Origin of the sequence: Acholeplasma oculi (genome assembly GCF_900166985.1) — a bacterium.
GTDB lineage: Bacteria > Bacillota_I > Bacilli_A > Acholeplasmatales > Acholeplasmataceae > Acholeplasma > Acholeplasma oculi.
Genome location: NZ_FUZK01000001.1, coordinates 288,358 through 346,028, shown reverse-complemented (window position 1 = coordinate 346,028; position 57,671 = coordinate 288,358). Strand labels below are relative to the sequence as shown.

At 30.7% G+C, this 57,671-nt stretch carries 58 protein-coding genes, 1 other RNA gene and 2 pseudogenes (2 of these 61 only partly in view); 48 read left to right on the top strand and 13 right to left on the bottom strand.

Features of this window, described 5'->3' with window-relative positions; all coding sequences use genetic code 11:
• The 12 genes from B5X49_RS01620 to B5X49_RS01565 form a co-directional block, all read left to right on the top strand.
• Window positions 1-1,121, top strand: partial view of an aspartate kinase gene (locus B5X49_RS01620; RefSeq protein ID WP_079560608.1) — the 3' portion only. 82 nt of this gene lie to the left of the window's left edge; only the last 1,121 of its 1,203 coding nucleotides appear in the window; the start codon falls outside the window, past its left edge; its stop codon occupies window positions 1,119-1,121.
• A gap of 12 nt (window positions 1,122-1,133) precedes the next feature.
• A complete protein-coding gene (gene dapF / locus B5X49_RS01615; protein ID WP_045749440.1) occupies window positions 1,134-1,916 on the top strand; it encodes a diaminopimelate epimerase in 783 nt (260 codons plus the stop codon).
• Window positions 1,913-2,905, top strand: coding sequence for an aspartate-semialdehyde dehydrogenase (locus tag B5X49_RS01610; RefSeq protein WP_045749439.1), 993 nt, complete (start codon window positions 1,913-1,915; stop codon window positions 2,903-2,905). Before dapF ends, B5X49_RS01610 begins: the two co-directional genes overlap by 4 nt.
• Entirely contained in the window at window positions 2,898-3,767 is an 870-nt protein-coding gene (gene dapA, locus B5X49_RS01605; RefSeq protein ID WP_045749438.1) for a 4-hydroxy-tetrahydrodipicolinate synthase, read from the top strand. The genes B5X49_RS01610 and dapA overlap by 8 nt, the downstream gene beginning before the upstream one ends.
• Window positions 3,760-4,485: a 4-hydroxy-tetrahydrodipicolinate reductase gene (gene dapB, locus B5X49_RS01600; RefSeq protein ID WP_045749437.1), complete on the top strand. Its 726-nt coding sequence runs from the start codon at window positions 3,760-3,762 to the stop codon at window positions 4,483-4,485. Before dapA ends, dapB begins: the two co-directional genes overlap by 8 nt.
• A complete protein-coding gene (gene dapD / locus B5X49_RS01595; RefSeq protein ID WP_045749436.1) occupies window positions 4,482-5,192 on the top strand; it encodes a 2,3,4,5-tetrahydropyridine-2,6-dicarboxylate N-acetyltransferase in 711 nt (236 codons plus the stop codon). The genes dapB and dapD overlap by 4 nt, the downstream gene beginning before the upstream one ends.
• Window positions 5,193-5,197: 5 nt before the next feature.
• Window positions 5,198-6,325 (top strand): M20 metallopeptidase family protein, encoded by a 1,128-nt coding sequence (locus B5X49_RS01590; protein WP_045749435.1) that lies wholly within the window; start codon window positions 5,198-5,200, stop codon window positions 6,323-6,325.
• A gap of 124 nt (window positions 6,326-6,449) precedes the next feature.
• A complete protein-coding gene (locus tag B5X49_RS01585) occupies window positions 6,450-7,223 on the top strand; it encodes an ECF transporter S component (RefSeq protein ID WP_045749434.1) in 774 nt (257 codons plus the stop codon).
• Window positions 7,224-7,246: 23 nt separating this feature from the next.
• Window positions 7,247-7,598, top strand: a transfer-messenger RNA (tmRNA) gene (gene ssrA / locus B5X49_RS01580).
• Between the two features lie 172 nt (window positions 7,599-7,770).
• Complete coding sequence (locus B5X49_RS01575; protein ID WP_045749433.1) at window positions 7,771-8,424, top strand: hypothetical protein; 654 nt, start codon at window positions 7,771-7,773, stop codon at window positions 8,422-8,424.
• Window positions 8,408-8,938 (top strand): helix-turn-helix domain-containing protein, encoded by a 531-nt coding sequence (locus B5X49_RS01570; protein ID WP_045749432.1) that lies wholly within the window; start codon window positions 8,408-8,410, stop codon window positions 8,936-8,938. The genes B5X49_RS01575 and B5X49_RS01570 overlap by 17 nt, the downstream gene beginning before the upstream one ends.
• Window positions 8,939-9,066: 128 nt before the next feature.
• Window positions 9,067-10,575, top strand: coding sequence for a helix-turn-helix domain-containing protein (locus B5X49_RS01565; protein ID WP_052670056.1), 1,509 nt, complete (start codon window positions 9,067-9,069; stop codon window positions 10,573-10,575).
• 286 nt (window positions 10,576-10,861) lie between these two features.
• On the opposite strand, the gene B5X49_RS01560 is transcribed toward B5X49_RS01565, so the two are convergent.
• Both B5X49_RS01560 and B5X49_RS01555 read right to left on the bottom strand, forming a co-directional pair.
• Window positions 10,862-12,367, bottom strand: coding sequence for a recombinase family protein (locus B5X49_RS01560; RefSeq protein WP_052670054.1), 1,506 nt, complete (start codon window positions 12,365-12,367; stop codon window positions 10,862-10,864).
• Window positions 12,360-13,973, bottom strand: coding sequence for a recombinase family protein (locus B5X49_RS01555; RefSeq protein WP_052670051.1), 1,614 nt, complete (start codon window positions 13,971-13,973; stop codon window positions 12,360-12,362). The genes B5X49_RS01560 and B5X49_RS01555 overlap by 8 nt, the downstream gene beginning before the upstream one ends.
• A gap of 456 nt (window positions 13,974-14,429) precedes the next feature.
• On the opposite strand from B5X49_RS01555, the gene B5X49_RS01550 reads away from it, so the two are divergent.
• Entirely contained in the window at window positions 14,430-15,935 is a 1,506-nt protein-coding gene (locus B5X49_RS01550; RefSeq protein WP_045749431.1) for a type I restriction-modification system subunit M, read from the top strand.
• On the opposite strand, the gene B5X49_RS01545 is transcribed toward B5X49_RS01550, so the two are convergent.
• Window positions 15,835-16,410, bottom strand: a complete 576-nt coding sequence (locus tag B5X49_RS01545) for a restriction endonuclease subunit S (protein WP_079560604.1) — start codon at window positions 16,408-16,410, stop codon at window positions 15,835-15,837. The two genes, B5X49_RS01550 and B5X49_RS01545, sit on opposite strands and share 101 nt — an antisense overlap.
• A gap of 31 nt (window positions 16,411-16,441) precedes the next feature.
• On the opposite strand from B5X49_RS01545, the gene B5X49_RS01540 reads away from it, so the two are divergent.
• Window positions 16,442-17,545 (top strand): restriction endonuclease subunit S, encoded by a 1,104-nt coding sequence (locus B5X49_RS01540; protein WP_159444474.1) that lies wholly within the window; start codon window positions 16,442-16,444, stop codon window positions 17,543-17,545.
• 2 nt (window positions 17,546-17,547) lie between these two features.
• Here the strand turns inward: B5X49_RS01540 and B5X49_RS01535 are convergent, their stop codons facing one another.
• Together B5X49_RS01535 and B5X49_RS01530 are read right to left on the bottom strand one after the other, a co-directional pair.
• Window positions 17,548-18,354, bottom strand: coding sequence for a tyrosine-type recombinase/integrase (locus B5X49_RS01535; RefSeq protein ID WP_045749429.1), 807 nt, complete (start codon window positions 18,352-18,354; stop codon window positions 17,548-17,550).
• 48 nt (window positions 18,355-18,402) lie between these two features.
• A complete protein-coding gene (locus B5X49_RS01530; protein ID WP_045749428.1) occupies window positions 18,403-19,110 on the bottom strand; it encodes a restriction endonuclease subunit S in 708 nt (235 codons plus the stop codon).
• Window positions 19,111-19,140: 30 nt separating this feature from the next.
• Between B5X49_RS01530 and B5X49_RS01525 the strand changes: the two genes are divergently transcribed.
• The 9 genes from B5X49_RS01525 (at window position 19,141) to B5X49_RS01485 (ending at window position 29,383) form a co-directional block, all read left to right on the top strand.
• Complete coding sequence (locus B5X49_RS01525; protein ID WP_115734969.1) at window positions 19,141-19,347, top strand: hypothetical protein; 207 nt, start codon at window positions 19,141-19,143, stop codon at window positions 19,345-19,347.
• Window positions 19,344-22,469 carry a type I restriction endonuclease subunit R gene (locus B5X49_RS01520; protein ID WP_045749427.1) on the top strand — a complete coding sequence of 1,042 codons (3,126 nt, stop codon included), beginning with the start codon at window positions 19,344-19,346 and terminating at the stop codon, window positions 22,467-22,469. Before B5X49_RS01525 ends, B5X49_RS01520 begins: the two co-directional genes overlap by 4 nt.
• Window positions 22,470-22,563: 94 nt before the next feature.
• Window positions 22,564-24,057, top strand: coding sequence for an RNA-directed DNA polymerase (locus B5X49_RS01515; protein WP_045749426.1), 1,494 nt, complete (start codon window positions 22,564-22,566; stop codon window positions 24,055-24,057).
• A gap of 113 nt (window positions 24,058-24,170) precedes the next feature.
• A complete protein-coding gene (locus B5X49_RS01510; protein WP_045749425.1) occupies window positions 24,171-24,926 on the top strand; it encodes a class I SAM-dependent methyltransferase in 756 nt (251 codons plus the stop codon).
• Between the two features lie 100 nt (window positions 24,927-25,026).
• The gene (locus B5X49_RS01505; protein WP_045749424.1) at window positions 25,027-25,359 is read left to right on the top strand and encodes a hypothetical protein; all 333 of its coding nucleotides are present in this window, start codon (window positions 25,027-25,029) and stop codon (window positions 25,357-25,359) included.
• Between the two features lie 157 nt (window positions 25,360-25,516).
• Complete coding sequence (locus tag B5X49_RS01500; RefSeq protein WP_045749423.1) at window positions 25,517-25,918, top strand: hypothetical protein; 402 nt, start codon at window positions 25,517-25,519, stop codon at window positions 25,916-25,918.
• A 238-nt stretch (window positions 25,919-26,156) separates the two neighbouring features.
• On the top strand, window positions 26,157-26,645 hold the full coding sequence (locus B5X49_RS01495; protein ID WP_045749422.1) for a hypothetical protein: 489 nt from the start codon (window positions 26,157-26,159) through the stop codon (window positions 26,643-26,645).
• A 462-nt stretch (window positions 26,646-27,107) separates the two neighbouring features.
• Entirely contained in the window at window positions 27,108-27,410 is a 303-nt protein-coding gene (locus tag B5X49_RS01490) for an ArsR/SmtB family transcription factor (RefSeq protein ID WP_045749421.1), read from the top strand.
• A gap of 2 nt (window positions 27,411-27,412) precedes the next feature.
• Window positions 27,413-29,383 carry a heavy metal translocating P-type ATPase gene (locus tag B5X49_RS01485; RefSeq protein ID WP_045749420.1) on the top strand — a complete coding sequence of 657 codons (1,971 nt, stop codon included), beginning with the start codon at window positions 27,413-27,415 and terminating at the stop codon, window positions 29,381-29,383.
• Between the two features lie 137 nt (window positions 29,384-29,520).
• On the opposite strand, the gene B5X49_RS01480 is transcribed toward B5X49_RS01485, so the two are convergent.
• On the bottom strand, window positions 29,521-29,766 hold the full coding sequence (locus B5X49_RS01480) for a hypothetical protein (RefSeq protein ID WP_045749419.1): 246 nt from the start codon (window positions 29,764-29,766) through the stop codon (window positions 29,521-29,523).
• Between the two features lie 249 nt (window positions 29,767-30,015).
• On the opposite strand from B5X49_RS01480, the gene B5X49_RS01475 reads away from it, so the two are divergent.
• The 8 genes from B5X49_RS01475 (at window position 30,016) to B5X49_RS01445 (ending at window position 36,922) form a co-directional block, all read left to right on the top strand.
• The gene (locus B5X49_RS01475; protein ID WP_045749418.1) at window positions 30,016-30,522 is read left to right on the top strand and encodes a hypothetical protein; all 507 of its coding nucleotides are present in this window, start codon (window positions 30,016-30,018) and stop codon (window positions 30,520-30,522) included.
• A complete protein-coding gene (locus tag B5X49_RS01470; protein ID WP_045749417.1) occupies window positions 30,494-31,819 on the top strand; it encodes a DNA modification methylase in 1,326 nt (441 codons plus the stop codon). Before B5X49_RS01475 ends, B5X49_RS01470 begins: the two co-directional genes overlap by 29 nt.
• The gene (gene metK / locus B5X49_RS01465) at window positions 31,816-32,931 is read left to right on the top strand and encodes a methionine adenosyltransferase (RefSeq protein WP_045749416.1); all 1,116 of its coding nucleotides are present in this window, start codon (window positions 31,816-31,818) and stop codon (window positions 32,929-32,931) included. Before B5X49_RS01470 ends, metK begins: the two co-directional genes overlap by 4 nt.
• A complete protein-coding gene (locus B5X49_RS01460; protein WP_045749415.1) occupies window positions 32,909-33,181 on the top strand; it encodes an HNH endonuclease in 273 nt (90 codons plus the stop codon). Before metK ends, B5X49_RS01460 begins: the two co-directional genes overlap by 23 nt.
• A 40-nt stretch (window positions 33,182-33,221) precedes the next feature.
• Window positions 33,222-34,439 (top strand): hypothetical protein, encoded by a 1,218-nt coding sequence (locus B5X49_RS01455; protein WP_143228534.1) that lies wholly within the window; start codon window positions 33,222-33,224, stop codon window positions 34,437-34,439.
• A 600-nt stretch (window positions 34,440-35,039) separates the two neighbouring features.
• A complete protein-coding gene (locus B5X49_RS07650) occupies window positions 35,040-35,186 on the top strand; it encodes a hypothetical protein (protein WP_159444473.1) in 147 nt (48 codons plus the stop codon).
• Window positions 35,187-35,519: 333 nt separating this feature from the next.
• On the top strand, window positions 35,520-36,557 hold the full coding sequence (locus B5X49_RS01450) for a ribonuclease III domain-containing protein (protein WP_052670047.1): 1,038 nt from the start codon (window positions 35,520-35,522) through the stop codon (window positions 36,555-36,557).
• A complete protein-coding gene (locus B5X49_RS01445) occupies window positions 36,554-36,922 on the top strand; it encodes a hypothetical protein (protein WP_045749413.1) in 369 nt (122 codons plus the stop codon). Before B5X49_RS01450 ends, B5X49_RS01445 begins: the two co-directional genes overlap by 4 nt.
• Window positions 36,923-37,407: 485 nt before the next feature.
• On the opposite strand, the gene B5X49_RS01440 is transcribed toward B5X49_RS01445, so the two are convergent.
• The 4 genes from B5X49_RS01440 to B5X49_RS01425 form a co-directional block, all read right to left on the bottom strand.
• A complete protein-coding gene (locus B5X49_RS01440; protein ID WP_045749412.1) occupies window positions 37,408-37,770 on the bottom strand; it encodes a VOC family protein in 363 nt (120 codons plus the stop codon).
• Window positions 37,771-38,268: 498 nt separating this feature from the next.
• Complete coding sequence (locus tag B5X49_RS07830; RefSeq protein ID WP_373422619.1) at window positions 38,269-38,478, bottom strand: IS3 family transposase; 210 nt, start codon at window positions 38,476-38,478, stop codon at window positions 38,269-38,271.
• Window positions 38,479-38,655: 177 nt separating this feature from the next.
• Window positions 38,656-38,973, bottom strand: coding sequence for an IS3 family transposase (locus B5X49_RS07825; protein ID WP_373422622.1), 318 nt, complete (start codon window positions 38,971-38,973; stop codon window positions 38,656-38,658).
• A 125-nt stretch (window positions 38,974-39,098) separates the two neighbouring features.
• Window positions 39,099-39,473, bottom strand: coding sequence for a transposase (locus tag B5X49_RS01425; RefSeq protein ID WP_045749410.1), 375 nt, complete (start codon window positions 39,471-39,473; stop codon window positions 39,099-39,101).
• A 694-nt stretch (window positions 39,474-40,167) separates the two neighbouring features.
• Here B5X49_RS01425 and B5X49_RS01420 point away from each other — a divergent pair.
• From B5X49_RS01420 to B5X49_RS01365, 12 genes and pseudogenes are all read left to right on the top strand, one after another.
• Window positions 40,168-40,773, top strand: coding sequence for a CadD family cadmium resistance transporter (locus B5X49_RS01420; RefSeq protein ID WP_045749409.1), 606 nt, complete (start codon window positions 40,168-40,170; stop codon window positions 40,771-40,773).
• A gap of 75 nt (window positions 40,774-40,848) precedes the next feature.
• A pseudogene (locus B5X49_RS01415) lies at window positions 40,849-41,670 on the top strand (recombinase zinc beta ribbon domain-containing protein); the annotation flags it as partial.
• Window positions 41,671-41,822: 152 nt separating this feature from the next.
• Window positions 41,823-41,930, top strand: a pseudogene (locus tag B5X49_RS01410) (DUF1413 domain-containing protein); the annotation flags it as partial.
• Window positions 41,931-42,102: 172 nt separating this feature from the next.
• Complete coding sequence (locus B5X49_RS01405; protein ID WP_045749407.1) at window positions 42,103-42,471, top strand: ArsR/SmtB family transcription factor; 369 nt, start codon at window positions 42,103-42,105, stop codon at window positions 42,469-42,471.
• 14 nt (window positions 42,472-42,485) lie between these two features.
• On the top strand, window positions 42,486-44,828 hold the full coding sequence (locus B5X49_RS01400) for a heavy metal translocating P-type ATPase (RefSeq protein WP_045749406.1): 2,343 nt from the start codon (window positions 42,486-42,488) through the stop codon (window positions 44,826-44,828).
• Between the two features lie 744 nt (window positions 44,829-45,572).
• A complete protein-coding gene (locus tag B5X49_RS01395) occupies window positions 45,573-46,244 on the top strand; it encodes a hypothetical protein (RefSeq protein WP_045749405.1) in 672 nt (223 codons plus the stop codon).
• Window positions 46,231-46,911, top strand: a complete 681-nt coding sequence (locus B5X49_RS01390) for a hypothetical protein (RefSeq protein ID WP_079560593.1) — start codon at window positions 46,231-46,233, stop codon at window positions 46,909-46,911. Before B5X49_RS01395 ends, B5X49_RS01390 begins: the two co-directional genes overlap by 14 nt.
• A 51-nt stretch (window positions 46,912-46,962) precedes the next feature.
• Window positions 46,963-47,433, top strand: a complete 471-nt coding sequence (locus B5X49_RS01385) for a hypothetical protein (RefSeq protein ID WP_045749403.1) — start codon at window positions 46,963-46,965, stop codon at window positions 47,431-47,433.
• A 629-nt stretch (window positions 47,434-48,062) separates the two neighbouring features.
• Window positions 48,063-48,545 carry a hypothetical protein gene (locus B5X49_RS01380; protein ID WP_143228533.1) on the top strand — a complete coding sequence of 161 codons (483 nt, stop codon included), beginning with the start codon at window positions 48,063-48,065 and terminating at the stop codon, window positions 48,543-48,545.
• Window positions 48,546-49,134: 589 nt separating this feature from the next.
• A complete protein-coding gene (locus B5X49_RS01375; RefSeq protein ID WP_052670045.1) occupies window positions 49,135-49,536 on the top strand; it encodes a DDE-type integrase/transposase/recombinase in 402 nt (133 codons plus the stop codon).
• A gap of 282 nt (window positions 49,537-49,818) precedes the next feature.
• Window positions 49,819-50,298 carry a hypothetical protein gene (locus B5X49_RS01370; protein WP_045749401.1) on the top strand — a complete coding sequence of 160 codons (480 nt, stop codon included), beginning with the start codon at window positions 49,819-49,821 and terminating at the stop codon, window positions 50,296-50,298.
• Between the two features lie 240 nt (window positions 50,299-50,538).
• The gene (locus tag B5X49_RS01365) at window positions 50,539-51,033 is read left to right on the top strand and encodes a hypothetical protein (RefSeq protein ID WP_045749400.1); all 495 of its coding nucleotides are present in this window, start codon (window positions 50,539-50,541) and stop codon (window positions 51,031-51,033) included.
• A gap of 206 nt (window positions 51,034-51,239) precedes the next feature.
• Here the strand turns inward: B5X49_RS01365 and B5X49_RS01360 are convergent, their stop codons facing one another.
• The 3 genes from B5X49_RS01360 to B5X49_RS01350 are packed head-to-tail and all read right to left on the bottom strand — an operon-like array spanning window position 51,240 to window position 52,473.
• Window positions 51,240-51,641 carry an IS3 family transposase gene (locus tag B5X49_RS01360; RefSeq protein ID WP_052670043.1) on the bottom strand — a complete coding sequence of 134 codons (402 nt, stop codon included), beginning with the start codon at window positions 51,639-51,641 and terminating at the stop codon, window positions 51,240-51,242.
• Window positions 51,638-52,051 carry a hypothetical protein gene (locus B5X49_RS01355; protein ID WP_052670041.1) on the bottom strand — a complete coding sequence of 138 codons (414 nt, stop codon included), beginning with the start codon at window positions 52,049-52,051 and terminating at the stop codon, window positions 51,638-51,640. The genes B5X49_RS01360 and B5X49_RS01355 overlap by 4 nt, the downstream gene beginning before the upstream one ends.
• A gap of 35 nt (window positions 52,052-52,086) precedes the next feature.
• The gene (locus B5X49_RS01350; RefSeq protein WP_052670038.1) at window positions 52,087-52,473 is read right to left on the bottom strand and encodes a helix-turn-helix domain-containing protein; all 387 of its coding nucleotides are present in this window, start codon (window positions 52,471-52,473) and stop codon (window positions 52,087-52,089) included.
• A 526-nt stretch (window positions 52,474-52,999) separates the two neighbouring features.
• On the opposite strand from B5X49_RS01350, the gene B5X49_RS01345 reads away from it, so the two are divergent.
• The 5 genes from B5X49_RS01345 to merA form a co-directional block, all read left to right on the top strand.
• Window positions 53,000-53,260: a metal-sensing transcriptional repressor gene (locus B5X49_RS01345; protein ID WP_045749399.1), complete on the top strand. Its 261-nt coding sequence runs from the start codon at window positions 53,000-53,002 to the stop codon at window positions 53,258-53,260.
• 120 nt (window positions 53,261-53,380) lie between these two features.
• Window positions 53,381-55,759, top strand: coding sequence for a copper-translocating P-type ATPase (locus tag B5X49_RS01340; RefSeq protein ID WP_211026739.1), 2,379 nt, complete (start codon window positions 53,381-53,383; stop codon window positions 55,757-55,759).
• A 33-nt stretch (window positions 55,760-55,792) separates the two neighbouring features.
• Window positions 55,793-55,975 carry a hypothetical protein gene (locus tag B5X49_RS01335; RefSeq protein WP_052670036.1) on the top strand — a complete coding sequence of 61 codons (183 nt, stop codon included), beginning with the start codon at window positions 55,793-55,795 and terminating at the stop codon, window positions 55,973-55,975.
• Between the two features lie 48 nt (window positions 55,976-56,023).
• Window positions 56,024-56,233 (top strand): IS3 family transposase, encoded by a 210-nt coding sequence (locus B5X49_RS07820; protein ID WP_079560589.1) that lies wholly within the window; start codon window positions 56,024-56,026, stop codon window positions 56,231-56,233.
• A 226-nt stretch (window positions 56,234-56,459) separates the two neighbouring features.
• Window positions 56,460-57,671: the 5' portion of a mercury(II) reductase gene (gene merA / locus B5X49_RS01325; protein WP_045749398.1), read on the top strand. It continues 423 nt past the right edge of the window; 1,212 of the gene's 1,635 nt are visible here — the first part of the coding sequence; the start codon lies at window positions 56,460-56,462; its stop codon lies off the right edge, out of view.

Below are 57,671 nucleotides of genomic sequence, written 5' to 3'. Positions count from 1 at the left end.
GAAAAAAACTATATGATGAATTAATTATCGTAGTATCTGCAATGGGAAAAACAACAAACCAATTGATTTCAATGGCCAAAGAAATCTCATTGTATCCGAATAAAAGAGAAATGGATTTATTGATTTCAACAGGTGAAGTTGTTTCAATCTCATTATTATCTTTAATACTACAAGAAATGGGAGAAAACTCAATTGCACTTACCGGTACTCAAGCAGGTATTTTAACAAAAGGTACGCATACTAAAAATAAAATATCAGATATTCATACGGAAAAAATTGAAAGTGAACTCGCATTAGGAAAGATTGTTATTGTTGCAGGATTTCAAGGATTTAATGAACAAGGTGATATTACAACACTAGGTAGAGGTGGATCGGATACATCTGCTGTAGCACTGGCTGCTAAACTAAATTCAATTTGTGAAATATACACGGATGTAGATGGTATTTACGGAATAGATCCTAGACTTTATAAAGATGCTAAAAAGTTAAAACAAATCGATTATGAAGAAATGAAGGAAATGGCATTTCTTGGTGCTAAAGTAATGGAACCTAGAAGTATTGATATCGCACAAAATCATGGTGTGATCGTTTATGTCGCTAAGACATTAAGTGATGAGGAAGGAACATATATTATGAATTATAAAGATGGTTTAGAAGATAAAAAAATAACTGGAATCGCAGTTTCTGATAAAGTGATTATGGTTTCTATGAAACGTATTCCTTATTCTGCAAAACTAACTGCTGAACTATTCAGAGATTTAGCTAAAAATGAAGTTAATGTCGATGTTATTAACCAAAATCCTAGTATTGGTGGCAATATGAATATTGCTTTTACTGCTCATGCAGATGATTTAGATGCAGTCAATGAAGTTCTTGATCAGTTTAAAGTAAAGTATCCAGTAGTCAATATTTTAAGAATTGATGATGTGGTTAAAGTATCTTTAATTGGTAGTGCTATGCGCACACAAAGTGGGATAGCAGCTGAAGCGTTTGAAGTACTTGCAGATAATGATTTAGAGTTTAAATTAGTTACAACATCCGAGATTTCAATATCATATACTTTTGATCGTTCCAAAAAAGATAAAGTTATTGAAGTGTTGGCTAAACACTTTAATGTTTAGGATGGTATGAGGATGTATATAGAAAAATATCAAGCAACAGGTAATGATTTTATTTTATTTAAAGAAGAAGTATTAAATCCTAGTGAGGTTGCAATTAAAGTTTGCCACAGAAGATTTGGTGTAGGTGCCGATGGTATTTTATTTCCATCAAGTTCTGTTGTTGCAGATATCAAGATGAATTATTATAATTCAGATGGATCGATTGCAAAAATGTGTGGTAATGGCATTCGTGCATTTGCAAAATTTGTTTATAATCATCAACTTGTTTCAAAACCTGTATTTAAAATTGAGACATTATCTGGTGTAAAAGATATAGTCATAGACTCTGATATGATCAAAGTTAATATTGGTGAACCAAAACTTATATTTTCAGAAGATGAACTTACACAAAGTTATGATAGCCATCACGTGTATCATTTTAATATACTGGATGGTTATATACTATCTGTTGGAACTTTACATGCAATTATATATGATGTAACAGAAGATTTAAAAAAAGAAGCTAAAAGTATTCAAAATGATCCAATATTTGTGGATGGAGCGAATATTAATTTTGTAAAAGTGATTCATAGAAACCATTTGTTTGTTGAAACATTTGAAAGAGGTTCAGGTTGGACACTTTCTTGTGGAACTGGTGTTTCTGCATCTGTTTATCATGCTATGATGTTAGGATTAGTCGATCAAGGTGAAGTATTTGTTGATGTTAAAGGTGGTAAACTTGTTGTTGAAGTCAAAGATAATCAAATATACTTAACAGGTCCTGCAGAAAAAATACTAGAAGGGAATTTTATATGAGAGATATTCAAATAGGTATCGTTGGAGCAACAGGATTGGTTGGTCAAACAATGTTGAAGGTTTTAGAAAGTTATAAACTACCCATTTCCAATGTTCGTTTATATGCATCAAGTCGTTCAAAAGGTGAAATTGTATACTTTAATGAAAAACCTTTAGTTATTCAAGAATTAACTGAGCATTTTGTTAACGACAAACTGGATATCGTATTATTTGCTGTAGACAGTGATATTGCAAAAATCTATGCACCTATGGCAGCTAAAAAACATATTTATGTAATTGATAATTCAAGTGCATTCAGAATGCACGAAAACATAAAACTTATCGTACCTGAGGTTAATATTAATATACTTGAAAAAGATGATTACTTAATTGCAAATCCCAACTGTTCAACAATCCAAAGTGTAGTACCTTTAAAGGTGATTAAAGATTTATTCGGACTTGAAGAGGTAGATTATACAAGCTATCAAGCAGTAAGTGGTTCAGGTCATCCTGGACTTAAAGATTTAGATCGAACCAAAGAGGGATTAGAACCAATCTTTTATCCAAAATCCATTTACGAAAATGTCATTCCGCAAATTGATCATTTTACAGAAAATGGATTTACAAAAGAAGAATTAAAAATGGTGAATGAAACAAGAAAAATATTGAACCAAGATGTTTTTGTTTCAGCAACATGTGTACGTGTACCTGTGCGAGTTGGGCATAGTGTCTCAATGAAAGTTACCACTAAAAAACCTGTTGATTTAGAAGAGTTAATCCAAGCATTTCAAGAAAAATCATTTATTAAGGTTTATAAAGATCCAACATTTCCAACACCGAAGGATTTAATGGATAGTGATGATGTACATATTGGACGTATCAGAATGGATTTAAATTATCCAAATAAATTACTGTTATGGACAGTTGCAGATAATGTTAGAAAAGGTGCTGCATCTAATGCTGTTCAAATTGCAGAATATATTATTAAGGAGTTTTTAAGCAATGTTTAAAGGATTAGGTGTTGCCCTCGTTACGCCTTTTAAAGGCGCAAAAGTAGATTATGATGTATTAAAAGAACTACTATTTTTTCATGTTAAAAATGGTACGGATTTTCTTGTTATATTAGGTTCTACAGGTGAAGCTCAAACCTTATCTTTAAAGGAAAAGAAAGATATTATTAAGTTTTCTGTAGATACAGTAGGAAATCAAATACCAATCATGGTAGGAACAGGGACCAATGATACAAAGGAAAGTATTAAATTATCAAGATTAGCTGAAAGCTATGGAGCTAAGGGGTTATTAGTTGTAACACCATACTATAATAAGCCGCCTCAACGTGGTCTTATAAAACATTTTGAGACTATTGCAAAATCAACAAACCTACCAGTCATGCTTTACAATGTACCTTCAAGAACAGGGATTAATTTATTCGTTGAAAGTGTAAAAAAATTAAGTAAAAATCCAAAGATTATAGGTATTAAAGAAGCTAGTGGTGATTTAGAACAAGTTAAGAAAATTATTGACCAGACTCATAAAAATTTTATCGTTTTAACAGGTAATGATGATCAGCTTTATGAAACATTAAAATTAGGTGGTGATGGAGCAATTTCAGTTACTGGAAATTTAGTACCCAAAGAATTAAAACATCTAATTATGAATCATAAGCACTTAAATGAAACTGATTTTATCAAATATAATGATTTACACCAATCAATGTTTATAGAGACTAACCCTATTCCTGTTAAAGCTGCTTTAATACATATGGGTTTTGAAGTTGGGAGTCCTAGACTACCTTTAGTTAAAATAGATAAGAAACATGATAAACTATTAATAGAAGCACTAAAAAAGTATAAGTTGGTGAAACATGATTAAAGTTGTGATATCAGGAATTCTTGGAAAAATGGGACAAGTTCTCAAAGAAAACATTGAAAATGATACTTCTTTTACTTTGGTTGCTGGATTTGATAGAGTTGAAAGTCCAATGGTTAAAACCAAGTTAAATGACTTACCTGATGCAGATTGTTTAATTGATTTTTCAAGTCCTCAAGTTTTAAAGAGTTTATTAGAGTACGCAGTCGATAAGAAATTACCACTTGTACTTGCAACTACAGGATATTCTAGTGAGGATTTCTTACTGATTAAAAAAGCATCAGAAAATATTCCGATATTTTATACTGAAAATTATTCATTTGGTGTACATTTACTGCAAGAAGCTATTAAATTAGTATCAAAAGCAATCGATTCCAGTTATGATATCGAGATTATTGAGAAACATCACCGTTTTAAAAAAGATAGTCCAAGTGGTACTGCCATTAAACTTTATCAAGCAGTTCATGAGTCTAGAAAAGAATTACCATTAATTGAAGGTTATAGTGATTTAAAAGGTGTTCATGTTCACAGTTTACGTTTAGGTAGTTTACCTGGTGAACATAGTATCATTTTCTCAAGTTTAGAAGAAACTTTAGAATTTAAACACATTGCACATGATAAACATGTATTTGCTAAAGGCGCAATGAAAGCAGCAAAATTTATTGTAACAAAAAAAGCAGGTTTATATAATATGACTGATTTAATAGGAGGCACGAAATGAATGAATTTTTAAACGATCCATATGAAATAGCAAAATTTATTAAAAACGCTACGAAGAAAACACCAGTAAAAGCATATATAAAAGGAAATCTTTCAAAAATTGACTTTAATACATTCAAATTTTTTGGAGATCATAATCATGGTGTAGTCTTTGGAGAAGGTAATACATTATTACCATTTTTAGAAAATCATAAAGAAAATATCTTTGATTATGTTGTTGAACTTGATCGTAGAAATTCTGCAATACCTATGAAAGATATTTCTAAGGTGAATGCACGTATTGAACCAGGTACATGGATTAGAGAATATGTTACGATTGGTGACCAAGCCGTTATTATGATGGGCTCTATTATCAATATTGGAGCAGTTATTGGAGATCGAACCATGATTGACATGAATGCGGTATTAGGAGCTAGAGCTACAATTGGTAAGGATTGTCATATAGGTGCAGGTGCAGTTGTAGCAGGTGTATTAGAACCACCTAGTGCAACACCAACAACCATAGAAGATGGGGTCTTGGTTGGTGCAAATGCAGTTATACTTGAAGGTGTCAGAGTAGGTGAAGGTGCAGTTGTTGCAGCAGGGGCTGTTGTGACTGAAGATGTGCCTGAGAATGCTGTTGTTGCTGGTCAACCAGCAAGAATTGTTAAATATAAAGATGGAAGAACAATCGAAAAAACAAAAATTTTAGATGATTTAAGGAAGTGATTTATATGACGCTTGAAAGACTTACTAAGATAAGAAGGGACCTACATCAAATACCAGAAATTGGATTTGATTTAGAAAAGACCTATGCATATGTCAAAAATGAGCTTGAATCCATGGGATTTAAACCTTTAACATATGCAAAAACAGGATTGGTTGTGGTCATAGAGGGTCTTTCAAAAGAAGCAATAGCTTTTAGAGCAGATATGGATGGACTACCTGTTTTAGAAGGCACAAAAGTTGATTTTGAAAGTAAACATGTTGGTAATATGCATGCATGTGGTCATGATGGTCATACAACAATGTTATTAGGATTTGCAGAATATTTATCAAATATGCCAAAACCCAATCAAACGATTGTTCTTATCTTTCAACCGGCTGAAGAAGGACCGGGTGGAGCAGCTGTTATTATAAAAGAAGGTTTATTTAAAGACTACAATATCAAAGAGATTCATGGACTTCATTTGTTTCCAGGGTTGGATGAAGGTATTGTTGGATTAAAGCGTGGACCAATGCTTGCTAGAAATGCTGAATTTGATTTTATAATTCATGGTAAATCATCCCACGGTGCACAACCTCAAAGTGGAATTGATGCAGTCTTAGCTGCATCTCAGTTTGTAGTTTTATTGAATCAAATTGTTTCAAGATACATTGACCCTCTAGAACCAGCTGTTATTACTACTGGTAAAATTGAAGGTGGAGAAGCCAGAAATATTATTGCGAACAAAGTAAAAATTTCAGGTACTATTCGAGCATTTAATGATCAAATATTTGAATTACTTAAAAGAAAAATGATGGATGCTAAACTGTCAATCGAATCATTTTATGGTGTGAGTATTGATGATTTTATTGTAGATTATTATCCGGCTGTTGATAATGACTCAGCACTATATGAGGAAGTAAAAGCATCTCTTAAGGATCATGAAATTGTTGAATTAAAACCAATGATGTTTTCAGAAGACTTTGCATTTTATCAAAAGGAAGTTCCAGGTGTGTTTAGTTTTATTGGTACTAAAAATATCAATAAAGATTTTATACATCCGCTACATTCAAATTTCTTTAATTTTGATGAAAAAGTGTTGTTAAATGGATTAAAATATTTCATTGATATTGTTCAATATAAAAAAATGTTCTAATTAAAAACTCCTTTAACGGAGTTTTTTGATTTTTTCAATCATTTTTTTAACATTATAGATTTCTATATGATATAATTTTAATGCTTATGGGACCTATGAATAGGCCTAAAAAGGAGAAAAAAATATGAAAAGAAATGAAACTTTTGAGTTAGTGTTAACATCAATTTTTGTTGCACTAATTTTTTTAATGGGGATGATTCCTCAAATTGGATTTATTACAATTATGCCGGGTAATCCTATTACGATACTACATATACCTGTGTTGATTGCGGCTGTTCTGTTATCAACTAAGTATTTTTGGATTGCAGGTTTTGCTTTTGGATTAGTTAGTTTAATTCAAGCAGCAATGAATCCAGTAGGGCTCAATGTAGCATTCATCAATCCACTTGTAAGTATATTACCTAGAGTGTTATTCGCTTTTGTGGTACATTATTTAGTTAAATTATTTAATTGGTTTAAAAATGTTAGATTTGGTAGCGAATTGATTGTAGGTCTTGTTGGATTGATAACAATTCTTGCAATATACTATGGTAGTTTTATTGTATTATCAGGTTTAGAGCAAGTACTTATTCATGTCATAGCAATTTCAATTATTCTAGTTTTTGTAGGGTTATATGTGTATCTATATATGAAACATGACTTTAAGTCGTTGGTGATACCATCTATATTCATTTTAGGTACGCTTGTACACACCATACTTGTATTAACTGCTGTTGCATTATTTGCATATAATTCATTCCTAGAGACTTTCCCTAATTTAGCAGTTGTAGATGCAATTATTTTAGTAGTAGGATTCAATGGTTTAATGGAAGCTGTTGTTGCAGCGCTAATAGCAACACCTATTTACCTTAGTTTACGTAGATTACCAGTCGTTCAACAAAAACTTGCTAAAATATAAGAATAAATATATAATAATGGTATGGGGCCGTTCGTGGATTTGCCGGGGCTTCGAATCTATTATATGCATGTAGAGGTAGCGCTCTTAAAAACGCGAGGTTATAATAACCGGAAACCAAACACAAACTTACGCATTCGCTTAATATAAAGCACTAGCGTGGCACCTTTAAGTATACTTGTGACTTAAAGCTTGCCTCAGAAAACAAGTTAAGATCTTATATATGTCTAGGTATAAGATACGAAAACCAAAACTAGCCTCGTACTTGCTAATTTTGTCAATTTACTAAGCGGTATTAAATCATTAGATTGACTAAACATGTAGATTGTAATAGAAGAAGAGTCTCGTACATGGGTTCAACTCCCATCGGTTCCACCATACATTAAAAGTCGACATTTTGTATCCGATGCAAGATGTCTTTTTTATTTTTATCGCTCTATAAGGGCATTTTATGGAATTTTTAATCATACCGAAAAAAGTCGACAATGTCGAATAAAATATTCAAAATGTCGACATATTAAGGTATAATATAGACAAAGGCGGTGACATAATGAATTACACAAAAACATTAAGAGAGTTTTGTATACAAAATCAAGGACGATTATTTGATGTTCAATATGAACAAACCCATCGCTTTTCTTTGATACCATATAAAACTCTACTAAAGATCCTAAATAGATTAGAAGATGAAAAAATTGTTTCAAGTATTACTAAAGGCGTATATATTGTCAACTCTGATCAACATATTGACATTGATAATGCAATCAAAGAATATTATGCGGATCATTTTAGCGGTATGATGGTTGGAAGAGCCATGTATAACTATTATGATATCGGAGATCAAGATGATGATACTATTCAGATTTATACGAACAAAATAGTATCTAACAACAAATCCATTAATAAATACCACCTCATTAAATTTAATACATTTTTTTATGATGAAGTAGTAAGTCTAATTACTGCCTTGGAGTTAATAGAAAAAGTAGGTTCTATAAAAGATATCGATTATATTCGCTATCATGAAGAAAAAGAATCTGGAATAAAATCATATTCCGATGAGATTATCAAAGAGATTATAACGCACCATCCATATAAATACTCAACAATCACTACTCTTGATGAATTATTAAATAGATATTCAATTAAGAATAATCTCATAAACATCTACAAAGAGAATTATAAAAATGCACTTCAGAAATAATGAAACAGATTTTTGGAAATGGTGTAGACATTATTTAAGAAATGCGAAGTCTATCATCGACTCATATGATAGTATAGTAAGTACTGATTATCGCATAAATAACATTAAGAAATACAAAGAAGCAAAAGAAATTCTAGAACAATACGAAATATTAAAATGTTCACTTTCTGATGAACAAAATGAATTACTAGAAAAGTCATTAATCAATAATGAGGAACTTAAATACAATTTTAAAACATTTAATAACTTAGATGAAATCATGAACAATTGGAGTCGAATCTGTTTTCCAAAACATAAGTTAAAACTTAAATCCATTGATAAAGTAAAAATCGGAAAGTCCATAAAAGAACAAAGACTATATCATGATATGTCATTAAAGTTTGTGGCTGATTTATTAAACATTAGTGAAGCTACTCTGAAAGGTTATGAGATGGGAACTAGGTTAGTTAGACTTGATGTGGTATATGGTTTATCTCAGATTTATAATATGACGATTGATGAGTTAATTCTATAAAGAAATATTAGTTACATTAAGAGTGAAAAAATTATATTATTCTATAATAGCAAGTGATAATTGCGTTGGTGCAATTAATAATTGGTGGTATTCAGAGTTCAATATAATATAATAAGTATGGTGATAATATGAATTTAGGAAATAAAATTACAGAATTAAGAAAAGTAAATAAACTTTCACAGGAAGAACTTGCTAATAAGCTTGATGTTTCAAGGCAAAGCATTAGTTTATGGGAAACGAATCAGTCAAGTCCATCTACTGAAAAACTGATAGCATTAGCTAAGTTTTTTAATGTAAAAGTCGATGTTTTAATTAATAATGAAATGATTGATAAAGATAATAGTTTAATTATAAGAACAATCCATTCTGAAATTAGCTATAGGTATTTACTTTTAGAAACCGCCAATTATTTTATTAGACATCTATCTAAAATTATGCCTATTACACTGATTCTTATTTTAATTATAGTGATTGGTGATATATCATTAGAAGAACGCTTATTATTTGTGGCTATGTTTTTAATTATAGCAGTTCCTATTATATCAATAGTAATAAATTATTTTGAACACAAAAAAGCTCAAAAAAATTTGAATTTCTCAAAGAAAAATCTTCAAAGGTTTATTTTTAAAGATGAGGAATTGGTGATTTATTTTGAAGACGGGGTGTCAACGACTGAATCTAAAGTGAAATATCAAGCATTTAAAAAAGCGAAAATATCAAATCATTATTTATATCTAGAACATCCGTCAATGAAAAGAAAATTTTTTCAAATGGACTTAAATGATTTTATAAATGGTGATAAAGGTTCTTTACTTGATTTTTTAAGAAATAAAAATATTAATGTTGAAAAAGTAAAATCTAGAAAAATTGCTGAAACACAAAATGCAAACAAAAAGAATTTATTTTTACAAAAATCATTATTTTATAGTCTAATAGGATCAATTATATTAACAATTGCAATATTTATTTCAGTGTCATTAATTCTTGATAATGCATCTAATGAATTGAATAGTTATTATTCAACGCGTGACTCGATGAACGATATCCCAATATTTTCAGTTTTGATTATCCCTCTCGTGGTAGCATTCTTCTATGTGATGTATTTAAGTAAGAAAAACTACAAATCAAAACTAATTATAGTTTCTTACATTATTGTTCCAATAGCTACTCTAGGAATCTTAGCTATGACACTTGTGATTCCAGGAACGTTTAATGAAAGATATTCTAAAGACTATGAAATTGCTAAAAACATTTTCAATATTGCTAGCATTTATATTCCAGAGGATGGTTTATCAGTTTCTGAAAAAACTTTTAAATTCACTGAGGATAATAAGACAATAATACCATTTACAGAAAAGCATAAAGTTTTACTTACTAATAATATAAATACGTTTGAAGATTCATTAATAAATAATGTGCATTGGGTAACAAGCAAAACAATACTTATGAAAGCTAAACTTAACATGTTTATTGATCAAGAAGCCGATTATTACTTAATTTATAATGAAACAGCAAACAATTACAATGAGGGAGAGCTAGAAAACGGAATAAACAAACTATATGTTTTCTATTATTATTTTGGTACAAATGAAATAAAAATATATGAATTTTATTTAGATAATAATGGATATAATTAGACTGTTTAACAGCGCGATAATTTAGGGGTGCTAAAAAAATCATAGGGGTGCTAAAAATTTTGATAGGGTGCTAATTTGTATTAAAATAGGTAGCATCACACAAAATAATCTTTGATTAAGGCGAAAAACAGCCTTATTATGCGATAAAAAGCAAGATTTTGCACCTTAATTGGTGCTTTTTCTTTGTAAAAAATTATATTTAAACAAAAAGGGGTTGAACCCCCTGATTTTGAATTTTCTCGTGTTGGTGAGAGTACGAACACTTAATGTATGTGTTAGCGTACAGTTAGTACGAACCCCCTAGATAAACCTTGATAGGTAATGTTATTGGTTTGAATAATTTTATATAAGTAAATGTTGATTCATGGATCAAATTGTAGTCCTTGAGATTTGGTGTGTCTTCATTTGATAGTGATAATTTTAATGAGATTGAATCAGCATCAATCATGATTTTGTTAAATATTTTTCTGTAATCATTAATGTCTTTTTCATGAGTACTGGTCAATAGACTTTGAATTTCTTTTAATCTATCCAAATGATTAATCAGTTTCAATTTATGAGTTAAAGGAGAAAAACTATCATCATGATAACTAGATGTTGTTTCTAATACTGATATTGATGATGTTAATTCTTTGAATAGAGGATAAGTGATAGATAAGATTTTAGGTTTAAGCTCTTTAACAATTTGAGCCAGTAAATCTAAGATGACCTTAACTTGAAAACCTACTCGATTAGTCCCTGGTTTAAGTCCGTTACAATAAAGGGTAGGTATTTCAGTTTTGTTTCGACCACTCTTACCTTTAGGTCGTTCCATTACATACTTAAGGTGTTTTTCATTGACAGTAGAATATATAAAACTTGCATAGGGTGATTTACTTCCAGGACCACCTGTGTGTTTCTTTCTTCGTTTTTCTCTAATCGCTTGTGCTTGGGCAAATGTTTCTTTAGAGATGATGCCCTCATGATTATTCTGAACAAATACTTTTTCAGTCAGATCACCATGATTCACTTTCCTTAGACCATTAACAGAAAAATTTTTACCAAGCATCATATCCCCACAAAACTTCTCATTTTTTAACATCCCTTCAAGTGTCGTCTTTGACCAGTAAGGATTGCCAGTAGGAGAAGGGATATTGTGATTAAAAAGAAAGCCGATGATGTATTTGTAAGTTGCACCATTAATATATAAATCAAATATTTTTCTAATGACCTTAGCTTCATCTTCAATGATGTGATACTCATTACCTGTAATTTTATAACCATATAATCTGTGAGTTAAATTTTCACCATTTTGCTTCTGGCGTTTAACTGACCAAAGTTTATTTTGAGAAATGTTATGACTTTCTTCTTCAGCATGACTTGATAGAACAGAGAACAGAAAATCAAATGAATCATCAAGTGAGGAAATGTTTTCCTTTTGAAAGTATACTTCAACACCTATATTTCTTAACTCCCTAATAATAGAAATGGTTTCTGTTAGATTACGACCAAATCTAGAGATTGATTTTGTGATAATCAGATCAATCTCTTTTTTTCTAGCAAGTTTAATCATTAACTTGAATTCATTACGATATTTAGCTGAAGTACCGGTTGCTTTATCTTTGAAGATGCCCATAAACTGATAATTCGGATTGGATTTAATGTCATTTTCTAGTTCCTCAATTTGTAAAACATAAGATGTATCTTGTTCTTCAGATTCGGTTGAAACACGAGCATAACCAACAGTTATCTTAAGTTGCTTGACACCGTTTGTGTAATTTGGGATTGCTTTAATAATATCAACTTTATTCATACAAAATTACCTCGTAGAAAATACCATGGTTGCCATCTTTAGAAACATACATTTTACTTAACATGGATTCAGAGTCTAGCATATTAGGAATTTTATCAACAAGCTGAGTTATGGTCTTGGCTGGTGAGATGATGAATAGTATTTTTTGCTCATCTGCAAGAATGATTGAATAAATATCTTTGAAATTTATAGATTCATTTATTTCCTCTAACTCAGGTAATGACTTGATATATTCAAGTTTTAATTGGGTTGAAACATAGATGCTCATTTGAATTTCTATTTTTGATAACGTAGTTTCAAGCGTTGTGATTTCTTGCATGATTGATTCATCGTTTGGCTTTGGTTCTAGTGATTCATGTAAAGAACGCATAGAAGCCTTTATTTGCATTTTCTGGGCTCTTAAGGATTCTAGATGAGTATTGATGTCCAAATGATTTAATAAGGCATTAAAAGGAGTTTTATCCGAAACAAGTTCTTTAACCGATTCCAATGCTGCACCAATCACTAAATCATATTTAGGTGAACCACTTTTACAAATATGCATGTTGTTATAAGTGTGATTACAATTCAAAATGACATATTGATGGCTACCACTTTTAATGTGTTGTCTTTTTAGTGTTCTGCCACACTTAGAACAGTATATTAATCCAGTGAGGGGATATTTTGTTATCTTGTTTGAATGCGTTAAAGCAATACTAGGATGTTTGAGTATGGTTTGAACATCTTCAAACATTTCTCTAGAGATGATTGGCACATGATTATTAGAAACATAATACTTATCAACGATGTTATCGTTTTTAACGGTCTTTTTGGTTAAATAATCAATGCATACTGTTTTACGTAACAAAGCATCACCGCAATATCGTTCATTTTGTAAAATATGTCTGACGGTGCCATATTTCCAATTAGACCCTTTCATGGTTAAGATGTTTTTATTGTTTAGCATTTTAACAATGTCGTTGATGTTGTAGCCTTTTAAAGCAAGCGTAAATATTAACTTGATGACCACGGATTCATTTTCATTAATTGAATATTTACCATCTTCAACGTTATACCCATAAATACGTCTTGGATCAACAATACCGTTTTTAGCCTTTTTCTCGATTGCCCATTTAACATTCGATGAAATAGCACGACTTTCTTCTTGGGCAATAGAAGAAAGAATCGTTAACATGAAATCAATTTTAGGATCAAGTGACGAAATGTTTTCTTTCTCAAAAAAGATTTCAACACCGATTTCACGCAGTTCACGAATATAGGTAATGACATCGACGGTATTACGACCAAAGCGTGAAATAGACTTGGTTAGAATTAAATCAATGTTACCATCTTTGGCAGATTGAATCATTTTCATAAATTCCGGTCTTTTCTTAGCTTGAGTCCCAGAGATACCCTGATCTGCAAATAAACCTGAAAATATGTAGTTGGGGTTAGATGTAATAGTTTGGGTGTAACTATCACATTGAACTTTGTAGGAATTAAGTTGATCTTCGTAATCCGTTGAAACTCTTGCATAAGCAGCGACACGCTTTTTTAAACTTGCTGTGTTTAAAGTTTCTGAATTTAGTTGTTTATTCGGTTTAATGATTTGAATTGTTTTTTGCATAATGGATACATCCTTTTCTAAGATTGCTTAAGTCCTTTTTGTTTTACCATAGTGTTTCTTTTAATCAAGTCTTTCATCAATTACTAAGATTTTATCAAACACTTTAGTAATCTATGGGTTGGCTCACAGCATAATTTGACATCATAAAACTAAAGCTCGAAGTCATGCGTGGACAATGTCCACATAAAAGTACACGCAAATGTCCACATAGAGTTTAGAGATAAGAGATTAGAGTATAGATATAAGAATAAAGATATCAAATCAATCGATCAAAATGATAGAAATGATAAATATGATAGAAATGATAAAATCACTTTTTCAAGTGAATCTAAAATAATAAACGAATGATGAATTGGCTTCATTTTTTGGGAAAGACTTTATAAAAATGAGGTCGTATGCTATAATTCAAGTAATGAAATTTATTGGTTTTTATTAAAATATACTTCGGGGGAACTTATGGCTACAATAGAAGAAAAAGTTTTATGGGATGCTGCAAATAAAATGATTGGTGCAATTGCACCAGTTGATTACATGAATGTTACGATGGGCTTAATATTTCTTAAGTATGTTTCTGATAAATTTGAAGTTAGATATCAAGAATTACTTAAAGAAGGTAAAGATGTATCAGATAAAGATTATTATGAAATGTTGCATATATTCCTAGTGCCAGAAAAAGCAAGATGGAACTTTATTAAAAATTACACTAAAGCAGATTATACCGATGAACAAGGACGTATTTTTAACTTAGGACAGTTATTAGATAACGCATTTATTGAAATTGAAACAGAAAATCCAGAGTTCAAAGGAATTCTTCCCAAAGTATTCTCGAAATCTGATATTGATAAAAGACGTTTAGGCGAAGTAGTCGATTTGTTTACTAACCAATTAGTTTTTGGTCATAGTGAACAAGATTTTATTGGTAGAGTATATGAATATTTCATGGGTAAATTTTCAAGTCTACTTGGGAAAGGTGGAGAGTTTTTTACTCCTAGATCAATTGTTAAATTGTTAGTAGCAATTCTAGATCCAAAAGATGGGAAGGTTTACGATCCTGCTTGTGGCACTGGGGGCATGTTTGTATCTGTTGGCGAATTTGTTTCAGCACATCAGGGTAATGTTGATGCGGTATCCGTTTATGGGCAAGAATTAAATCCTCAGACCTGGCGTCTAGCAAAAATGAATTTAGCTGTAAGAGGTGTAGAGGCAAATCTCGGTGATTCATTCGGAGATACATTTCATGAGGATAAACATAAAAATTTACGAGCAAAATACGTGCTTGCAAATCCTCCATTTAATATAAAAGATTATGGTCAACCAGCATTAGTTGGGGATCCTAGATGGAAATTTGGTACACCACCTGAAGGGAATGCAAACTATGCTTGGATTCAACATATGTATAGTAAACTTGCACCTAATGGAAAAGCTGGCTTTGTTTTAGCGAATGGATCATTATCAACTAGCAACAAGCAAGAATATGAAATAAGAAAAAACATGTTAGAAGCAGGTGTTGTTGAATGTATTATTACGATGCCAACTAATTTATTCTTTAATGTCACAATTCCTGTTGCACTTTGGTTTTTAAAAGAAGGTAAAAAGAGCAAAGATGTCCTTTTCATAGATGCAAGAAATATGGGTCATATGATTGATCGAAAGATTAGAGAATTATCTCAAGAGGATATCGATAAATTATCAACTACCCATCATAATTGGATTAATAAAAATAATTATGAAGATGTCAAAGGATTTTGTAAGGTTGCTTCAATTGAAGAAATAAGAGAAGCAGACTATACACTAGTACCAGGAAGATATGTTGGTGTTGATGATTCAAACAAGATGAGTCAAGAAGAAATTCAAGAAGAAATCAAAAAAACTTCACTTGAATTGCTAAAATTATTTGAAGAATCAGAAGAATTAGAAAAGAAAGTAAAAGAAATGTTAATGAAAAACGTAAGTGGTGAATAGTGTCAACTATGTGTTGTTGCAATTTTAGATTCGGCAAGCGGATATCAATAGATTTTAATTTATCTATTGTTATTGCTTGTTGAGATGATCCTATCAATAAAGAGTTTAAATGTGATTGTCCCATATAGGAAGTTAAGTAGTAATAAAGATATTTTGGAACTATTTTTGACCGATCATATTGATTTAGCCATATTATATTTCCATCTTTAAAATAAAAATTGTGTCCATCTGAAATATAGATTGAACCTATAGTTCCAACGGCAGTAACAAAAATATCTTCAAATTGTGGAACGTTGTATTTTTCTAAAAAATTTTTATAGATAAATTCATCGATAAATAGTGATTCGTTAATTTTATTTTTATTTTGTAAAAGAGTAATTTCTTTACCTCTATAAAATGGAATACCAGTTTTAGTGTATTGACTAGCAAATATACGTTTGCTAGAGGACACATTAACAAAAAGTTCAAGTTTCATAAAATCTTTCCTTTCAGAAATGGAGTTTATAATGAAAAAATTAGGAGATGTAACATATATAACGAAATTAGCAGGTTTTGAATATACTAATTATCTTTCGGGGAATTTTAAGAGTGATGGAATACCTGTTATCCAAGGTGTAAATATCAAAAATAATCATTTAAATCTAGATGATGTTAAGTATATAGATCAAGAATTATCATTTAGACTTCCTAGAAGTATAGTAAATAAATATAGCCTTTTATTTTGTTATGTTGCGAATGTAGGGGATTGTTGGTTAAATAAACCGGGATTTCATTTGCATTTAGGAAGCAATATAGCCAAAATTGATATTAAAGTAAAAGATTTGTTACCTGAATATTTATATTATTGGTTTCAAAAAAATAAATCTTATATGATGTCAATTTCAAAAGGATCAGTGCAAAAAAATCTTAGTATGACAGAAATTAGAAATATACCATTTGATTTTCCAAATCCAATTTTGCAACAACACATAGTTGACACTATCGGAAGTGTCGATGATTTGATTGAAAAACATGATCAAATTATTCAAAAATTAATTGAATTTGGTGATGCTATAACTGATTCAATAAATCCGCAATTAGATATTACAAAACTATGCGATATATCTCTAGGAGGAACACCATCACGAAAAAAAGGTGAGTTTTGGGGTGGTAATAATAAGTGGTTAAATTCTGGCGCAGTTACAAATATACCTGTAATCATTAAAGAAAGTGAATATATAACAGATGAAGGAATAAAAAAAAGTGCTACTAAATCAGGTAGCACTGGCGATACTATTTTATCAATAATGGAACCAGATGAAACGAAAATATCACTATTATCAGATGAGTTTTATTTCAATCAATCTACTGCAGTTTTAAAAGCACACAAATCAATTTATCAAGGTTCAATATATTTTGGTATAAGAAAGTCAATGTCGGTAGTTAAATTACTTAAGAATGGCGCTGCACAGCAATCAATAAATAAGGAAATACTTTCCAATTCTAGTATTCCATTCTCTGAAAATTACAGCGAGCGGTTGAATCTGATTAAGAATAATATGATATCAGTTGCGTTAAAAATCGATGCCCTTAAGAAATTAAAGAAACAATTGTTAGATAAATTTTTCTAGAACTACCAATTTACAATTTTATCTACAATTTCTTGCTGTTCTTCGCTAGTACGTCTCAAGTATATCCTCGTTGTTTCAATTGAATCATGTCCCATAAGGTCAGCTAGCAAAGCAATATCTTTATACTTACTAATAAAGTTCTTGCCAAACAAATGTCTAAATGAGTGTGGGTATACAACTTTCTCATTCATGTTATATTTTCTTGCCAGTTCTTTGAGGTGGTGAGCAATGCCTCTTGTGGATATTTGCTCACCATTTTTATTTAGAAATAAATATCCAGATGATCTGGACATATTATTTAGCCATACTTTTGTTTCTTTAGTAAGTTTTTTAGGAATAAATATTCTTCTTATTTTTCCACCTTTGGTATATAAATCAATATAACCTTGTTCAACATGTTCTATTTTAATACTAACAAGTTCAGATACTCTAGCTCCAGTTGCTGCTAGGTACCTTACAACAAAATACCAAGATAAATTATCATCTTTTTTAAGTTTATTTTTAAAAAATTCATAGTCTGAATTTGATATGACATTTTCTAAGAATGATTTTTGTTGTATTTTTACAAATTTAAGTTTTAATGCAGATTCTTCTAAATATTCAAGATATTTGTTCACACCTTGAAGTCTTAAATTGACTGTTTTTGCTTTGTTTTTTTCAATTAAATACCCTTTGTATGAAAGCAATTTTTCCTTATCGATTTTTTTATAATTTGAATAGTATTCTTTTACCGCATAAACGTAAGCATTAATGGTGTTTTCTGAAAGATTTTGATTCAACAACCATTTTTTAAAATCATTAATTTTCATGTATTTCGTCTCCTTAAACTAAATAGTCTAAGAAGTATTTACTACTCATTAAAAGAATTTATCAAGTAGTTTTGCCTTTAATAATCTCAATTCTTTGATTTTTCGTGAATTTATGTGGATCTTTTGATAATATTCATCAACTAATTTACCAAAACTCTCTATTTTATCTGTATCTATATTAGGAACAAGTAAAGATTTAAAAACATCATTATTTATGCTTTGCATTGTAGCACCAACACTAACTCTATTTTTTTGTTCTTGGAATTTATCTGAGGAAATCAAGGTATAAATATAGTTGTTTACATATTTGTTTGTACATTTTAGACCTAAAAATCCAGTAGAAAAAATCATTTCGTTGAGTTCACTATGAGAATATTCATCAACCTTTATGTACTTAGGACTATCTTTTAATTTTGCAAACCAAGATGAATTAGTTAATGGTTGCATGTTTGCTCTTGATGGTCTTTTATAGTGACTAATGTGGTAATCGGTTGATACAATTTCGTGATCAGAAACAGATGCTGTATCAATGTATATTTTGTTATTATCGAATGTTTGTATTCCGGAAGTGATAATCTTTACAAAATCATAATCTGCAAATGTTTTTTCATCATAGTTAGTGATTAGATTATCAAATTCAAGATAGACTAATTTAAATATTTTCTTGTTTTGTAATATGGTTTTTTCAATCAAATCATCAATACTTCCGATAGTGTCAATTATAGAAGACTTCAAATGTATAAAATAACATGCCATTTATCATGCCATTAATGCTATAATAAATATATGGATAAAAAAATTAGATTGTTAGAAATTGAATTGCAGACTATCAAGAATCTTGAAAAAGAACCCTTTTTGACGTTGCCAGAGTTATCGGTCAAAATCAAGAAGAGTTTACGTCAAACATCTAGAATTATACATAATTTAAAAGAGAAAAACATAATTGAAAGAGTTGGAAGTAGAAAAACAGGGTATTGGGGGATTATTAAATGAGTAGCTATAAATTTAGTGAATCTGAGTTAGAAAATGCATTGATTGCTTTAATTGATAAACATGATTTGTATCAATACATGGATAATGAAACAGATTCATGGATATCTACAAGAAATCTAAATGATTTTATTAATGATAAGTTATTGATTGAACAACTTCGATTAATAAATCCTGATGTTAGATCAGAAATAATTCTAGAAGTAGTCAAAAGGATAAAATTTATTGATAATCCATCTTTGTTTGAAAGAAATAGAATATTTCATAACTATCTTGTCAATGGTATTACTGTTGATGATGATTTTTCTGATGTTAATCCAACAATTAAACTCATTGATTTCGTAAATGTTAACAATAATGTATTTCAAATTTCCCATCAAATTGTTTTTAATGAATCAAGAGAAAGAAGTAATAGAAAACCAGATGTCATTATATTCATTAACGGTATACCATTGATTCTTATGGAATTAAAATCGATTGATATAGATGATGATTCAACAACCCTTGAAAATGCATATATGCAACTTGGATCAAATACAGAAAATAGTGGATATCGTTATGATATTCCAACGCTATTTAATTATAATGCATTTTTAGTTATCAGTGATGGTGTTCATATAAAGGTAGGTACATTAACTTCAAAACTTGATCGATTTAATGAATGGAAAAGCATTGATGGTGAACCAGGCTATGATGATTCATGTATCAACAAACTACAAATCTTTGTTGACGGCTTATTAGAACCGAAAAGATTGTTGGATGTTATTCAACATCACATCTTTTTTATAGATAACAAAAATAGAAAATCAACTAAGATTATGGCGCAATACTTCCAGTATTTTGGTGTTCTAAGATCACTTGAAAGTATTAAAAATAGTAAGTTACCTCATGGCGATGGAAAAGCTGGTATTGTATGGCATACACAGGGAAGTGGAAAGAGCTTTTCAATGGTTATGCTTGCGCATCGACTTATGTTAGAAAAAGATTTAAATGTGCCAACTATCATTGTTTTGACAGATAGAATTGATTTAGATGATCAAATATATAAAACATTTGAAAGTGCAAAAGAGTTCTTAAATGTAACACCAACCTTTACGACTTCAAGAAAAGATTTGGTTCAAAAGATTGAAGAAGTGCAACAAGGCGGTATCATTTTATCTGTCATTGCGAAATTTGATAAAAATGATGTTAGACCAAATTTAAGAGACAATATTATTGTTATGGCCGATGAGGCGCATAGAGGACATTATGGTGTCTATGAAAAAATATCTTACAAATACGATAAAGAAAATCAAGAGTATGAATTAATTACTAAGTTTGGTACAGAAAAATACATTAGAGAAACGTTACCTAATGCAACCTTCATTGGCTTTACTGGGACACCAGTAACAACAAAAGAAAAATCGACAGCTGATGTTTATGGTAATGTAATTGATACGTATGACATGACACAATCGGTGATTGACGGATCAACGGTTAGAATCTTTTACGAAGGCAGACTTGCAAAAATATGGACAGATGAAAAAGTAATCAATCAAATAGATGATTACTATAAATCTTTAGAAACAACAGGTCAGGCAACTTCAGAGGCCATTGACAAATCAAAGAAAGAAATGTCAAAGTTAAAAGTCATTTTAGAAGATGATGATGTTTTAAGACGACTTGCCATTGATATCCTCGAACATTATGATGGTAGAAAAGACTTTCTCCACGGTAAAGCAATGATTGTTGTATCAACGAGAAAATCAGCAATAAAGCTTTATAATTTTATGATAGAGCAAAAACCAGAGTATACCGATATAGTCATTCCGGTGGTAACTGAATCAAATAAAGATACTGAAGAGATGCGTGATTTATTTAAAAACTCCGCATATCGTAAGGAACTAGCAGAGGAATTTAAAAAAGAAGATTCTAAGTATAAAATTGCAATTGTTGTTGACATGTGGCTAACAGGTTTTGATGTACCAGATTTAGATGTTATATACTTTTTTAAACGCTTAAAATCACATGCATTAATGCAAGCAATTGCTAGAGTTAATAGAGTATATCCAGGTAAGGAGCATGGATTGATTGTTGATTACATAGGTTTGAATAAATTGCTTGAAAATGCATTGGAAGAGTATACGGCTAGAGACCGAGATTTTAACATTCAAGATATTCAAAAAGAAGCTTATAATCTGTTGAAAGAAAAACTATCTATTTTAAATGAACTTTTTGTCAAAGTAGAAAAAGTGGGATTCTATACAGATAATGCTCTTAAACGATTTAAAGCAATTCAAGATGGTGTTGAATTTATCATTAAAGATAAAAAACAAGAAACAATTTTCATAGAAGATTTATCACTAGCCATTAAGCAGACTTTTGTAATCTGTTCTGGTGTTTGTACTCTTGAACAAAAAGAAGATATTTTCTACTATTTAGCTGTAAGAAGTTATCTGCTTAAACTAAGATTTGGAACTTCAAAAGTATCAATTTCAGAAATCAATAATCATGTAAAAGAACTATTAGCAGACGCATTACAATCTGATGAGGTCAAAGTCTTAACTAAAGCAAGAGATGATAGCAATGTTATTGACTTGCTTAGACCAGAAAAGATTGATGAATTGAGAAAAAATAATCCACCACACGTATTTATAGAAATTATCAAGAAATTACTTGAAAGAGCTATTCATGAATCAAGAAAGCATAACATGTTTAAATCTCAGGAGTATTCAGAACGACTTAGAAGAATTCTTAAAACATATCATGATCGTGATGGGCTTTTTGACACTGTAAAAACAATCACTGAAATTATTGATTTTGCCCATGATGTTGTTGATGATGAAGATAAAGCAACATCTAATGGTCTATATGGTAGAGAGCGTGCTTTTTATGATGCACTTATTAGAAATAAGTCAGCAAAAGAGTTGATGAAGGATGAAACATTAAAATTGATTGCTCAAGAATTAAGAGCCACAGTTGAGGAATATGCTACATCTGATTGGACAAAGAAAAAAGCAACTCAAGCTACAATGAGAGTCAAGATAAAGGAATTATTAAAAAAGTATAATTATCCACCAGAGTATGAAAAAGAAGCCATGGAAAATGTTATTAATCAAGCTGCTTACATGATGGATGAAAACTGACTTTGTCACATAAATATGTTTTTTGATGTCTTAAAATTATAAAAATAAAATGAAGGGAAACATCTCGCTTGCTAACGAGCATTAATGAATTAATATGAAAAAAGATGTAATTAAAGATTATTTTAATAGATCGGGGTATTTTTCTGAATATCTGCCAAGTGAATTTTCTATTCATGGAATAAAGGATACATTTAGTAAAAATAAAGTTGGTAAAGTTAAGCCATATAATTATTCAATGAGTAAATTTCAAATCGAAGATCATAGAAGAAGTATCCATGTTCCAGAGCTGATTAGTTATCTAGCGGCAATTGAAAAAATAAGCGAATCTAATGTATTGGATAAAATACTTCAAACTGATGAAAATAGTCAGCACAGTTTTTCAAAATTAATGATAAAGAATGAAGTGGTTAGACATTCAAATCCTTCTGATAGAACACTTTCACTGCAAATGGGAAGAAATGTTGATGAAGAAAAATTTAGTTATTCTTTCAATTTAACAAAAAAAATTATAAATAGTAGCGGAGCAAAAGGGATCTTGTATTTAGATATAGCTAACTTTTTCGGAAGTTTCTATACACACAACATAACTGCAATTTTTAGGGGTGAACAATGGGCTCTAGAACAGTATAATCTAAAGAAAAATAATGAAATGGTTGATGATGAATATACTAGATTAGAGCGTATAGATTCAGCTATAAGAAATATGAATATTGGACGAAGTCACGGTTTATTGGTGGGACCATTTATTTCAAAGGTTTTAGCCGAAACATTGATGAATACTATTGATAAGGAAATTGAAAAAGAAGATATTAAATTTGTTAGATTTATGGATGATTATGAGATTTTTGTATATGAGGAATCCGAAATAGATTTGATAACTGCAAAAGTTGAGAATATTCTAAGCGAATACGGATTTTCTTTAAATAGCGCAAAAACAAATTATATTAGATTTCCTTATTCAGATAAAAATGATTTAACTTCTATTTTTGATTCATCAAAAAAAGAACTGCAGATTATTAATCTTTTTAACCGTTTTATAGAAATTGAGATTACGAAAAAGCAAAAGGGTGCGATTAAATATTTAATATCTAGAATTGATGAATTTGACAAAGAATCCAACGATTTAGTTATATCATTAATTGTTAATGCTATAATCAATAATCCTAATAGTACAGTTGTTGCCATCAATAAGCTCATTAATAAACTCAATGAAAAAAAGATTGAAACGCAAACAAATCGTGTGGTTGAAAGTTTATTGGTGTTTTTAAGAATTTGTGTTAAAAACAAATATGACTTAGAGCAAGTTTGGATTGTTTACGCAATATTGAAAATTAATTCAAACTGCAAATTTGATTTTAATGATTTGAATGAACTTGCAGCAATGGTAGTTTTATGTGAGTCAAATAATTTAAACGAGGAGTACATAAAAAAACATGCTGGGAAATGTTTTTTACTCGATTATGAACTATGGAGAAGAGACATTATTACAGATGATGATATCTTTGGATTTCATGAGTTAGATCAGGAAATTTATTGTAAATTGAAAAAAAGTGACTTCTCTTTTTATAAGAAAAAAACTACAGATTAATAACGTCATAAATAGTGGTTTATGATGTCTTAAAGCAGAAAAGGATATACTTTTATGGGTAATGGGTAGTCAAAATCGAGTAAATACGAGTAAATTGATAAGGAAGTAAATTTATGAACGACAACGAACTAAAAAAGTATTTAATTAAAGAAGAAGAACAAACATTTAAGGGATGGGATTTTTCTTATTTGAATAATAGATGGGAAAACGAAATACTACCTTGGGAATACAAGCAAATACTTTTAAAGTATTTAAACCCAACAGATACATTGCTTGATATGGGAACAGGTGGTGGCGAGTTCTTATTAACACTTAATCATCCACACCAATTAACATCTGTGACAGAAGCTTATGAACCTAATATTAAACTATGTCAAGAAATACTAGCACCTAAAGGTATTAAAGTTTACCCAATTACAGAAAATAATCAATTGACTAACATTCCATCAAATCATTTTGACATGGTCATTAATAGACATGAATCATATGATGAAAATGAGGTATATCGTGTTTTAAAGAAAGGTGGCATCTTTATTACGCAGCAAATTGGTGCATTTAACAACAAAGATCTGGCTACTTTTTTTGATGATAAACATATGGATCAATTTCCAGAAATGACACTTGAAAAATCAGTTCAACGTCTAATAAATAAAGGATTTAAAGTCATTGATCAACAAGAGTATTATCCTAAAATAAAATTCTTTGATTTGGGAGCTATCGCTTATTTTGCTAAAATCATTAGTTGGGAATTTATTGATTTTTCAGTAGAAAGACATTTTGATAAGTTTATTGATTTAAATAAAAGAATTAAAGAAGTTGGTTATATTGAATCAACCGAACATAGATTCTTGATCATATCTAGAAAATAATCAATGCAATAATCACTGTTTATGATGTCTTAAATAGGAAAATGATATACTTTTATTGGTGTCAAATAGGTGAATTTGAGTAAATAGGGGGAAAAAGATTATGACAGCAATTTTAAAACTTACAATTGAAAAAATAACAGATGTTGAATCTTATCCAGGCTGGTGTGTAGCATATTTTCTAGATTCAGATAGTAATAAAATTGAAGTCGAAGATAAAATACCAGTTTTATTTGATGGTGAGCTAGATTTATTAGTAGAGAGACTCAAGTTTGGAAAAGTTGAGACCAGTATACCTTGTGAAGTAAAAGAAAAAAAAGATGGACTATTTATGATTGACATATCTACAAAAAGAGGTTTTGAAGATACTAATGGTAATCATTTGTTTTGGGTAAATAAAGAATCATTAATTAGAAGGAGCAAACAACAAAGTTAAATGATTCTCGTGGAACAAGAACTGATAAAAAAGAAGATAACAAATCTGTTCAATAATTAGCGTTTATGAGTCCATTATTGAGTAAATAGTATACCTACATGAGTAATAGATAGTTGTTATTGAGTAAAGATTAGTAAATCATGAAAGGGATTAAAAAATGAATAATATTGATCAGATTAAAAATGCACTTAGTGTTATTAAAGAAGCAAAAATCACTAGAATTAGTTATGCTGCAGATTTAATTATGCTAACATTCACAAAAGATGATATTGAATTTCACATACATAGCCAAACGTTGGTAAGATTTATCGAAAACAATCATATTTTATTTACAAGAACGGATTATTTTAATAAAGAAGATTATTCAGATGAAAATAATCTAGGAACAAACTTATATGTCAAAATCGATATGTATGGAAATAAATTTGATAATAAGAAAGTCTTGTCATTATTTATAAATGATCTTGGAGATATTGATATAATCCTTGAAGATGATTTGAAAATTCAAATCATTATTGACTCAAGTGCTGACAGTTATGGTTATGGAAATGAACATTAGAGATTTTTCAAGTCCAATTCAGATGAACCACATTTTGTTGTATCTGATAATTTGGAAATAGATTTCAATTAGCTTATAGTTGTATGATGATGCTAAAAAAGATATCAAATTAATTGTTTCAATAACACGAGTTTCTAACGTTTTAATTGAGTAAATCGTGTACTATCATGAGTAATTACTATTCTAAGTAGCGTAAATAAGAGAATAATACAAATCTATGACTAATGAGGTGAAAAAAGTGACAAAAAGAAAAGCATTCACAATACGAATTGTTATATATATTGCGGTTTATATGCTTCCTGTGGGAATGTTAATTGGAACCCTAAATGCTATAAAACAGCTCAATAATCATCAAGTAGAAACTATCACTTTCTCTTCTATTAGGCATGTAGAAGCGGATTCTGACTATTACTTAATCAAAGATATTAATGATAGAGAGTTTGAGATTGAAACACATTATAAAAAAGTATTTCGTTATGAACATTTTACTGATTATATAGAAGTGGGTGATAAGTTGACCATTACTTACATATCAAAAAATACAGTTCTTGAAATTAAAAGTGAAACAGCAACATACTTAAATTTATCTGAATCTACCAGATTATTGAATCAATCAAATATAAGTTTCCTTATTATTTCCTTGATTTTATTTGTTTTAATAGCAGTAACTGAGGTATATGATTATGGAGAATGGATTAAGAGTGATGCATACAAAGAATTAAAATAAAGCAAATTAATAAATTCAATAACTACAGTTTATGAAGCCTTAAATGAGTAAAAGATATACCTATAGAAGTAATTGATATACGCTATTGGGTAAATACGAGAAAATTTAATAACATCCAAAATGAATTACTACATTAACTGGATCTAATGGTCCTTAAGTTCAGTAAGTAGTCTGTAGTCAAAAATGTCACGACATTAGGAATCGCTAGTGTCTTTTTTGTTATAGGGAACAAATTAAATGCTATTAATAAAAAAGCATAATATATTGACAGCAAGAATTTTATATGATATTATATGAACATATAATCATATATAATAAAATTTGAAGTGGTTGTTCATTCAATTAGTTTTATTAATGCAAAAACAATAAGGTTGATTATGAAGACATAACTTGAAATGTTACATATTTAGTCATATTTTAAATATTATAAATATGGTATTAGAATAAATTGGAGGATTTAAAATGAAAGAAAATGATTGCTTATTACCTGATATTGAACACAAAGTAAGCATCTTGTTTAAAACAATTTCGGATCCAACTAGAATTAAAATTATTTATGCACTAAAAAATAAAGAGTTAAGTGTAAATGAAATTGTTGATAAACTTGAGATGACTCAAAGTGCGGTTTCACATCAATTAAAAACTTTAAGAGATGTTAACTTAGTAACCTTTCAAAAAAAAGGTAAGGAAGTTTACTATAAACTTGCTGACAATCATGTATACATGATATTTGATCAAGCGATAGAACACGTAGAGGAGAAATGAAAATGAAGGACGAGAAATTGAAGAACAACTATAATAATTATGAACATGATCACGAAGACCATAACCATAACCAGTATGAACACGATCACAGTAACCACGGACATAGTCATGGAGGGAAAAACGCAGTCATTATGTTTTTTCTAGGTCTTACAGCATATATTGTTGGTTTATTTGTTGAACATGAACTTACAAGAGATATTTTAAATATGACTGCTTTGATACTATCGGGATACCATATCATTATTGAGGGCATTGCTGATACTGTTAAAAATAGTATACAAAGAAGAAGATTTATACCAAACATTCATCTTTTAATGACTGTAGCAGCTTTAGGAGCTATTATTATTGCTGAATATAGAGAGGCTGCATTACTCATCTTGATTTTTGCTGGAGCACACTTTTTAGAAGAATATGCAGAGGGTAAAAGTAAAAAAGAAATCACAAATTTATTAAAGCTTAATCCAACAACGGCACGTTTGATTCAAGCAGATAGTACAACAAAAATCATTGATGTCTCTGAACTAAAAGTTGGTGACAAACTACAAGTTTTAAATGGTGATCAAGTACCAACAGATGGTATTATTTTGTCAGGAGAATCAGTCATTAATCAGGCAGCTATTACTGGTGAAAGTATACCTGTTGATAAAAAAGCAGGCGATAGTGTTTTTGGCAGTACAATGAATGGTAATGGAACGTTTGTAATGGAAGTTACCAAAGATAGTAAAGAAACTGTATTCGCTAAAATTATACAACTGGTCAGTCAGACACAAACTAATATTTCAAAAACTGCAGCATTTATAAAAAAAATTGAACCAGCCTATGTGACTATAATATTCTTGTTAGCACCAGTCTTTTATCTTTTAGGTCTCTATATATTTGATTGGGGACAAACAGATAGTTTTTATCGCACTATGGTGTTTTTAATTGGTGCATCTCCTTGTGCACTTGCTGCAACAGACATACCAGCAACATTATCTGCAATTTCAAATTTAGCTAAACGTGGTGTATTATTCAAAGGTGGGTCTTATCTATCTAATCTGTCTGACTTAAAAGCAGTAGCTTTTGACAAAACAGGAACATTAACAAAAGGAAAACCTGTTGTCACAGATGTATTCTTTGAATCTGGTGTTTCAAAAGAGGATGAATCACTTTATCTTGATGTTTTAGTTTCGATGGAAAAACAATCGAATCATCCACTTGCCGAAGCAATTATTAGACATTTTCCAAATAGAAAAACAGTTAAACTGACTGCAAAAAACATCGTTGGTGTTGGACTTGCAACAGAATATAAGAACATCACTTATCATGTAGGCAAACCAAGCTCTTACAGCCATGTTTCATATGAAATTTCAGCACAAACAGAAAATTTTGAATATAATGGAAAAACAGTTGTTTACTTTGGTACAAATGAAGAGGTATTAGGGTTAATTGCGATTCAAGATGTTCCAAAAGAAACCTCTAAAGAAGCGATTAGTTATTTTAGAGAAAAAGGCATTCACACAGTGATGATAACTGGGGATGCAAAACGTACTGGAGAGGCGGTTGGACGTGAACTTGGAATTGATGAGGTCAAAGGAAATGTTTTACCAGAAGACAAATCAAACATCATCAACGAGTTAAAATCAAAATATGGCGTTACAGCAATGATCGGTGATGGTATCAATGATGCACCAGCGTTGGTTGCAGCAGATATTGGGATTGCAATGGGAGAAGGTACAGATATAGCAATTGATGTTGCTGATGCAGTGCTGATGAAAAATGATTTGAAAAAATTTGCATATACACATAAAGTATCTAAAAAATTAAGAGTACTCGTAGTGCAAAACATTATTTTTTCAATGTTTGTCGTTTTATTCTTAACGACAATGAATATTCTAGGTATGATGGAAATGAGCTATGCAGTTTTGATTCATGAAGGAAGTACATTGGTTGTTATTCTAAATGGATTGAGATTGTTACGAAAAGTTAAGTAAAGTGTAGATGTATTTTAAAGTGTATTATTAAGCATTGCTGACATCAAAATAAAGATTTGATATATATCCTAGTAATGAGAAACCATAGTGTAATATATTTATGCAATTGAAAAATCACCCAAAATTGATTGATAATGTTAAGATAACGAACATATTCGATAAGCAGTTTTACGTTTTACAAATTCACGAGCATTAGCAATCGCTAGTGCTTTTTCATTTACTACAAATGAATCAGTCAATACAGCGTCTTCATAAAATTTAACTTGATATAAAGTTTCATTCCATCTACCATAAGTAGTACCACTTTCAATAAAAGCTCTTTTTGATAGGTGTCGGTTATGGTAGTTTTTCATAAGTTTAAAGTCTGGATAAAATTCATTCATTTATAAGTTCCTCCTGGGCTTGTTTGTATTTAAACTTAATAACTTTGATTATGCAAGTCTTTCATAATCTTTAATTGGTAAGAAGATAAAACTGATCTTAAGATTGGTTCTTTTTTTATGCTCTGAGCCAACCCATTAAAAAAGATATAATGCGGTAAAATCCATGTGAGCTGGTAATGAACCTACTGCGATAAGCAGTGCGAGAAATAGTCGTAGTTCCTCTATAGTCTTTAGAAACGAGGACTGATGATGAGAAAGGACAATTATCAAAAATGGAAAACTGATGGTACCTTGGAATCCAAATTAAAACTTATTAAAGAACTAGCTGGTCGTTCATGTGGTATGGGTGTGATTGCTTCTGAACTTGGTATGGCTGAAAACTCGTTGTATGCACTTAGAAAAAAATATAAAGACATAGATAAAGCATACGAAGATGGTAGAAACTTACTTAAGAAGTCATTACTAGAAAAAATGTTTGAACGTGCAATGGGTTTTACCATTACCAATGAAGACCAAATCATTGAACAAACCCCAACTGGTACCAAAAAGAAAATTATTAAACAAACTAGGACAATCATTGGCGATATGAGTGTTGCCAGATACTTACTTATCGTGAACTTCGGCAAAGAATATAGTGAAAAGAAATATGAACTGGAACTATCTGAACAAAAAGTGATCGATAAGAAAAATGAAAACGACTGGGAACGTTTAGAAATAGGAGAAATTGATGCAAATAATAAACAAAAGAGTAAGTGAACTCAAAGAATATGAAAACAATCCTAGAGATAATGCTCAAGCTGTAGAAGCAGTTGCTAATTCAATTAAGGAATTTGGTTTTAAAGTACCAATTATTATAGATAACGAAAATGTAATCATTGCTGGACATACAAGATTAAAAGCAGCTATCTTACTTAAACTTACTGAAGTACCATGTATTATCGCAAGTGACTTAACACCTGATCAAGTTAAAGCATTTAGACTTGCAGATAATAAGGTTGGTGAGATTGCTACATGGGATATTGAAAAGTTAAAGTTAGAACTAGAAAATATTGATGGGCTTGATATGTCCCTTTTTGGCTTTGAAACAAATGATTACGTAGAAGAAGTTTATGAAGATGACTTTGACCCAAATGAACATCTCACAGAAATACCGTTCTCACAAATTGGTGACATATACATATTAGGCAACCATAGATTGCAATGTGGTGATTCTACCAAAGAAGAAGATATTAAAAGATTAGTTGATGGTAATCAAATAGATTTAGTATTAACAGATCCACCATACAATGTCGATGTTGGTGCTAAAGGCGATGGTAATCAACAATTTGATAACAGAAGAATTAAGAACGATAATATGTCCTCTGAAGACTTCTTAGAATTTTTAGTTAAAGTATTCAAAAACATGAGAGAAGTTATGAAACCAGGTGGCTCATACTATGTCTGTCATGGTTCATCATCACTCGTTGAGTTTGATAAAGCATTACAGCTTAACAATCTAAAACCAAGACAACAACTTATCTGGAATAAGAATACATTAGTCCTTGGGAGACAAGATTACCAGTGGCGACATGAATGTATCTATTATGGGTGGAAAGAAGGTAAAGGTCATTACTTTACAGATGATAGAACCTTAACAACTGTAATTGATGCACCAAGCCTTGATTTCAAATCAATGAAAAAAGATGAGTTAGTGCAAAGATTAGAAGATATCTATTCGCTTAAGAATAGTGTCTTAAACCATGATAAGCCAACCAAGAATGACTTACATCCAACCATGAAACCAATATCTTTACTTGCAGATATGCTTAAGAACTCATCTAAACCAAATGATAAAGTCTTAGATCCGTTTGGTGGGAGTGGCTCTACTCTAATTGCATGTGATGAATTAAAGAGAAATGCATACCTAAATGAACTTGATGAAAACTATGTAGATGTAATCGTTAAAAGATACATTAACTTAAAAGGTAGTACAGATAACTGTTACTTAATAAGAAATGGCAATAAAAATCCGTTATCAAATATAGAATTCTTTAATCAAGGAGAACAAGTATGATAAAAACAAGTGAATCAGTTTTAAGAGGACATCCTGATAAGATATGTGATCAAGTAGCAGACTACATCTTAACTGAACTAATCAAACAAGATAAAGATACAAGAGCAGGCATTGAGTGTTTAATCAAAGATGAACTGCTACTCATTGCTGGAGAAATTACTACAAATGCAGCACTTGACTATAAAGAACTAGCTAGACAATGTCTAGAAGATATTGGACTTGATAGCAAAGAGTTTGAAATCTTAGAAAAGATAAGTATTCAATCAAGTGATATCGCACTGGGTGTTGATAAGGGTGGTGCTGGTGACCAAGGTATCATGTATGGTTATGCAGAAAGTGATACTGAAGAATTAATGCCACTACCAATTGTATTATCAAGAAAACTTGCTATTAAACTTGATGAGCTGAATACTAAAGAACCAGATGTCTTTGGTAAAGATGGCAAGTGTCAAATATCAGTAAGGTATGACAATGACAAACCAGTTGAAATCACAGCTGTTGTAGTTTCAGTTCAAACAAGACCAGAGATTAAAATAGAAACATATGAACCAATGATTCATACTCTAATCAAGCAAACCATTCCAAATGAACTTATGACTAGTAATACGAAAGTATTAATTAATCCAACTGGCGAATTCGTTAAAGGTGGGTCATATGCAGATTCAGGTCTTACAGGTAGAAAACTACAATGCGATAGTTATGGTGGACTTACGCTTCATGGTGGTGGAGCATGGAGTGGAAAAGATTTATCTAAAGTAGATAGAAGTGCAAGTTACTATGCACGATATATTGCTAAGAATATTGTTGCAGCTCGACTTGCAAAAAAATGTGAGATAGGTGTTGCATACGCAATAGGTATCAAAGAACCAGTAAGTGTATCAATTAATACATTTGGTACCAGTTCAATTACTGAAGAAAAACTATTGAAAATTATTCATCAAGTCTTTAACTTTGAACCAAAATCAATAACTAATGAAATAGGAGCAAATAATTATTATGAACTATCGTCATATGGACATGTTGGCGTAATTACAAATAAACTGCCTTGGGAAAGATTAGATAAGGTAGATTCATTAAGGCATTTGGCGTATGACAATCCGAGAATTCTATAACTCATCCATATGGCAAAAGCAACGTAAATATAAGATGCAACAAGAAAACTATAGATGTGCTAGATGTGGTGGTGTTGCAGAAGATGTCCATCATAGAATTACTTTAACTGAACAAAATGTAAATGACTTTAATGTGTCACTTGATTTAGATAACTTAGAATGCATATGTAGAAGATGTCATAATAAAGAGACACATGGTTTAAAAGAAAAATATGAATACGATGGAAATGGAGACCTTATTGAGAAATAGGATTTTTTTTGCTAAAATAAATATAAAAAAAGGTGATAAAATGATAAAAGTAAAATATTCGGACTTATATCCTGAAGGATTAGATTCTAAAAAGATTCATCAATTTTACAAAGACGGCAAGTTAATAAACATTTTTTCTTATCAAAATGAAGATAAAAAATTTAAACTTATGAAATCAGATCCTGAGTTCAATTACAAAGAGATGGCAAAGGCTTATCATCAAGCATCATGTCAAGTATATAGGTTCATATGCGATGAGCAATGGGCTAACAGCCTCATAGATGGATTATCGCTGGTACTATTATATTGCATGAGACATGCTTTAGAATTATTGTTAAAAAGTATGATATTGAAAGAAAATGAGAATAAAAAGAATATATGCTCTCCCATATTTTCTAGAATTAAACATAACTTACAAGAGGCCTATATTGAACTTAAGAGTAAACCAGTAGAGGATCCTTGGATTTCAATGTACTTGAAGAACATAATTATTGAAGATGAAAACGAATCATTATTAAGATATTCAATGGACCAAAAATTTAGAAAAGAAAATCAGTTTATAAATTTTGATGACATGTTTAAAGTATCGCTGTATGCTTTTGAAGTGCTATTAGATTTTAGCTATTCAGAGAGAATGCTTGATGAAGAAGAATTTAAAATAACAAGAGAAGCAAAAGAAGAAAAATCGCCGAATGGTGAATATTTGATAAGGGCAAATACAGGAGAAGGACACTTATACACTTGGCAGATTAATTCAGTTGATCTATATAAACAGATAGAGGGGTTCTCGAAATCAGCCGTAATTATTTCTAAGAACTTAGGTAAGAGTGATGAGTGGTTAATGTTTCCAACAATATTTTGCTTTAGACATTCGGTAGAAATTTATCTTAAAGAGATTGTGAACACACTTAATAATAGTGCAAAAAGTGACTTAAAAACAGATAACAATAAAGATTTACCTGAAATATTTTGGAGTACACACGATTTGAAAGAGATATGGAAATATTCAAAACCGATATTTTCAATGTATTCAAAAAAATTCCATTGGAATATTGAAGAAATTAATAAAGTTGAACAAGTAATACACTATATTAGTAATATAGATAGGCACGGGGATTTTTATAGGTATCCAACAGATAAGGGTATCAATAATAATGAAGTAAAAAGTATTGATAGAGATAAAATGATACAGTTCTATGAAGATTTAATAGAATTTATGTCCTACATATTTTCAGCAATAGAAGCTTCAAATGAGTGAGTGTCTATGTTATTAAGCAATTAAAAAACGATTTGAGAGTAATGCACTCCCCCCTCTATAATTAAAACATTAATGTAATCTACACCGAACGCCCCACATCCAAAATACGTGGGGCAATTTTTTGGAAAAATGGATTTGAAAACGACTCAAAACTTTACGACCTCAGACCCTTGATTGGGTCTTTTTTTGTGCATTTAAAAATTCTAAACTGCACCCCCTATACTGCAGTTATAATATTTCTTTAATTTGTATGCTCTGAGCCAACCCATAGGACTTTAAGGTGGGCGGTATAATCACAGTAACGATGCGGTAATTGAAGTCATAGAAACGGAAACTCATGTGGTAAACAGACATCCAAAATAGGCTCATTCCTACCTCTACCTCGCACTCCAAATGCTTTTTATGTATGTTCCATCGCAGAATTGGTTTGTTCTAACATTATCTTCAATTAGTTTCGCTATTTAGTAGACTTTAAAACTTTTAGCGGTATTGTTTGTTTAAAGACTTATATACAAAGTATATAAAGCAAAAAAGGAGAAGAAAATGCCAACAAAAATCTATGTGCTAGTCGCACACACAAATGATGATTGAATCATCGACTTGGGATACTCAGAAGACTTAAAAATCGTTCAAGATGCCATCAATTTTGGTGAAGTCAAAGAACAACTCAAAGAACTTGAAATAAAGGTTGTTACAAAATATCAAATCAGAGATAACTATTTTCCAACAAATTATTATCTACTATAAGAAGTATGTATTGACAAGATTTTGTTTATTATATCTTAAGTAAAATCAATAATTAGCATATTGAGAAGTAAGTGCATAGCAAGTTTTAGATTGAACCTAAGAAACTAACTAACAAAAAACAAATGATTTGTAAAAATGTAGTTATTAATGTAAAATAATTTTGTGGATGTAGTATTTATAACTGATTCATATGAATAAAATGATTTATCTAACTATCGTGGTGGTTATGTAAATCCTAAAATTCATATCAAGCAATTTATGAATAGTATAGTCCCAATCTTTTTTGGGCTATTAAAATACATCCTCCAATCGAAAATGAAAGGAGGATATTTTATGAAACAAAATATCATTAAAACGATTGAATCAGCAATTTCTTATGAATTCAAAAACAAGAGATTATTAGAACAAGCATTTACGAGAAGGTCGTATGCAAAAGAACACCCGGGAACTTTAGATAATGAGGTGTTAGAGTTTATTGGAGATGGTGTCCTATCTCATAGTATTTTAATGAATTTAGTATATTCATTCACAGAAGAGCAAAACCACGGACTTGTTTCTTCAAAAACAGAAAAAGACTTTACAGAACAGAAAAAGAAACTTGTCCAAAAATCTATGCTTGCCAAAAAGATGGATGAACTAGATATTGTAGAATTTATGCAAGTTGGCAAGGGTGATGAACAACAAGGAGTTATTAATGAAGATTCAGTTAAGGAAGATTTGTTTGAAGCTATCATCGGAGCAGTAGCAATTGATTCTGACTTTGACCAAGAGATACTTGATGAACTCATTGATGTCATGCTAGACCCAGATTCTTATATAGATAATAACTTTGAAGAAACTGAAGAAAACTATATTGGTATGCTTCAAGAATGGTATCAAAAAAAAGGATATGGTTTACCAGACTATGAGTTTTATGACTTGTGGGAAAATCCACCACAAGATGCTATTTGGAGATATGGAGATAACTATCGAGGACACATTTATCACTGGCAATTTAGAATTGAACTTGATGAAAAAGAATTTTTTGCTGAGGCAGATAATAAAAGAGAAGCCAAAATGGATCTTGCTAAACAAGTGATAGATTACTTAAAGGAAAATGATTTGTTTTATTCAGTAGAAGATATAGTGGGACAGCCATCACTAGATAGAGCAATCAATCAACTTCAAGAACTCTTCCAAAAGGGTTATATTCAACAACCCAGTTATAGTGAAGAAGAGATATATCAAGATGGTGTTTATAAGTGGAGATTAGAATGCCATATAGATGGTTATGAGTACTATTTTTATTCGATTGCTAACTCTAAAAAGGATGCAAAAAAACAAGCAGCATTTAGAATGCTTGAGCATATCATTGAGGAGGGGTTTAATTGATTTATTATTACTATCCAACCACATCCAATTTAACAAATGATATAAACACAGCAATTGGTGAAATAATTAAAGTTGTACAGTATATAGAATGGAATTTACTTAATAGATTAGGAATAAATACTTTTGCAGAAATGACGCTTGGACAAATTGTTGATATGATAAGAAAATCAGAAATTCTACCGAATGACAAGGTGAATTCTCTTGAAAAAATTTTAGGAAAAAGAAATCATTTGATTCATCAATATTTTAAGAAATTAGACTTTGAAAAGCATAGTGATAATCTTTCATTCCTTGACAATCAAAAAAAGTACTTGAATAATTTTCTAACGCAAGCACAAAGTTTCAATTCATGGCTCTGTAAATAAAGTACTTATCACTGCTTTTTACTCGATTTTACTCAAAAACGATCTTCAACTACCAGTGTCGCAAACAACCGATTTTTCCACCATTTACCCATAGATACCACTGGTTACCGTTATTTACTCAAAAACGGACTTTAACTTACTGTTTAGTTTTATTTAGGGGAAAAAGTTGCTACCTTTTTAGTAAAAAGAGACACCACAAAAATTATGGAAGTTTGATACAATGTGATCAAACTTTTTTTGTTGACATAAAGGATATTTCCTCCTTTCTGCCAGAAACTAATTGTAAATTAACAACGGGTTTTGATGATCTTAAGGTTGTGTATTAAAAGTCGTGAAAAAAGTTTTACACGATTACCCTTGAAAATACACGATTATAAGAGGATTTACACGATTTATTGGATTTTTACACGATTATAATTTTACATATAAAAAAAGTCCTAAAAAAATCGGACTTATTTAATAAATATTTTTTAAAGGTATAGTTATTAAAATGAAGCATTAGGATACAACCAGTAAAAAGATAACTGATTACCATCTGGATCCTTAAAATCTAAATAACGAAGAACTCCTGGAATATCTTCTATGACTTCCTCAGTAAGTATTCCAAGATCTTTTAAACGGATAAACTCTTTATCAATATCATCGGTTTCAAAGCGTAACACATGATCTGATTCTGTTATTGAGCCCTCAAATAACTGTAACCAAATAGGACCAACCAAATATTCAACTATACCATCTACAGGACTCATACTCTCTTCTAGTACAAAGAGTTTTCCATACCACAAAGAAGCTTTGTTCAAATCACTAACAGAAAGACCTACTGTGACACTATTTACTTTTAAACTCATAATTTAGAATTTCCTCTCTACTTTTGATTCTATTTTACACGAATATACTAAAAAAATAGAAGAACATGCTTAGATATTAAAACTTACAGAATAAACAAAATTTTAAGAAATGATATATCATATGAGAAAGGGATAACGATGAATAAGTCTAGTATTTAACACGGCGCATATATTTAGATTTTAAGATCACCTAGAAATTGAGCTTTAAAATTAGTATCCCAACACAGCGCATATAATGAGATTTAAACCCTCTAAGAACAACCTGAAAAACTAGGGGTGCTAAAAATATTGCTAGGGGTGCTAAAATTTTCATCAAGGGTGCTAAAATTTTTGTTAGGGTGCTAATTTGTATCAAAATAGGTAGCATCACACATCTAACTAGAATAGGTCTGATACACTCATCAGGCCTTTTTTTGTTCCTAAATTCAGTTAAAATAGACAAATTATGAATTGATACCATTTTCTTGTACTTTATGTTCTTTGTAGTTATTGTATCATTTATTGATTCATGAGTCTATATTGTATAGGTGAATACCCACCTAGCGTTAGTTTAATCCGTTCATGATTGTACCAATAGATATACTCATCAATTGTTCTAATTAAATCAGTTAAAGATTTAACCTTTTGTAAATATATAGTTTCACATTTAAGTGTCCCGAAGAAGCTTTCAACCACTGCATTATCATAAGCGTTACCTTTAGCACTCATGGATTGTGTAAATGATGATTTTTTAAGATAATTACGGTATTTTGGAGATTGATATAAGATACCTTGATCAGAATGTATGAGAAGCTTTGATAAATCTTCATTTGGATTAATCGCTTTCTTGAGTGTCTTAAGAATTAAATCCTGGTTTTGACTTCTAGAGATTTGATAACCTTTGACTTAGCCGTTGTAAAGGTCTTGAATGACAGATAGATATAACCGTTTACGATTGAACCTAAACTCTGAGACATCTGTGACCCAAGCTATATTAGGATCATCCTTCTTAAAGTCTCTTTTGAGTAAGTTGGGTGTGATTTTATTCGATATTTGAGAGATATAACGATATCTCTTTTTTCTTACCTTACAAACGATATGCAGTTCTTTCATAAGTTTAACAACTGTTTTATAGGCTATTTTGACCTGATAAAAGTTTTGAAGGGCGAGTTTGATGCGTCTATAGCCATAAGTTCGATTGCTAGCTTCAAAGATCTCTGAAATAAGTATCTTGATATCGTGATACTTATCTGTTTCTTTACGATGCTCATAATAGTGATAAACCGACTTTGGAAGTCCTGATATCTCAAGTAGATCTTTTAATGCATATTTTCGCCTTAATTCCTTGACTACTTGGTATTTTTGTTTGTTCGTTCCTGTTTCTGAATTAAGGCGGTAAGTTTTTTTGTATATTCAAGTTCCATTTCTAGATGTTTGACTTTCAGTTCTAAATCCTGTTCTACCTCTTTAGATGGTTTATGAAACTTTCTAACTGGATTCTTTCTATAGTCTTTAGGTGTTTGAAAAAAACGCTCTTTCCCATAGAGTCTATACTGATATACCCACCTAGCAGGTAGTGTATCATTAAGACTTCCTGATGATAAATACATATCATATTTACGTGCCGCTTGACTGTATGACAGTTCATTTTCAATGATGTCTAAAACTACCTTTAACTTGAATTCTCCGCTCCACAACCTATTCTTTTTCTTTTTATCTTTCATATGATGCCTCCTGCATATATTCTAGTTTACACTAAGTACAGGTTTTTGGTATCAGTTCATCATAGATGAAGAAACAAAGCAGTTCATAGTCCCTAATGCATTAGAAGGATCTTTTAAAGTAGAAGTAATCTATGACGGTAACATAGTTAAAACTCAAAGGATTAAATTGAAGTCTAATGATAGCTTTATATATTTATCAGAATTTAATAAGTTAAAACAAGAGATTTTAGAAGCCATTTTTCTATTTGGAAGATACCTTATGGGAACATATCAATAGTAAAAATCTTAGGAGTGTATATACAGCATAATCATATATAATTTATTAAAATAAATTAAACTAAATAAATTATCAACTATTAGTTGGTTTTAAGTCTAACTTTTAGAGTCAAGTCCATAATATTGTGTATTTTATTACAAATATCTTGTTACTTTAAAATAACTATAATACCCAATGTGATGTAAATTTAATTAAAGGTAATGGAACAATGATAAGAATATCCATCATTTTGTATTTCTATCAACGCACTTGAAAAAATCCTACTATTATAGTATAATATAGCTATTATTTAAAGGAAAGGTGGGACAATTGTGAAATTATTTCTTCATATGTCTCCATTGGCAACTGCCAAGGCACAATGTATTTGCAGTCAATTTTTGATTGTCTAAAAAATTAAACATTTTGAAAGGAGAAATAATGGAAACAATAGTATCCGCTTTATTAGTTTTTGTCTCTACATCAATTGACTACTTAGTTGTTTTGACTATCTTATTCGCAAGTCAAGGCAAGAAAGGTTTGAAATCAATTTATGCGGGGCAGTATTTAGGTACAGGACTGCTTGTTCTGGTTAGTCTTATTGCCGCTTACTTTTTAAATTTTATTCCACAAGATTGGATTATCGGACTCATTGGTCTAATTCCACTAGGTCTTGGTATAAGAGCAATTTTTGTGGATGAAGATATTGATGAAGAAGATATCAAGGGAAAAATTACCGGAGATGGATCAAAAATCTTAGCATTTACAAGTTTAACAGTGGCAATGGGTGGAGATAATTTAGGAATTTATATTCCCTATTTTACAGGAAAGAGTTTGATTGATATTAGTATAAGTTTAGTAATATTTGCGTTAGGAATTTTGTTTCTATGCAAATTATCTCAAAGTCTCGCTTCAATATCTGCTATCGGAGAGACTGTAGAAAAGTACAAAAAAATAATTGTACCTGTCGTGTTTATTGGACTTGGTCTCTATATATTGCTTGAAAATGGAACGATTAATTATCTCATATCCCTAATCACAAGTTAAAAGTCTATTTTTATATTTCAGACCTATTAAAGGAAATCTTTAGTAGGTCTTTTATGTTTAATTAAAATTCTCTTATTGCTCTGCTACGAAAAGTATATCGGTGATGCCCTATTACAGAAGACCTTCACCGTGGATTTCCTTACAAAGAAAAGAGTTAAGAATGAAGGACATGTCCCACAGTATTATGTTGAAAACAGTCATGAGGCGATTATACCAAAGGAACTATTTTTACAGGCTCAGGAAGAACTTCATCGCAGGAATAATATTTACACAGGAACAGATAAAAACAAAAGAATCTATAGCAGTAAATATGCTTTGAGCACCATAACCTTCTGCGGGGATTGCGGGGACATTTACAGACGGGTGTATTGGAATATACGCGGTAGAAAAGAGTTTGTATGGCGATGCGTTACGAGAATCGAGCAAGGTCCTGAAACGTGTAAGAACCGCACGGTAAAAGGAGGAGATTTATATGATGCGGTTATGACGGCCATTAATAGACTCCTTGCCGGTGGAGATAACATGATAAGAACACTAGAAGAAAACATCCGTGCGGTAATTGGCGACACCACAGAATATAAGATTTCAGAGATTAATGCTTTGCTTGAAGAAAAGCAGAAAGAAGTGATCAGCCTTGCCAACAAGGGTAAAGATTACGATTTTCTCGCAGATGAGATAGATAGTCTTCGTGAAAAGTGTCAGAGTTTACTTGTGGAAGATGCATCCTTAAGTGGTGAGAATGATCGGATCGACGAACTTATAGGATTTATCCGCAGGAACAAATACCGTACTCTGAGATATGATGATACCCTAGTAAGGAAGATTATCCAGAATGTTAGTGTTTATGATGACCACTTTGTAATATGCTTTAAATCTGGAATTGAAATGGAAGTATGATTTAATACTAATATAAACCGTCAATTAAGAGTTAGGTTCTCTTGATTGGCGGTTTTTGCATTGACTTGTACATGATTTATACATGTGATATTATCAAAAATGTTGTTTTTAAGGTTATTGATAAGGAGTTGACACATGAGTGATGTAATAAGCTGTTAGATGAAGCTATTAAAGAAACCGAAAACTTGTACGAAGGTGAAGTCTTTATTTTTAAGGATTTGTTTAAAGGATATGTATGGGACAGGATACCGAGAAAGGATGGTACTAATGTCTTAGTAGATGTTTTTGAGATATTTTAAATAATGTAAAAAACACTTGAATAAATGATCATATAACTATTGACACAAGAGAAAAACAATAATATAATAAATATACAACGTATGAATGCTTGTTCAAGTATTCAGATGAAATGATTTAAAAAGAGGTGATAATATGACTAAAAAATTTAATTCAATTGAAAGATGTGACTGCAATGTAATTCATGAGGATATTGTAAATCAAGCTAGAGATAAAATGGCTCAAGAAGAAAGCCTTTATGATCTAGCAGAATTATTTAAAGTATTTGGAGATTCAACACGAATCAGGATATTATGGGCTTTAAATGAAGCTGAAATGTGTGTTTGTGATATTGCTGTATTACTTAACATGACACAATCAGCAATTTCCCATCAGCTGAGAGTCTTAAAGCAGGCTGAACTAGTAAAGAGCAGAAGAGAAGGAAAGATTGTATTCTACTCCCTTGAAGATGAACATGTCCATGTGTTAATTACACAAGCAATGAATCATATCAAACATAAATAGAATGGAGAAAAAACATGAAAGAGATTAAATATAGTTTATCAGAAATAAGCTGTGCGAGTTGTGCAGATAAGATTGAACAAAAGATAAAGAAGTTAAACGGGGTTGAAGAAGGCTATTTAAACTTTGTTACAAAAGAAATCAAGGTACAAGTTGCGGATTCAACTGATACTGCAAGACTATTTGATACGATTAAAAAAATTGTGAAAGATGAAGAAGGTGATGTCGAACTATGTGAACTAACCCCAAATGTCATTTATGCTATAGATGGTTTAGACTGTGCAAATTGTGCTGCAAAAATTGAAACTCAATTGAATAAAACAGATGGAATAGAAGAAGCGAGAGTGGATTTTTTATCAGGGAAACTTATATTATCATTATCAAGTTTAGCTGATAAAAATGAGGTCTTACAAAAAACACAAAAGATAATTGATAAGATTGAACCAGGCGTTAAAATTCATGAAATGAGTAAAGAAGATCATGATGATGATCATGATCATAACCACGGAGAAGGAGTAAATCTTAAAGAAATGTTAAGACTCATCGTGGGTATTCTTATCTTTATTGGTGTATTATTTGTTAATAAAGAATCTATTTTTTATCTTCCAATGTTTATAGTAAGTTATATATTAATTGGAGGTGAAGTTGTATATAGGGCCTTTAGAAATATATTAAGGGGAAAAGTGTTTGATGAAAATTTCTTAATGACTATTGCGACTATTGGAGCATTTACTATTGGAGAATACCCTGAAGCTGTTGCAGTTATGTTATTTTACCAAGTAGGAGAATTATTCCAGGATTTAGCAGTAAATCGTTCGAGAAGATCGATTAAAAAGCTTATGTCAATAAGACCGGATGTTGCTAATGTTAAAAAAGGTGATGAAGTTCTCGAAATTAAAGTAGAAGAAGTAAATGTAGACGATATTATTGTTATTAAACCAGGTGAAAGAGTTCCTTTAGATGGAATAATAATGGATGGTGATTCATCATTGGATACAAAAGCATTGACTGGTGAATCGGTACCTATGAATGTGACTGTAGGAGAACAAGTATTATCAGGATGTATTAATATTAATGGTTTACTTACAGTTAAAGTTACTAAATTAGCAAGTGAATCTACAGTTGCTAAAATTTTAGAGCTAGTTGAAACTGCTACAAGTAAAAAGGCTCCAACTGAAAAATTTATTACAAAATTTGCTAGAGTCTATACACCAATTGTTACAATTGCAGCTGTGTTGCTTGCTGTTATACCTCCTCTATTTATTCAAGGTGCAACATTTGAAGAATGGTTATACAGAGCTTTAATATTCTTAGTTATTTCATGTCCTTGTGCGCTGGTTGTATCGATACCACTAGGATTCTTTGGTGGGATTGGGGCAGCCTCTAAGAATGGAATATTAGTAAAAGGTGGAAACTATTTAGAAGCACTAAATGATATAGAAATCGCTGTGTTTGATAAAACAGGTACACTAACTGAAGGATCATTTAAAGTTACCCAAGTTAATACAGTAAATAATATTTCTAAAGATGAATTGTTAGAAAAAACTGCATACGTTGAAAGTTTTTCAAATCATCCAATAGCTTTATCAGTAGTCAAAGAATATAATAAAAGAATTAATCAGAAGATTGTTTCAGATGTAAAAGAGATTTCTGGTCATGGAATAAAAGCAAAAGTTAATACCGATGAGGTATTAGTAGGTAATGCTCGTTTAATGAATAGAGAAAACATTTCATTTGAAGAATCATCTGCCTTAGGATCTATTTTATACATTGCAATTAATAGTAAATACGCAGGTAATATCGTTGTATCTGACCAAATTAAAAAGGATTCAAAAGAAGCAATAAAACTATTGAAAGCATTAGGAGTTAAGAGAACCGTAATGCTAACAGGAGATAAAAGGGCTGTTGCGACTAGTGTTGGTAAAGAATTGGGATTAGATGAAGTTCATGCTGAATTACTACCAGAAGATAAGTTAAATAAAGTCGAAGAACTATTAAAACATAAATCAAAACGAGGTAAGCTCTTCTTTGTTGGAGATGGTATAAATGATACACCAGTACTTGCAAGAGCAGATATAGGGATCGCAATGGGTGGACTTGGTGCGGATGCAGCAATTGATGTAGCTGATGTCGTTATTATGACAGATGAGCCATCAAAAATTGCAACTGCAGTAAAAGTTGCGAAGAGAACAAGAAAAATCGTATGGCAAAATATCATATTTGCACTAGGGGTTAAAGCTTTCTTCTTGATTCTAGGTGCATTTGGTATAGCAACAATGTGGGAAGCAGTTATTGCTGATGTAGGAGTATCGTTGATAGCGATTCTAAATGCAATGAGGGTGCTAAAGTACAAGGGATAAACATAACTCTATAATTAATAGAAAGGACTGTAGATGATGTTTAAATCATTTACAGTCCTTTTGATATCATTCTAGATAACTGTTAATAAAATAATACTTTATAACCTAAGATTGGGAACTTGTTTCACCAATCCTTGTTAAATTAGAGATGCCTGAAGAACACAATCTACCTAATGAATTTATGTTTTGTTTTTATTGGATTGAGGTTGGATAGGCAACTATAGTAGATAGAACAATGACTCTTAGAGTATATGAGAAGAATCTGATACACATGATAGACATAAGTGTTGCTATAGATTTAATCATTGAGTCAATAAAAAACACAAATAATTGATATTGACAGCCTTGTTAAGCCATATTTACAGGGGTGCTAAAAATCAGTTAAGGGTGCTAAAAAAAATCATGGGGTGCTAATTTGTATCAAAATAGGTAGCATCACACATTAGACAAGCATTGGTCTGATACGATAAGTATTAGACTTTTTTCATCAAGAAAGGCTAGTACTTCCCTATTTTCAGATTATAGATAGTCAAGTATAAGTCAAAAATTTAAATATCTATTCACACATTAAATTTTTATTTAACGAGTAACACGATTACCTAACAAGTTACACGATAACTCAACCTTTTACACGATGACAACAAGTATACTTTTTTAAGACTATATAGTGTATAATTATGGTAATGATCGTTTAGTATTTAACTGCTACACGCATCACCAAAATAATCAAGGGGAGGATCTATAATGAGGCGATTCAAGTACCCATTTTCAAAGTGCATTGACAAAAAGTTACTTAGGAAAAGAATTGATCTACTAGATAATTCATCAAGACAAAGATATATAGCTAATAGACGGTTTCACCTAACTTTTCAAGCCCTATACTGGATCCTGTTTGTTTTTTTATTGGGGATTATGATTGTTCTCAATCAAAGAATAGAACCGGCGATTGGAAAAACATTTTATACGATTTTGGTTATCTTCGTCAGTCTAGTTTTGCCCATTTTGTTATTATCTTTTCCATTTCTCAAATTGGAGAAACATTATCCATCTCAGTCATTAGAAACTATTCCAAGAGACATTGTTGCTGTTATTAATATAAAGCTATTGAAATACTATAAAATTCCAAAAAACTATATTGTAACTAAGTGTTATGATTCTTCAAATCATCTTCTTGTTGAAAAGGATGTACTGATTTTTTTTCACAAAGACAAATTAAGAATCGTTAATGATTTTACATCGACAATTAAGGACTTCGGTTGTTTTGAATTTGGATTGGATGAGTTCATATTGTCTTATGGAAAGAAAGGTGATATCGTTACAACTGAGATAAAAACAGAAAAGTTTTATATTTCATTAGGAAAAAGAGCGAAACCATATATTTTGAACAGAGGAGCTGATGCTAATGGCGAAGTTTAAAGAGATTGTTAAATTTGAAAAAGAAAATATGCCATCGTATCAATATGACTTTTTATATAAACGATTGTTACCTGGTATGATTTATGTGGTTGGTGGGGCATTAGTTGTAATAATCTTAGCGATAATACTTTTCTTCACTACAGAGTCTGAAATTATTCCAATTATCCCTATAATTGTATGGGGAATCAGTGTTATACCTTTATTAGTTTTATTTGTAATTCATTCCAAAAAGATGTCCCTTCGTCTTTTACAAGATAAATCAAATGAATTTGACAAGAAGTATAAAACCATAGATTATAAAAAAGCTACTGAAAAATTAGAAGACAAAATGCTTATTAAGGATAACACCTTATATTATGATGACATGAGTATTTACCTTGAAGACTGCTTGGTATACTTCTATGCTAAGACCCTTTCAGGTGCTTATTCTTTTTCATTACTATTTTATAAGAAAGAAGAACCGATAAGTGATGCCCTTTTAGTGCTTGATTTAGATAATAGTTTGATAACGTATTTTGCGAATAACACTTATCTGATTTATAATCAATCTGCATTTTTGCTTTTTGCAAATGATAAAAAAGAGTTTCTTCGATTACTACTTAAATATAATAATCAGAAGAAAATAGATGATTATTTAAGTAAAACGGATAATAAGAAAAATCGTTAATCATAGGGAGTGAGTTTTAAAAAGCAATATTTGGAGGGTTTAAATATAAAGATGAAAAAAAATATTGATACCTTTGGTTTAGAGTTTCAAGAACCAAACATAAGCATTAATTGGGAACTCAATGAGGAAGAATTAGTTAGTTTATTAAATTGTGCGAAGAATGAGACACATACATATAGCTTTGATGCGAAACTATTACCTGAAAATATAATTGTATTCAATGTCGTTACTTTCAATGAAATTGGATACAAACTAGAAGTAATTGTTTCTCAAACAAAGGTTGAAAAACTACAAGATTTAAAAGTCATCTACATTGATGAAAATAACAATAATACTTTAAAAGATTTTTTACAAGATAGATTTGGATCACCAAAGTTATTCTCTAAGTTGTTTTCGATGCTTAATAAACCTTTTTATATTCATCGATGGTCATTTAATGATTTGAAAATTACTCATAAATATCAAGATTCTGTCAGTGGATTTTATGAATCACTTACTTTCAATGTTAAGTGGAGAGTATAGTTCAAGTCCAACGGCCATTTTTAGCAGTCCCTTTTTAAGAGTTTTAGGTAGGGTGCTAAAAATCTTAATTGGGTGCTAATTTGTATCAAAATAGGTAGTATCACACACATAACACTAAATGGTTTGATACAAAAGCGAATTACCATTCGCCCTTAGTATCAAGCCTTTTTTTTATGCAGAAAGGGGAAAAATCCATATTTTCAAATTCTCTAGAGTCATTCAGGAGTCACAAATTCAACTTTTTATATACTTGTATAAAAATGTCATTCAATCATTTACACGATTACCTAACTATTTACACGATTACTCAACCATTCACACGATATGAACTGAATATTCAAAGATATATTGTAGATTAATGAACAATCGAATGGTATAATGTAAGAAAATTATATAGCGCAAATGGAGGTAAAAAAGTGAGTTCAAAACTGAAGAAGCATATACTGTTTTCAATATACTTTCTATTGATATTGATTTCTATAATTTTTGTATTTTTAACCTATATTACTAGATTTTATGACGGCCAACCAATTTTAATGTATAGTGCACTCGGTTCTTACATTGTAATTTCTGTTGCTTTGACTATCATATATTGGAATTTAAGCAAGGAATTTCGAGTTGAAAAAGAAATGAAAAGATTAAAGGATATTAATTTTGCCGTCATGAAAACTGTCTTGAATTATGAGTATATTAAAAAAATATTACTAGATCAAAAATATAGACAAGTCGATGAGACCACATTTCATGCAAAAGTTGAGCATAATTTTGGTGATCCCACATGGACAGACTATTTTAATATTAAAGTATTAAATGTGGATACTATCAATGAGGATCTTATAGATTCTCTTAATGGATCATCAAGGAAAGGAATTGACACATACAATTTAGTTCTATTTATGATGGAGGTATTTAACGATGAATCGAGAAAAAATTGCATACAATATATTAAATCTTGGTTAATTAGCTATAGAACATCTTATCTAAAAAATGGTAAAGGATATGCAATTACAGTTTATGAAAAAAGTACGAATAGCCTATATTATTATAAAGATAAATCACGTCTTCATTCTAAATACGCTAATTGTACAAATCAATTGTTAAAATTGCTCTAAAGATTTCAAATTGCACTAAATTACAATATTCAACAGGGCTTTAATTTCTTATGATATTCTACAAATGATTTATTGCTGGACTGGTTCTATGTCAATAAAGTGGACACAATAAATGAGAATCTGGGGGACATGATACAATTTAGTAATCCCTTAAAGGGTGCTAAAAAAATCCATGGGGTGCTAATTTGTATCAAAATAGGTAGCATCACACATGATGATTACAAAAAACAAAAAAACTACTTTTAATGGCTTAATATAGCCGTTATTAGGGTTTAAAATCGAGATTTTTTTGTTGAGTAAAAGTTGATTTTCAATTTGTAAAAATATACTTTCTCGAGAGGGGATTTGAACTTTGTATAAAAAATAAGAAAAAGACCATCATTTGATGATCCTATTCTCCTGTTCAATTAAATTTGTCCATTTTTAGTTATTTACATGTTATTTTAGGTATTTAAAATATTAAGTGGTAAGTGATAGGCTATTTATTATAAGGTGGTCTATCACTTTATTTTTCAAACCGCTATGGGCGTAAAGAATCGCAAACCATTACGGTAATATAGTCGTGATACAAGTAAATTGAAATTATTATTTGGCCGAAGGTAATTTATATTTATCTATATTTATAGATTTATATACTAGAAAAATAGTTGGATATAGTTTAGATAAGCACATACGAACATCTTTAATTACTCAAAATCTAGAAAGGGATATTAAATATGAAAATCCAAAGGAAGGATTAATAGTCCATACTTATCAAGGAACTCAATATATGTCACATGATTATTTACATGTGATAACAAATAATCATTTTATCAATAGTTATAGCGATAAAGGAAATCAATATGATAATGCAGTAATTGAATCATTTTTTAAAAGTTTTAAACGTGAAGTTTTACTCAAAAAATATTTTAAGACGAAAGCATTGACTAAGCTTGAAATCTTGAATAATATTAAGGTTTACTACAATAAAAAAGGTGCCATTCATAACTAGGATATATGACACCTTATATGTTTGATTTAATGAATTCTTAAATTCTATTAAATTAATGTCAATAAAACCATTGACATTCCATATTTACAAAGAACATGAAGAATAAGAAAATGGTAGCAGTTCACAAAAATGGATACAAGTCAATTGATTTGCTTAAGTCATTACTTAATTTTTATGATAATATTTGCGAAAAAAAATATTCTATTATAAAATTAAGGCGTAAGAACAAGATAAAAGAGAAAAGTATATAGACAAATTAGGTAATAAGGAGGGCTTTACAAAATGATCAAAAAATTAATTGGTCTAATGGTAGCAATGTTAATGCTATTTTCGTTAGCAGCGTGTAATAAGTCCGAGGAGGTTAAGGTGGGAAGACTTGAAAGTCTACAGGAAGCTTATAACAAGAATTTGTTAAATGAACAAGATTTGATGAGTATCGCTTATTATCATGGTTCTCTTGGTGGTGTTGCAGGGACTTTTATTCCAACACCGAAAGAACCAGAGACATTGAGCGTGGAAACATTAAACAAAATTCGTCAAGTATTTTTCAAAACTTACGTTGAACCCAAGGTAGATGATTTTGATATTGTTACAATTGATGATGTTGAAGTTTTAATCTATTATGGAACTTATAATGGTGTAGTAGTTGTAAGAATGAAAGACAATTTTGGATTTGTAGGTGTAATAAGAAAAATCGTTATTGCTGGAATCACATTTGAGTATTCAAGTGGAAACGATATTCTTGTATGGATTGATAAATAAAATCAAATATGATAGGAAATAAAAAATGAAAAACGTTTTAATATGATAGTGAAACTCAAAATTTATCAAGTTTGTTTAGTTGTTCTTTTGTCGTTTATATTTTAAAACGTAAAGGTATAATAAAATTGTATTTTGAGATACAAAAATAATAGCATAAGGGTACTAACTTTTTAAAGGGGTACGATAGTGTATCAAAATAGTCGCCCTAGCACAAATTTTGTACTGAGGGGGAATATTTTAATGTATAAGAAAATTTTCATAATGATATTATTCATTATTCTATTGTCAGGTTGTACAAATCATAATGAAATTAAATCTAGAATAGATTATTTTAGTGGTGTAAAAATGCCCGCTGAAGCTGAAATACTTTATAGTTATATAGACACTTCAGTTGGTGCACAAGGACATGGTGCTCAGTACTCTGTTTTTTCATTTAAAGAAGTAGATGAAGATTTTTTCACAAGTGAGTATAGTTATGGTGGTCAACATTACTGGACTAGTCCAGAAGGAGTAAAGCATTATCGGGAAACATTCAGTGGTGTTTTATCCTTTGCTGAAGGTAGATTAACAGAAAATCAAGAAAGTGATGTGGATCATTTAGTATGGCAGAAAGATATACCCAGTAAGTATGCTCCTTCATGGGATAAAAAATATATATATTATGTAGAAAACCTTACTATTATGGTTTATTTTGAAGAATCAAAAACATTAATATATATTTATCTTGGATACTAGTAGGACTGTATTCGGTAACAACAACAGTCATTTTCAACAATTCCCTTTGTTAAGCCATAAATTAGGGGTGCTAAAAATTATGTTAAGGGTGCTAAAAAAAAACATGGGGTGCTAATTTGTATCAAAATAGGTAGTATTACACATATAAGAAACATTGGTTTGATACAATTTGCACTTGTCAAGAAAAAGTAGACATGTATCAGACTCTAAACAATCCCCAGTTGAGATTTAAACTCTACCGGGGTTTTATATTTTAATGCATATGAGAATCGTTCATTATTGTAGTAATGAACATAATCTTTTATTGAGTTATGTACATCACTGGATTTGGCTAAATTAAAGTCAATAAACAACTCTTCTTTTATCCATCCAATTAAAGATTCATTAACTGGATTATCTGTTGGTGTTCCTGCTCGACTCATAGAGCGTTTGATGTTATAATTTTTTATGAGCTCGTTGTAGCTTATTGAAGCGTAAACTGAACCCTGATCGGTGTGCAAAACTGTCGGTTCTGTTAATGCTTCTTTTTTAATAATGTCTAATACATCATTTAAACCATCAAAATAAGTAGAAGTGTCCCCGCGTCTACCAGAGAGTTTATAACTCAAAATTTCTTTTGTATAGCATCAATGTATAAAGTTAGTTCATAATACTTGCCCTTAACATAAAAGGCTGTCATATCGGATACGATGACTTCAAGAGGACGAGATAAATATTGCCATGAAGCGTTGATAAGGTTTTTATACTTAATGCGCTCATCACCAGGTTTAACATAACGATAATGCTTTCCTGAAGACATAATCCCTGCATACTTACAACATAGGTGAGCATGTTGATTACTCCAGTTGACGCCGTAATGTTTGACTGCGTAAGTTCGTATCCATCTATATCCATGCGATGGGTGTTTCTTGTGAATCTTTTTGATTATAGCGATATCCTTTGCTCTTTGAATTTCTCTTTCAGAAGGGTTATCCTTTCTATTCAACCATTTATAATAACCAGATCGATTGATATCCATTAAGCGACAGATTAATGCGACTGAATGAGATTTGCTTAGTCGTTCAATGATTTGAAATTCTTGTTGTTTATAGAAATGAACACCTTTTTGGCCCCAACTCCTTTCACTAGATAACCTTTTTTTAATCTTTCAATCTCGATTTGTAACTTAATGTTTTCTTTTTCTAATTCTTCGATGGTAGTTTTTGGTTTAAACGTGCCAAGAGGTCTGCCCTTTCCACTACCTCGCTTCCTCCCAATTTGACTTTTCAATCCCTCTTTACCGTGTAATCGATATGAACGTAGCCACATGACAATAGAAGTGACCGCCACTTTATATTTTGTAGCACATGCTCTAATAGATAATCGATTGTTAATGTGATCTTGAACAATACTAAACTTCTCATCATCGCTATAAAGATGAAATAATTTTTTATTTGTCATATAAAAATCCTCCTTTAAATTAATATAACAAAAAAAGTAAACTGTGTTAATCTTTTTAACATGTCTACTTTTATCGTACCATTTCAATTGTATCAGGCCTTTTTTTCGCTATATAGGGCCATTTCTCTATTTGCCCAAATTAATAAAGCCTAAAAAGTCACTTTATTTTAGTCGATTTTTGCATTTTTATAGAATTTCTACACGATTATAAATGGTTAAATAAGAGTACGCAATTCTGTGCAATTAAGATTCCTCAGTTTGATTCAGTTCAAGTTTATCTTTTTAAATTAATTATATCATTTGTTTTGAAACATTTTTCTTGACAAATAAGGTTAATAGGCGCATAATATAGATACCCCCCATAGAGGGAGGGATAATAGGAGACTGCTCGATGAAAAAAACTATATTAGAAGTAAATGATTTGTAGAAAACGTATTTGATGAAAGGTGGCAGAAAGATTGATGTTATTCTTTGGTAGTAGAAGATTTGTAAGCATGAGTAAAAATAAATAAAGGAGGTTGGTAAGATGCAAAAACATCAGAATGCATTAAAAACGATTAAAGTGGCGAGCGGACAAATTCAAAGTGTGGCTAAAATGATTGAAGAAGATAGATACTGTATGGATATTTCTATGCAGATTCAAGCCACTATTTCGCTTTTAAAAAAGGCACAAGCAACAATTATAGGAGATCATTTAAATACGTGTGTTGTTGAATCAATTGAACAAAATGATGCCAATCTCAAAGTCGAAGAAATCAATACATTAATCAAAGCAATTTTAAAATAATAACAATCCTACACATTGTACTAAATAAATAATAAAAGTATAATTTTTAATTTTGACTAATTTATGCAAAAGAATTGATTTTAAAAAGCGTGTCAAGATCCTAGAAGGAGGAGAAAATATATGGATACAAAAAAAGAAAAGGTAACAAAGAAGAAAGTCGAAGGTGATCAACTTGAACATCATGGTGAGCACCATCACCATGCATCAAATGATCATTTCGAAAGCGCAAGTCATGAACACCATCATGAAGAAAAGCATAAAGAGCATTCACATGTTGAAAATGAACATCACCATCATCATGAAAAGATGAATGAAAACCATATGGAACACCATCATGAAGAAAAGCATAAAGAGCATTCACATGTTGAAAATGAACATCACCATCATCATGAAAAGATGAATGAAAACCATATGGAACACCATCATGAAGAAAAGCATAAAGAGCATTTGCATGGTGCAGATGATCATAATCACGAGCATCACCATAAACATCAGCACCACGATGAACATGGTGCACATATGCATGGACATGGCGGCCATGGTGGACATGACCATTCACATATGATTCAAGACTTTAAGAATAGATTTTGGATTTCACTCATCTTAACAATACCAATTGTCTTGTTGTCACCAATGATTCAAGGGTGGTTTAACTTTACTTTAAGATTTACATACGACCAGTATGTTGCTTTTATCTTATCAACTATTTTAATGATATATGGAGGTAAACCATTCTTCGTTGGTGCATGGCATGAGCTAAAAGCCAAAAGTCCTGCAATGATGAGTCTCATTGCAGTTGCCATAACAATCGGATATACATACAGTTCAGCAGTGGTGTTTGGACTGACTGGGCATGATTTCTTTTGGGAAATTTCGACCTTGATTACCATCATGTTATTAGGGCACTGGTTAGAAATGAAATCATCAGTTGCAGCTACAAATGAGTTAACGGCACTAACTAAACTCATGCCAAGTGAAGCAAACTTGATGATAGGATCAACTATTAAAACAGTCTCTGTATCAGAATTGAAAATGGGTGATGTTGTTTTAGTTAAACCAGGAGATAAAGTACCGGTTGATGGTCTCATTATTGAAGGAACATCGACACTTGATGAATCGATGATTACAGGTGAATCGGTACCAGTCAAAAAAGATGTGGAAGATCAAGTCATTGGTGGAACAATTAATGGTGATGGTGTCCTAAAGGTTAAAATCACGAAATTAGGATCAGAGACTTATCTTCAACAAGTTATTAATTTAGTAGAAAATGCACAAAAAAATCGTTCTAAGATGCAAAGACTTGCAGATACCTTTGCTAAATATCTGTTCTATTTAGCCATGACATTTGCAATTGGTACCTCAATCTATTGGGGATTAAACGGTTACTCTACCGAATTCATACTTGAACGCGTTGTTACAGTTATTATTATTGCATGTCCACACGCTTTAGGTGTTGCAGTTCCGCTTGTTACAAGTAAATCAACAACGATTGCTGCTAAAAATGGATTACTCATCAAAAATAGAAGTCGTTTTGAAACGGCAAGAAAAATAAACGCAGTTGTGTTTGATAAAACTGGAACATTGACAGAAGGTAAATTTTTTGTTGATCATATGCACGCATACCTAATCGATGAAAAAGAAGTGCTTGATATTGCATATAATTTGGAAAAAAACTCCAATCATCCAATTGCTAAAGGTATTGTTTCATTTGCTAAAAACAAAAAAGCTCAAGACTTATCAGTAGTAGGGTTCTCAAATGTACCAGGGGTAGGCGTCAAAGGAACCATAAACAATATACTATACGAAGCAGTTTCACCTGCTTATCTGAAAAAAGAGAAGATCAAATTTGATGAACAGCACGGACATCACATGAGTCAAAACGGACAAACCGTTATTTATATATTGAAAGAAAAAACGGTTGTTGGTACATTTGCTCTTGAAGATAAAATCAAGGATGAAGCATATGAAGCAATTAACCAACTAAAAAAAGCGAATATTAGGTCAATACTTTTAACCGGAGATAACAGAATAGTTGCAGAAAATGTTGCTAAAAAATTAGGGATTGATGAAGTGATTGCTGAAGTTCTACCACATCAAAAAGCAGAAAAAATTAGTCAACTTAAAAGTGATGGATATATAGTTGCGATGGCTGGAGATGGAATCAATGATGCTCCAGCACTCGTTGAAAGTGATTTGGGTATTGCAATAGGAGCAGGTACAGATGTTGCGATAGAATCTGCTGATATTGTATTAGTTAGATCCAATCCAAAAGACGTAGTCAATCTACTTAAGTTATCAAAAGCAACCTCAGACAAAATGATTCAAAATTTAATTTGGGCAACCGGATATAACATTATCGCATTGCCACTTGCAGCTGGTGTGTTATATCAAGCGACAGGTTTCTTATTACCACCAGCAATTGGAGCAATCCTTATGTCATTATCTTCAATCATTGTTGCAATTAATGCTAAAACCCTGAAGATTAAACAAGTATCATAATAAACATGTATCACAAAAAAGGGCAGATTTGAATTGAATGAGCTCTTTTTTGTTTCAACAAACGGCAGTATTGGTTACCACAAAGAAATCAAAGGGTATCAAATCTCTAGAAGTAAAAACCAGGATTTAATTCTTAAGAAACTAAAGAAAGCGATCAATCCAAAAGAAGATTTATCAAAGCTTCTCATACACTCTGATCAGGGTATCTTATATTAATCCCCTAAATATCGTAATTACCTTAAAAATTCATCATTTGTCCAATCCATGAGTGCTAAAGGTAACGCTTATGATAATGCAGTCATAGAAAGTTTCTTTGGGACACTTAAGTGTGAAACAATCTATTTACAAAAGGTTAAATCATTGGCTGACTTAATTCGAACTATTAATGAATATATCTATTGGTATAATCACGAAAGAATTAAACTAACGCTAGGCGGGTATTCACCTATCCAATATAGACTCATGAATCAGTGAATGATGTAATAACTACAAAGAACATAAAGTACAAGAAAATGGTATCAATTCAAATAATAATATAACTAGATTGAATCAACCTACTCAACGAACTTTAGACAATTTTGACAACGAAAGAAAATATAACATATTTTTGATATATTAAACAAGAATAAAAGTAATAAATAAATTTAAAATTTAAATGGATATGATAAGGAGTAAATCCTAGAATGGAGAAAAAATACTTATGAAAAAACTTAAGATGAAAATACAAGGGATGACTTGTAAAGGTTGCGAGGGTCACATAGTGGAAGCACTTGAAAAAATAGGTGCAATAAATGTTAAAGCAAGTTTTCACAATGGAGAAGCAATATTTGAACTTCCAAAAGATACTGATGTCGAACTTTCAAAAATTGCGATAAATAATATTAAGTATCAAGCTGGAATGATAGAAGAAGTATCCTTTAATAAAAACGATAGTGATGATAAGATTTATGATCTTATTATAATTGGATCTGGGGCTGCTGCTTTTTCTGCGGCAATTAAAGCAATAGAATACGGTGCAACAGTTGCTATTGTTGAACGTGGCGAAGTTGGAGGGACTTGTGTAAATGTAGGTTGCATTCCATCAAAAACGCTTCTTAGAGCAGGAGAAATCAATCAAGCAGCAAAGTCTAATCCATTCATTGGCTTAAAAACAAATGCTCAAAAAGTGGATTTAGCAACTTTAGTAAAACAAAAAGATGAATTAGTCAATGAGCTTCGTAGTCAGAAATATATAAATTTAATCGATGAATACGGTATTGATTTAGTTAAAGGTGAAGCGAGATTTATTAATAAAACAACAATTGAAGTTAATAATAATAGATATATTGCAAAAAATTATTTAATTGCTACTGGAGCATCGTCTTATTTACCTAAAATTCATGGACTTGAATTTGTTGATTATTTAACAAGCACAACATTACTTGATTTAAAAGAAACACCAAGACGATTAACAGTGATTGGATCAGGATATATTGGATTAGAACTGGGGCAACTTTTTCATAATTTAGGTTCAAAAGTCACGATTATCCAAAGGGGAAAACAACTTTTGAAAGACTATGATCCTGAAATTTCAGATACTGTCGAAAAATCATTGATTGAACAAGGTATAGAACTTATTAAAGGTGTAGCTTACGAACGAATAGAACAAATTGGTGATATCAAAAAGGTTTATATTACAGTTGATGGTAAAAATGAGATTATTGAATCAGAACAATTATTGATTGCAACAGGAAGAAAACCTAATACAGACACTTTAAATTTAAGTGCTGCAGACGTTAATGTAGGAGAAAGCAATGAAATTATAATAGATGATTATGGAAGAACGAGTAACAATAAAATCTATGCAGCTGGAGATGTTACTTTAGGACCACAATTTGTCTATGTGGCAGCATATGAAGGTGGAATTGTTGCA

Coding starts and splice junctions, on each gene's coding strand:
- B5X49_RS01575 (WP_045749433.1), top strand. CDS start 7,771: ATGAATTACACAAAAACATTAAGAGAGTTTTGTATACAAAATCAAGGA.
- B5X49_RS01470 (WP_045749417.1), top strand. CDS start 30,494: ATGCAAATAATAAACAAAAGAGTAAGTGAACTCAAAGAATATGAAAAC.
- B5X49_RS01340 (WP_211026739.1), top strand. CDS start 53,381: ATGGATACAAAAAAAGAAAAGGTAACAAAGAAGAAAGTCGAAGGTGAT.
- B5X49_RS01585 (WP_045749434.1), top strand. CDS start 6,450: ATGAAAAGAAATGAAACTTTTGAGTTAGTGTTAACATCAATTTTTGTT.
- B5X49_RS01525 (WP_115734969.1), top strand. CDS start 19,141: ATGGATAAAAAAATTAGATTGTTAGAAATTGAATTGCAGACTATCAAG.
- B5X49_RS01385 (WP_045749403.1), top strand. CDS start 46,963: ATGAAAAAAAATATTGATACCTTTGGTTTAGAGTTTCAAGAACCAAAC.
- dapB (WP_045749437.1), top strand. CDS start 3,760: ATGATTAAAGTTGTGATATCAGGAATTCTTGGAAAAATGGGACAAGTT.
- B5X49_RS01530 (WP_045749428.1), bottom strand. CDS start 19,110: ATGGCATGTTATTTTATACATTTGAAGTCTTCTATAATTGACACTATC.
- B5X49_RS01370 (WP_045749401.1), top strand. CDS start 49,819: ATGATCAAAAAATTAATTGGTCTAATGGTAGCAATGTTAATGCTATTT.
- B5X49_RS01380 (WP_143228533.1), top strand. CDS start 48,063: ATGAAAAGATTAAAGGATATTAATTTTGCCGTCATGAAAACTGTCTTG.
- dapA (WP_045749438.1), top strand. CDS start 2,898: ATGTTTAAAGGATTAGGTGTTGCCCTCGTTACGCCTTTTAAAGGCGCA.
- B5X49_RS01550 (WP_045749431.1), top strand. CDS start 14,430: ATGGCTACAATAGAAGAAAAAGTTTTATGGGATGCTGCAAATAAAATG.
- B5X49_RS07820 (WP_079560589.1), top strand. CDS start 56,024: ATGAGTGCTAAAGGTAACGCTTATGATAATGCAGTCATAGAAAGTTTC.
- B5X49_RS01485 (WP_045749420.1), top strand. CDS start 27,413: ATGAAGGACGAGAAATTGAAGAACAACTATAATAATTATGAACATGAT.
- B5X49_RS01540 (WP_159444474.1), top strand. CDS start 16,442: ATGAAAAAATTAGGAGATGTAACATATATAACGAAATTAGCAGGTTTT.
- B5X49_RS01455 (WP_143228534.1), top strand. CDS start 33,222: ATGATAAAAGTAAAATATTCGGACTTATATCCTGAAGGATTAGATTCT.
- B5X49_RS01425 (WP_045749410.1), bottom strand. CDS start 39,473: ATGAAAGATAAAAAGAAAAAGAATAGGTTGTGGAGCGGAGAATTCAAG.
- B5X49_RS01345 (WP_045749399.1), top strand. CDS start 53,000: ATGCAAAAACATCAGAATGCATTAAAAACGATTAAAGTGGCGAGCGGA.
- B5X49_RS01350 (WP_052670038.1), bottom strand. CDS start 52,473: ATGACAAATAAAAAATTATTTCATCTTTATAGCGATGATGAGAAGTTT.
- B5X49_RS01535 (WP_045749429.1), bottom strand. CDS start 18,354: ATGAAAATTAATGATTTTAAAAAATGGTTGTTGAATCAAAATCTTTCA.
- dapD (WP_045749436.1), top strand. CDS start 4,482: ATGAATGAATTTTTAAACGATCCATATGAAATAGCAAAATTTATTAAA.
- B5X49_RS01420 (WP_045749409.1), top strand. CDS start 40,168: ATGGAAACAATAGTATCCGCTTTATTAGTTTTTGTCTCTACATCAATT.
- B5X49_RS01500 (WP_045749423.1), top strand. CDS start 25,517: ATGAATAATATTGATCAGATTAAAAATGCACTTAGTGTTATTAAAGAA.
- B5X49_RS01610 (WP_045749439.1), top strand. CDS start 1,913: ATGAGAGATATTCAAATAGGTATCGTTGGAGCAACAGGATTGGTTGGT.
- B5X49_RS01570 (WP_045749432.1), top strand. CDS start 8,408: ATGCACTTCAGAAATAATGAAACAGATTTTTGGAAATGGTGTAGACAT.
- B5X49_RS01505 (WP_045749424.1), top strand. CDS start 25,027: ATGACAGCAATTTTAAAACTTACAATTGAAAAAATAACAGATGTTGAA.
- B5X49_RS01565 (WP_052670056.1), top strand. CDS start 9,067: ATGAATTTAGGAAATAAAATTACAGAATTAAGAAAAGTAAATAAACTT.
- B5X49_RS01510 (WP_045749425.1), top strand. CDS start 24,171: ATGAACGACAACGAACTAAAAAAGTATTTAATTAAAGAAGAAGAACAA.
- B5X49_RS01440 (WP_045749412.1), bottom strand. CDS start 37,770: ATGAGTTTAAAAGTAAATAGTGTCACAGTAGGTCTTTCTGTTAGTGAT.
- B5X49_RS01355 (WP_052670041.1), bottom strand. CDS start 52,051: ATGGATATCAATCGATCTGGTTATTATAAATGGTTGAATAGAAAGGAT.
- B5X49_RS01515 (WP_045749426.1), top strand. CDS start 22,564: ATGAAAAAAGATGTAATTAAAGATTATTTTAATAGATCGGGGTATTTT.
- B5X49_RS01555 (WP_052670051.1), bottom strand. CDS start 13,973: ATGCAAAAAACAATTCAAATCATTAAACCGAATAAACAACTAAATTCA.
- B5X49_RS01450 (WP_052670047.1), top strand. CDS start 35,520: ATGAAACAAAATATCATTAAAACGATTGAATCAGCAATTTCTTATGAA.
- B5X49_RS01560 (WP_052670054.1), bottom strand. CDS start 12,367: ATGAATAAAGTTGATATTATTAAAGCAATCCCAAATTACACAAACGGT.
- metK (WP_045749416.1), top strand. CDS start 31,816: ATGATAAAAACAAGTGAATCAGTTTTAAGAGGACATCCTGATAAGATA.
- B5X49_RS01460 (WP_045749415.1), top strand. CDS start 32,909: ATGACAATCCGAGAATTCTATAACTCATCCATATGGCAAAAGCAACGT.
- B5X49_RS07830 (WP_373422619.1), bottom strand. CDS start 38,478: ATGAGTGCTAAAGGTAACGCTTATGATAATGCAGTGGTTGAAAGCTTC.
- B5X49_RS01395 (WP_045749405.1), top strand. CDS start 45,573: ATGAGGCGATTCAAGTACCCATTTTCAAAGTGCATTGACAAAAAGTTA.
- B5X49_RS01390 (WP_079560593.1), top strand. CDS start 46,231: ATGGCGAAGTTTAAAGAGATTGTTAAATTTGAAAAAGAAAATATGCCA.
- B5X49_RS01590 (WP_045749435.1), top strand. CDS start 5,198: ATGACGCTTGAAAGACTTACTAAGATAAGAAGGGACCTACATCAAATA.
- B5X49_RS01405 (WP_045749407.1), top strand. CDS start 42,103: ATGACTAAAAAATTTAATTCAATTGAAAGATGTGACTGCAATGTAATT.
- B5X49_RS01365 (WP_045749400.1), top strand. CDS start 50,539: ATGTATAAGAAAATTTTCATAATGATATTATTCATTATTCTATTGTCA.
- B5X49_RS01400 (WP_045749406.1), top strand. CDS start 42,486: ATGAAAGAGATTAAATATAGTTTATCAGAAATAAGCTGTGCGAGTTGT.
- B5X49_RS01490 (WP_045749421.1), top strand. CDS start 27,108: ATGAAAGAAAATGATTGCTTATTACCTGATATTGAACACAAAGTAAGC.
- B5X49_RS01475 (WP_045749418.1), top strand. CDS start 30,016: ATGAGAAAGGACAATTATCAAAAATGGAAAACTGATGGTACCTTGGAA.
- B5X49_RS01480 (WP_045749419.1), bottom strand. CDS start 29,766: ATGAATGAATTTTATCCAGACTTTAAACTTATGAAAAACTACCATAAC.
- B5X49_RS01545 (WP_079560604.1), bottom strand. CDS start 16,410: ATGAAACTTGAACTTTTTGTTAATGTGTCCTCTAGCAAACGTATATTT.
- dapF (WP_045749440.1), top strand. CDS start 1,134: ATGTATATAGAAAAATATCAAGCAACAGGTAATGATTTTATTTTATTT.
- B5X49_RS01520 (WP_045749427.1), top strand. CDS start 19,344: ATGAGTAGCTATAAATTTAGTGAATCTGAGTTAGAAAATGCATTGATT.